This window comes from Mesorhizobium sp. M0139, assembly GCF_040322455.1.
GTDB lineage: Bacteria > Pseudomonadota > Alphaproteobacteria > Rhizobiales > Rhizobiaceae > Mesorhizobium.
On sequence record NZ_JAMYTN010000005.1, the window covers coordinates 284,546 to 338,774 of the forward strand.

A 54,229-nucleotide genomic window follows, 5' to 3' on the forward strand; every position below is an offset into this window, starting at 1 on the left:
CCAAGGCGACACGGGCCGTCGACGCGGCCAAGGCCAAGGGGTACCCGCTGCTGTTTACGACGGAGCCGGAGGAGTAGGTTGAGCGTCTTTCTCCCCGTATAGTGACGGGGAGAAGGGATCCTTACCTTCCCTCTCTGTACCACATCGCGCCCATGGCCAGCAGCAGCAGGCAAAGGCCGAGGAAGCCGCCGAACAGGGGTACGCGCGAGACGGCTTTGAGCACGCTGTCGTCGGTGCTGCGCAGGCCGATCCAGTCTGCGCCCGAGGCCGCACCGGAGGCGCGGACCGGGACGATGGAGGGCAGGGTGACGCTGCCGGTGAGCTGGCCAAGGGTGGAGGAGGCCGCCAGCCGGCGCACGCTGCCGCCGGTGGCCTCAGTCGGAGCCTTCAACCGGTCCTCGGTAGAGACGACGTCGGAGAATTCCGGCGCGTTGACCGGGCCGACATGGGCGAGTGCGGTCAGGTCACCATTGCCGATCTGGTAGAGGCCGATCTCCTTGGTCTCGATGCTGCCCAGGAAAACGCCGGGTTCGGACTTCTCCAGCTTGATGATCAGCGCCTTGCCCGAAGGGGTGATCACCTGCGCCGGGCCGGGATCGTCGCTCATCGTCTGGCGGCGGATTTCCAGCATCATGCCGCGGCCGTCGGCGGTCAGCCGCTCTTCCTCGAGTTCAGGTTCCTTCATCAGCCAGTGGGCGATGCGGCGGTAAAGCTGGACATGCGGCCCGCCACCCTCGAAGCCGCGCGCCCATAGCCAGCCCTGATCGGACAGAAGCATGCCGACGCGGCCTTCGCCCTTATGATCGAGCAGAAGCAGCGGGCGGTTGTCGGCGCCCTTCATCACCACTTCGCCTTCGGGGTTCTGCACGCCGATGGTGCGGAACCAGCGGCTCCAGCGCGGCGGCTCGGTCGCCGAGCCGTCGAGGCCGCGCGTCACCGGATGGCGCTGGCCGAGATCGGTGAGGCGCGGATAGAAGGCCTTGTCGATGACTTCGCCGGTCGGCATTGCCGGCAGCGACGACATTAGCGGGGTGCGGGCGATCGAGGAGTCGCCGGCATATTCCGGCCCGGCGGCGATCAGCAGCGCGCCGCCCTTTTCGACGTATTCGGAGATGTAGTCGTAATAGAGGATCGGCAGCACGTCGCGGTGCTGGTAGCGGTCGAAGATGATGAGATCGAAATCCTTGATCTTCTCGACGAACAACTCGCGGGTCGGGAAGGCGATCAGCGACAGTTCGTTGATCGGCGTGCCGTCCTGCTTTTCCGGCGGCCGCAGAATGGTGAAATGGACGAGATCGACCGAGGCGTCGGATTTCAGCAGATTGCGCCACGTGCGCTCGCCGGCATGCGGTTCGCCGGAAACCAAAAGCACGCGCAAGTTCTCGCGGATGCCGTCGATCAGCGCGATGGCGCGGTTGTTGGCGTCGGTCAGTTCGCCCGGCTCGCGGTCAATAGAGAGTTCGACGATGTTGCGGCCGGCGCCGGGGATGGTCACCTGCAGCGGCATCGCCTGGCCGATGGTCGCTTCTTCGACCGCGACCTGCTCTCCATTGACCGAGACGCGGACATCGACCGGGCCGGTTTCGCCGTCGGTGGCGATGACGCGGTAGGTCATGTCGAGCGGCTTGCCGACGAGGCCGAAGCGTGGCGCGTTCTCGAAGCGGATGCGGCGGTCCTTCTCGTGCTCGTTGCCGGTGATCAGCGCGTGCAGCGGCGCATTGAAGTCGGGGGCGGCCGGTGCGTCATGCACCTCGCCATCGGTGATCATGATGGCGCCACCGATGCGCGAGGGCGGCACGTCGCGGAAAGCGCCTTCAAGCGCTGCAAAAAGCTTGGTCTCGGTGCGCTCGTCGGCGGCTTCCGACTTGCCGGCCTCGACGACGCGGACGTCGAACTGCTTGAAGCGGCCAAGGCGCTGCTGCAAACCGGCAAGCGCTTCGTCGGTCTGTTTGGTCCGGTCGCCGATATCCTGGCTCTGGCTGCGGTCGACGATGACGGCAACGACGCTCTTCAGCGCCTCGCGCTCCTCATCGAGGAAGACCGGATTGAGGAGTGCTGCGCCCAGCGCAATCAGCGCCGCGAAGCGGAAGATCGCGCCGCGCTGGCGAAACCACAAGCCGACAGCCGCCAGCACCAGCAGCGGTGCGAGCACCAAAGCCAGCAAGGGCCAGGACAGCAGCGGTTCGAAGGAAATCGACCAGTTCATAGGCTTACTGCCCCAGCCGTTCGAGCAGGATCGGCACGTGCACCTGGTCGGATTTGTAGTTGCCGGTCAGCATGTACATCATGATGTTGACGCCGGCGCGCAGCGCATAGATGCGCTGCATCGGATCCGATGGCACGGTCGGCAAAAGCGGGTCACCATTCTCGTCGACGGCCCAGGCGCCGGCAAAATCATTGGCGGTGATCAGGATCGGCGAGACGCCGTCGCCGACGCGTACCGGCCGATTCTCGGCATTGCTGGCCTCGAGCGAGGCTTCCACCCAGAGCGGGCTGCCGGAGAAGCGGCCGGGAAATTCGGGCAGGATGAAGAAGGATTTGGTCAGCACATGGTCGGCGGGCACCGGCTCCAGCGGCGGCACGTTGAGATTGCCGAGAATGTCGCGCAACCGTTCCGTCGCCGGGCTCGCCGAATCCGCACCGATGCCGTTGGCGAACTGGTCGCGCGTGTCGAACAGCACCGTGCCGCCCTGCTGCATATAGGCGTCGATGCGGGCGATCGCGGCTTGACTCGGCATCGGCGCGGAGGGATCGATCGGCCAGTAGATCAGCGGATAGAAGGAAAGCTCGTCCTTCGAGATATCGACGCCCGCCGGCGCGCCCGGCTCGAGCGCGGTCTTCTCGATCAGGAAGCGGGTCAAGCCTTCGAGCCCTGCGCGGCTGATCGAATCGTCACCGGGCACACCGGTCAGCACATAGGCGATGCGGGTCTTGGCAATGTCCTCGATAGCGGCGGCATCGCCGGGCTTGGCGTCGTCGGCGCGGGCGAGGTCGGCATGGCCAAACAGCATGCCGAGGCCAAGCAGCAGCGCAGCCGTCGTTGCCGCAGCCGAGCGGGCGCGGCGCGGCCGGCGCGAGATCAGCCCGCCCATCCAGAACACCGCCAGCGTGTCGAGTAGCATAAGCACAAGTGCCGCTGTGACCAGCGATCCCTTGAGGTCGCGCGATTCATCGAAAGCGTACTGGATATTGGTCACCGGCACTGTGAATTGCGGGCGCACCAGCGGCGCGAAGGCGGTGGCCGGGTCGAGCAGATTGTGGGCGAAAACGCCGGTTTCCGAGCCATAGAGGCCGGGCGGGTTCTCGAACGTCACCGGCAGCGAGCCGGCGCCGGGGACCAGCGGTCGTGCGTCCGGCGTCGGCGGCACCAAAGTGCCGTCGGCGGCTATCATGCGATAAGGCGCCAGCGACGTAGCAGCGGCTTCAGCGTTGGCGACCGCCGCACCCTGGTTGCGCGACAGCTGCACAATGCGCCGCAGCATCTCGACGAAGCTGCCGGAGATCGGCAGCGTCGACCATGTCGCTTCCGGGGTGATGTGGAACAGAACCAGCGTGCCCTTGCCCTTCTTCAACCCGGTCACCAGCGGGGTGCCATCGGCAAGGGTTGCCCAGGTGCGTTCGACGATGTCCGGCGTCGGTTCGGCCAACACCTGCCGGCTCACCGTGATCTCGGCCGGCGGTGCGAGGTCGGCGAACGGGCCGTTCTTCGGGAATTCGGTCACCGCTTGCGGCGTCGTCCATGACAGCGCGCCGCCAAGCGAGCGCTCGCCGGTGCGCAGCCTGACCGGCAACAGATCATCGTCATTGCCGGCGGCGGCCAGCCGCGAACCGGCAAAGCGCACCAGCGTGCCGCCATTGTCGACCCAGTCGACCAGCCGCTGATGGACCTGCGGCGGAATGGTACCGATATCGGCCATGACGATCATCGCCGGCTTCTGGTCGAGAAGCTGCGGGATGGCGTCGGCGAGATCGACGCTCGACGGTTCGACCAGATCGGCGAAAGGCTGCAGCGCGCGCCTGATGTAATAGAGCGGCGACAGGAGCGGCTGCGCCTGGTCGGCCTCGGCCTGCGATAAAAGTCCGACGCGGCGGCGCTTGGAGCTTTCGTCGAGCACGCGCACCGCACCTGCCTGGCGTTCGCCGTCGAGCGCGATCGAGGCGAAGTCGTTGCGCAGTTCGAACGGCACCGCCATCGTGCCGGTGGCGGTGGTCTCACCCGGCGCGAAGGTCAGCGTCGCGTCGGCGATGCGGCGGCCCTTATCGTCGAAGGCGCCGGCGGTGACTTGGGCCGGCGCCGGATCGCCGGGCGCGCGGATGGCGGTCAGGGCGAAGCCGTCGACCTGATTTTCGGCGCCAGTGAGCCCAGTCAGCGCCAGCCGGTCGGAATTGGCCCAGACGACACGGGCGGCGCTTTTCGACAGCAGGGTGTTGAAGGCGGCCTCGTCGCCCTTTGCCGCAAGGCCGTCGGTGAGAACGGCAACGCTGGCGCCGGGCAAGGTTTCCAGCACGCCGGCGACGCGGGCATAGACAGCGGGTCGGTCGGTCGGGATCGGCCTCGGCTTGGCGGCGCGCAGCCGGTCGAGGGCAGCCGCCCCATCGAAGGGGCCGATCTCGGCGTTCGGCTTTTCGGCGGTGAAGGCGATGACGACCGGTACGCCGTTCGAACCGGCATCGGCGATCAGCCGCTGGGCGGTGGCGACGCGCTTGCCCCAGTCGGCGGCACTCGCCCAGTCATTGTCGATGACGAGTGCCAGGGCGGCGCCCTCGGCCGGCAATTTTTCGCGCGGATTGAAAACGGGTTCGGCTAATGCCGCGACGACAAGGGCTGCCATCAACAGCCGCAGCAGCGTCAGCCACCACGGGCTCTGCTGCGGCGTTTCCTCGCGCTTCAGCACGCGAGCGAGGATCTTCAGCGGCGGAAACATTTCGGACTGCGGCTTGGGCGGTGTGAGCCTGAGCAGCCACCAGATCACCGGCAGCGCCAGCAGGCCCCACAACACCATGGGAGCGCCAAAGGAGAGCGGCAGCCAGCTCATGCGCCGGCCCTTCCCACGAATGCGCCATCGGCGGTCATCGCCATGTGGATGCGCACCAGCGCCTCGGAAGCGAGGCGGTCGGTGTGGTTGACGGTATAGCTCCAGCCGAGGCGCTTGCACCAGCTGGCCAGCTCCTGGCGGCGGGCGGTGTAGAGCAGGCGATATTCGTCGCCGAGCATTTCGGCGCGGCCGGCGGTCAGCTTGTCGCCGGTCTCGGGATCGGTGAATTCGGTGCGGCCGGCATAGGGAAAGGTCTCCTCCGCCGGATCGGCAACCTCGATCAGATGCGCACGCACGCCATGCCGCGCCAGCACATCGAGCCATTCCATGGTCTCCTCGACCGGGTCGAGGAAATCGCTGACGACGACGATGTCGCAGAAGCGGCGGATGGCGGACAGGTCAGGCTTTGCCGGCGGGTCGGCGGCGTGCATCAATTGCGCCGCGATGCGCTCGGCGCCGTTGCGGGCGGTGAACGGATCGGTCAGGCCGGGCCAGGCGATGCGCTCGCCGCTGCGAGATAGTAATTCGGCCATGGCCAGTGCCAGCACCAGCGCGCGCGATTCCTTGGAAACGCTGGCGCCAGTCGATTTGTAGAGCATGGAGGGCGATGGGTCGGCCCAAAGCCACACCGTGTGGGCTGCTTCCCATTCGCGGTCGCGCACATAGGTGTGGTCGTCCCGGGCCGAACGGCGCCAGTCGATGCGCGAGGAATCGCCTTCGACATAGGGGCGGAACTGCCAGAAATTCTCGCCGATGCCGCGCTTGCGGCGGCCATGCCAGCCGGCAATTACCGTATTGACGATACGGCGTGCCTCGACCAGCAGGTCCGGCACCAGCGAAGCCCGCAACCGGCCCCTGGCGAGCGCGTCGCGCGTCGCTGCCGGTGCCTGGACTTCGCCGATACGCGCCATCAGATTCCTTTGGCCAGTTTCGCTACCACGTCGCGCACGGTCGTGCCCTCGGCGCGGGCGGCAAAGGTCAGCGCCATGCGGTGCTGCAGCACCGGTTCGGCCAGCGCGCGGATGTCGTCCACCGACGGCGCCAGCCGCCCGTCATAAAGCGCGCGCGCACGGGCGCACAGCGTCAGCGCCTGGCTGGCGCGCGGGCCGGGACCCCAGGCGACATGCTTGTCGGTCTCGGCATTGCCCTGGCCGGGACGCGCCGAACGCACCAGTTTGAGGATGGCGTCGACGACGCTTTCGGGCACCGGCATACGGCGGATCAGCGTCTGGATTTCCCTCAGCCGCGCCGGCTGCAGGACGTTTTGCGCCTTGGCGTCCTCGATGCCGGTGGTTTCGAGCAGGATGCGCCGCTCGGCCTCGATTTCGGGATAAAGGATGTCGACCTGCATCAGGAAGCGGTCGAGCTGTGCTTCGGGCAGGGGATAGGTGCCTTCCTGCTCCAGCGGGTTTTGCGTCGCCAGTACATGGAAGGGCGCGGGCAGGTCGTGGCGAATGCCGGCGATGGTGACGTGATATTCCTGCATCGCCTGCAGCAGCGCCGACTGGGTGCGCGGCGAGGCGCGGTTGATCTCGTCGGCCATCAGCAATTGCGCGAAGATCGGGCCGGAGATGAAGCGGAAGGAGCGCTTGCCGGCCTCGTCCTGTTCCATCACCTCTGAGCCGAGAATGTCCGACGGCATCAGGTCGGGTGTGAACTGGATGCGGCGCGAATCGAGGCCGAGCACGACACCGAGCGTTTCGACCAGCTTGGTCTTGGCAAGGCCGGGCACGCCGACCAGCAGCGCATGGCCGCCGGCAAGCAGCGCCACCAGCGTGCGCTCGACCACCACTTCCTGGCCGAAAATGACGCGGCCGACGCCGTCGCGCACCCTGGAAATATCGGCCAGCGCAGTCTCGGCCTGGGCGATCATGTCCTTTTCGCTGATTGGGCTTTCCTTGACCATTACGCTCATGCCGCATCGATCCTTGTGCTGGAAGTACCGGCTTGCACTGCAGTGTGCCTTAGAATGCCGCGATTCGGCTTCGCCTGGCGCCTACGAATGAATTTAAATCACAGACTTAGGCTGACAAGCGGAACAACAGTGACTATTTCGTGACCATGACGGAACGCTCCGAACATCGCGAACACAGCCTTGCTGCCGCAACCGAGGCGCGCGATCTCGAAGCGTTGATCTCGCGTGCGGCTCGCGCCGGCAAGGGCGCGGCGCCGGTGGAGCGCTGGAATCCCGACTTCTGCGGCGATCTCGACATGGAGATCAAACAAGACGGAACGTGGTTCTATCTCGGCACGCCGATCGGCCGCATGCCGCTGGTGCAGCTGTTTTCCAGCGTGCTGCGCAAGGACGAGGATGGCAGGACCTATCTGGTGACGCCGGTCGAACGGGTCGGCATCCGCGTCGTGGACGCGCCTTTCATCGCGGTTGAAATGGATGTTTCCGGCGCCGGCGCCGAGCAGACCATCACCTTCCGCACCAATGTCGGCGATGTCGTCGAGGCCGGGCCTGGCCATCCGCTGCGCTTCGTCGACGAGAACGAGACCGGCGGCCTGAAACCCTATGTGCTGGTGCGCGGGCGGCTGGAAGCGCTGGTGGCGCGGCCGGTGATGTACGAACTGGTCGAGCATGGCGAGGAGATCGATATCGGCGGCAAGACGATGTTTGCCGTGCGCTCGAAAGGCGAAATCTATCCGATCATGCCGGCGGAAAAACTGAAGCGGCTGAGCGCATGATGGATCAGGTGAGGCCGCCGCCGTTTTCCACAGCGGATTTTCGCGCGCGGGTCGCGGCGCAAGCTGAAGTCCATGCCGGCGACGATTATGGCGATCATCGCTTCAACCCCGGCCATCCACGGTTGACGCAGCTCAAAGCGCTGCGCGACGCCGCGGTGCTGATCCCGGTCGTCGATCATGGACGCGATGCGACCGTGCTTTTGACCAAGCGGGCGGAAAAACTGCGCAGCCATTCCGGGCAGGTGGCTTTTCCCGGCGGCACCATTGATCCCACCGATGCGACCCCGGAAGCAGCGGCCTTGCGCGAGACCTTCGAGGAGATCGGCCTCGGCCATGACCGCATCGAGATCATCGGCCGCATGCCCGATTATGTCGCCGGCAGCGGCTATCGCATCGCGCCGGTGCTGGCGATCGTCGAGCCCGGTTTTACGCTGTCGCTCAATTCCGACGAGGTCGACGCCGCCTTCGAAGTGCCGCTTTCGTTCCTGATGGATCCGGCCAACCACACCAGGGACAGCCGCATGTGGAACGACCTGGAATGGTTCTTCTACGATATGCCCTATGGCGGCCAGCGCATCTGGGGCGTCACCGCTGGCATCATCCGCACGCTCTATGAAAGGCTCTATGCTTGAGTGATCCGATATCGCTGGCGGGCAGAGCCGACTGGCTGGGTGAAAAGCATCTGCAGCGGCTGCTTGCCGTGCTGGCGCAGGGCGGCGAGGAAGCCCGCATCGCGGGCGGCGCGGTGCGCAATGCGCTGATTGGGCAGCTGGTCGCCGATATCGACGTTGCTACCACTTGCCTGCCCGAGGAAACCGTTCGCCGCGCCGAGGCGGCGGGCTTCAAGGCGGTGCCGACCGGCATCGAGCACGGCACGATCACGGTGATTGCCGGCGGCGCGCCCTATGAGGTCACCACGCTGCGCGCCGACATCGAGACCGATGGCCGCCGCGCCAAAGTGTCGTTCGGCCGCGACTGGAAGGCCGACGCCGAACGGCGCGATTTCACCATCAACGCGCTCTATGCGGAGGCTGACGGGACGGTGGTCGACCTGGTCGGCGGCGTCGGCGATATCGAGGCACGAAGGCTGCGCTTCATTGGCGATGCCGAGCAGCGGATCCGCGAAGACTATCTGCGCATCCTGCGTTTCTTCCGCTTTTTCGCCTGGTATGGCGAGGGTCGGCCCGATGCCGAGGGATTGAAGGCCTGCGCCCGGCTCAAGGACGGTCTCGCCCATCTCTCGGCCGAACGCATCTGGTCCGAACTGAAGAAGTTGTTATCGGCCCCAGATCCGTCGCGCGCCTTGCTGTGGATGCGCCAGGCCGGCGTGCTCACCAGCGCCCTGCCGGAAAGCGAGAAATGGGGCATCGATGCCATTCATGGGCTGACCAAGACAGAAAAGGATCTGGGCTGGGCGCCGGACCCGCTGCTCAGGCTGGAGGCGATCGTGCCGCCCGATGCGGCGAGGATGAAGACACTGGCCGAGCGGCTGAAACTTTCGACCACTGAGGCGGAGCGCCTGCGCCACTGGGCGCTGACGGCTGCCGTCGAGCCCAAGACAAGCGAAGCGGAACTGGCCAAGAAACTCTATTCCGGCGAGCGCCAGGGTTTTCTCGATCGCCTGCGGCTGTCGCTGGCGTCGGCGCGAGCGCGGGCTCTCGAGGACAATGACGCGCTGGTTCAGGCCGGCGGGTTTTCGCGCCTGCTCGCTTTTGCGCTGAAATGGGAAAAACCGGTGTTCCCAGTCAAGGGCGGCGATCTGACGGCGCTTGGCGCGTCGCCGGGGCCAATACTCGGTGCGATCCTGAAAAACCTGGAAAAGGAATGGATCGGGTCCGGCTTTGCGCTCGATCGCGACGCGCTGCTGGAGCGCGCCGCGGAAGCCTTGAAGGCCAGATAGGACTGCTCAGGCCGCGTCGCGAACTTTCTCGATGCGCGAGCGGATCGCCTCGATCATCGTCTCGCGAATGACCGTTTCGCCATGTGTCTCGCGCATATGGTCGACGGCGCGGCGCATGACCTCGGCTTCCTCACCGGCACGGGTGTGCCACTCACAGCCGGGAACCAGCGAGCCGCAATGGAATTCCTTCATGGGATTTTCTCCTTTTCCTCCTTGGAGCCTGTGCCTCTCATGGGCACACGAAGCTCCGCCATCTCTGTTCCGCGCCCTGTCACAGCAGTCGGTTTCGGGGGCGCGCACGGGGGAGTTAGCATAACACGGTTCCACGAGTTTGGTTGCCGTGGGGGCGAAAAAGGCGGAGCAGCGCTGCTCCGCCCCCTCTTGCCAGGCTAAGCCAAGGCGAGAACGTTCGGTCTTGTCCCGATCACTTCTCGATCTTGACGGACTCGGCAACCTTGTTCTTGCCGCTCATGTCCCAGGAAACGCGGACCTTTTCGCCTGCCTTCAGGCCAGGATCCTTGAAGGTCTTGGGCAGCGTAAAGGTCGATCCATCGTCCAGAACGAGGCTCATGGCCGTGCCATCATAGGTCTTGACCGTGCCCGTGGTGTGCTTGACCGCGGCAAAGGCAATCGAGCCGGAAGCGAGAAGGGCAGCGGCGGCTGCCGAAACAATGAGCTTTCGCATGTAATACTCCTGGAAATGCGGGCATCCGTTTGGAAAATGCTCCGCCTTGTTCAGGGCCGTCCGGTAGCGTCGTGTCGCGGTTCGGGACTGAACCGCCGGCGCTTCCCGGCCCGAAACGACAAATAGTCGTTTTATTTCAATTGCCTATTAGACGAAAAAGATAATGGCGATGCCACATTGGCTGCCCAGATTCGGCGAATGGGACGTCAATGCGGCTCACGTTTCGCTCACCGATTTTTTACGGCCACCTGACCTCCGGCGGCAGGCTGGACAGGATCGAAGCGACATTGCCGCCGGTCTTCAGGCCGAAGATGGTGCCGCGATCGTGAAGAAGGTTGAATTCGACGTAACGGCCGCGGCGAATGAGCTGCTCGTCGCGGTCGTCGTCGGTCCAGTTCTCGTTGAAATGGGCGCGAACCAGGTGTCCGTAGACGACAAGGAAAGAACGCCCGACATCCTGGACGAAGTTCAAATCGGCATTCCAGCCGCCTTTCTCCTCCCCCGAATGCAGCCAGTCGAAAAAGATGCCGCCGACGCCGCGCGGCTCGTGGCGGTGCGGCAGATAGAAATACTCGTCGCACCAGGCCTTGAATTTGGGGTGGTCGGCGATCGCAGCGTTCTTCTCGCAGGCGAACTGCATGGCTCGATGGAAGGCGACCGTGTCGGGGTGATCTTCCGTGCGGTTGCGGTCGAGCACCGGCGTCAGATCGGCGCCGCCGCCAAACCAGTGGCGCGACGTCACGACCATGCGGGTGTTCATGTGCACGGCCGGCACGTTGGGGTTCCAGGGATGCGCGATCAACGAAATGCCTGATGCCCAGAAGCTCGGGTCTTCCTCGGCGCCGGGCATCTGCTTCCTGAATTCGGGCGAGAATTCGCCATAGACGGTCGAAGTATGGACGCCGACCTTCTCGAAGACGCGGCCGCGCATCATCGACATGGCGCCGCCGCCGCCCTTGCCATGGTCTCGTTCCCACGGCGTCTTTTCGAAGCGGCCGGGCGACCATTCGGCCAGCGGACCGGTCAAGTCCTGCTCGATCTGCTCGAAGGTGGTGCAGATGCGCTCCCGCAGCGTCTCGAACCAGAGCCTGGCCTTCATTTTCTTCTGTTCGATGTCGGCTGGCAGGCCTGCCGGTATTTCTGGTCGTTCCAAAATGCTGTCTCCGGTCGCAGCCGACAAAGGACCTAGTGGAGTGAATTTGAGATTTGCACACAGCGTGGCGCAGGGCACGGCGCAAATGTCAAATTCGAAAACTCCACCAGAAACATGAACTTGCTAGTGGTCCTTGTGATTCCAACGTTCGCAACGGCGACTGGGGATTAGGAAGGCGAATGTTGGAATCGGAGCACTAGCCTTTTCCGGGCGCGATCCCTAATCTCTTAGGGGCAAGGGTCAAGTGTCATCTGGTTCGGCCTAGGAGTTCTTTCATGCGCACGCCGGCAAGACCGCCGCTGCATGGCCTGAAGAAAAGGCTCGATCGTTCACGCGCCGAGCGCGAGCGCATGCCGCGTGACGGGTTTTTGCGCGAGACCTTCGTCCTGCCGCGCCCGGATGCGCGGCTCAAGGCCAAGGAATGGTTCGAGCGTTTTCCCAAGCAGGCCTACTGGACCGAGATCGAAAGCTGGTTCGAGCGGCCGGGCGACGTAATCGAATTCACCATACGGCGGCTGCCCGCGGCGGATTAGGATTCCACAAGCAGTCGCCTTGCGCCCGGCCCTTGCGCACTCAAGCGATCTTCCCTGTTTCGCAGCGGGCATTTGTCGATCGACATGCAGCCGCAGCCGATGCAGTCGGTAAGGCCGTCGCGCAGCTTCTTTAGCTGAGTGATCTTGCGATCGAGGTCGTCGCGCCAGCCGGTCGACAACAGGTTCCAGTCCTCGCGCGTCGGGGTACGGCCTTCTGGCAGCGATTCAAGTGCGGCGCCGATCTCGGCCAGCGAGATGCCGACCTCCTGGGCGATCCGGATGATCGCCACCCGCCGCAGCACGTCGCGGCCATAGCGCCGCTGGTTGCCCGACGTGCGGTGGCTGCGGATCAGCCCGCGCGCCTCGTAGAAATGCAGCGCCGACACCGCCACGCCGCTGCGCATGGCCAACTGGCCGACCGTCAATTCCTTTACCGGAGCCATCTCGATTTTCCGCTTGACCTCAACTTAAGTTGAGCTTGTAGCCAGGAAATGTCGATAGGGCAATTGAGGAGAAGGCGATGTGCGCCTGGGTGAGAATGATGCAAGACGCAAGGGCCGTTGGCGATGACGACAACGCGTTGAAGGTTCTAGCCGAGTTGCCGGATGGCTTCACCGGCGACCATGGCGACGGACAGCGCGACGTTGATGCTGCGCGTGCCCGGCTGCATCGGGATCGTCAGCCGCGCATCCGCCGCCTGATGGACAGGATCCGGCACGCCGGCGGATTCGCGGCCGAACAGCAGGATGTCGCCTTGGGCGAAGCTGAAGCCCGTATAGGGGGTCGCGGCTTTGGTGGTGAGCAGCACCAGCCGGCAGGCTTGGCCCTTGCGCCAATCCTCGAAGGCGTTCCAGTCGACATGCCGGGTCAGGGCAGCCATTTCGAGGTAGTCCATCCCGGCGCGCTTGAGCGCTTTGTCGGAGAGCGGAAAGCCGGCTGGTTCGATAATGTCGACGCCAAGGCCGAGGCAGGCGGCGAAGCGCAGGATTGTTCCGGTGTTGCCGGCGATGTCAGGCTGGTAGAGGGCGATGCGGAGACGGTGGTTCATTTCCGCGTCTTTCTAATAAGTGGCAGATCGGCCACAGCGGGTGGCTGGTTTTGGAAATTGCTGGACCTGCGGGTGGCCATTTTCTGCGAAGTCGATTATGCCGCACGCATTGTCAACCCGAACCGATGGAGGGGTATTTCATGATGACCATGCACATCCAGCGCCCCTCCCGTGGGCTTACCTGCCTTCCGGCGGTTTCGGTACGACGATTTACCTGATTTCTTAGATCTGATCGCACCGATTCCCGCCGAACCCAATTTTCGGCTCTCGAAGGAATCCTGCGATGTTTTTCAACCGGTTAAAGGGGCCAAGCGCCCCAGCTGAGCATGTCGCGACCGAGGCCTATCCTCGTGTCCCGACGGATGCAATCCGTGCCTCCGGCCGAATGCCGGCGCACGACATTGCTTCGCCTTTTTATGTCTATTTTCACACGGAGGACGGACCGATGTTCGATCCCTATAAGATACCTGGTTCAAGAAGCCTGCACGAACGCAAGACGGCGACCTGGGCGTTGCTGGTCGGCGAGACCTATTCGTCGGCGGTTCATGCGCAGACGCGCCGGCGTCCGCATCGCGGCATGTTGCCGGATGTCGATTTCTCGCGTGCGGTTCCCGACCACAGCCGGCCGTCGCTGGTGCGCCGGATCATCCGGCTGATCCGGCCGGGCGCGAAAAACCGGACTGGCGGCGGCGTGCCGTCAGTTCAGTCGAACGCTTCTGTCGGTGAAAAGCCCGCAAGTCCCTATATTGCGCGAAGCAGGACCGATGGCCCGGGTGATTCCGGGCCGTCAGTCCCCGCCGACGTACGGTCTGGGGACGCGGAGCGCCCCGGGGATTTTTCCCGCGCCGCATGAGCGGACAACAGTTTTGTGAGCATCCCTATGTTTAGCTGGTTTGAAAGAAGGCTCGATCCGTTCCCCGCAGCGGAACCGGTCGAGCCGCCGAAGACGCTGGTTGCCTTCTGCGTGCATTATACGCGCGGCGCCTGGCCATACATCATCGTCGATGCGGTGCTGGTGACGGCGATTGCCATCGCGGAAGTGTGGATGTTCGGCTTCATGGGCCACATCGTCGACTGGCTGTCCGGGCAGAACCGCGAAACCTTCCTGCAGACCGAGAGCTGGAAGCTCGCCGGCATGGCCTTCGTCGTGCTGTTCGCGCTGCCGGGTACGGTATGGCTGCATTCTTTGCTCAACCAGCAGACGCTGATGGGCAACTACCCCATGCGCATCCGATGGCAGGTGCATCGTTATCTCTTGAAGCAGTCGATGAGCTTCTACCAGGACGAATTTGCCGGCCGCATCGCCACCAAGCTGATGCAGACGGCACTCGCCGTGCGCGAATGCGTCATCAAGGTGATCGAGGTGCTCAATTACGTCATCGTCTATTTCCTCGGCATGCTGTTCATCGTCGGCTCGGCCGACTTGCGGCTGGCGGCACCTCTCGGCGTCTGGCTGCTCGGCTATATCGGGTTGTTGCGCTATATCATCCCGAAGCTGGGCAAGGTCGGCGAGGCGCAGGCCAATGCGCGCTCGACGATGACCGGCCGCGTCGTCGACAGCTACACCAACATCCAGACGGTCAAGTTGTTTTCCCATGCACGGCGCGAAGCAACGTTCGCGAGAGAAGGCATGGCAGGCTTCCTCGACACGGTCTACCGGTCGATGCGGCTGGTGACGGTGCTTTACGGGCTGCTCTATATCCTCAACGCGCTGCTCCTGTTTTCGGTGACGGCGCTGGCGCTGTGGCTGTGGCTCGGCCAGGCGGTGACGATCGGTGCCGTCGCCGTGGTCATCGGCCTCGTGCTCCGTATGTGGGGCATGTCGCAGTGGATCATGTGGGAAATGTCGAGCCTGTTCGAGAACATCGGCACGGTGCAAGACGGCATCGCCTCGATCTCGCTGCCGCGCCTGGTCGAAGACCGGCCGGGGGCGAAGGACATTGCCGTCACCAAGGGCGAGATCCGCTTCGACGACATTCGTTTCCACTATGGCAAGCAGAAGGGCGTCATCGAGAACCTGTCGCTGACGGTGAAGCCCGGCGAGAAAGTCGGCATTGTCGGGCGCTCGGGTGCGGGCAAGTCGACGCTGGTCAATCTCCTGTTGCGGTTCTACGACCTCGAGAACGGCCGGATCCTGATCGACGGCCAGGAGATCGCTTCGGTGACGCAGGATTCGCTGCGCGCGCAGATCGGCATGGTGACGCAGGACACTTCGCTGCTGCATCGTTCGGTGCGCGACAACATTCTTTACGGGCGGCCCGATGCGACGGAGGAAATGCTTGTCGAGGCAGCCGGGCGGGCCGAGGCGCTGGAGTTTATCGGCAGGCTTTCGGATCACACCGGACGTAAAGGGCTCGACGCTCATGTCGGCGACCGCGGCGTCAAATTGTCCGGCGGCCAGCGGCAACGCATCGCCATTGCTCGCGTTATGTTGAAGGACGCACCGATACTTATCCTTGACGAAGCGACGTCGGCGCTGGATTCCGAAGCCGAGGCCGCCATCCAGGAGAATCTCTACAAGCTCATGCAAGGCAAGACCGTCATCGCCATTGCGCACCGGCTGTCGACCATCGCGGCGATGGACAGGCTCGTCGTCCTCGACAAGGGCCGTGTCATCGAGGAGGGGTCGCACGAGGAACTCGTCGCCAGCGGCGGGCTCTACGCGCAGCTCTGGCAGCGCCAGTCGGGCGGGTTCCTGCTCGATGACGGTCCGGTCGATGCCGCCAATGACGCTGTTGCCAACGACATCGGCGTGAAGGGTGAAGCCGCAGAGTGATGACGTCAGCATGATGACAGCCGTCTATCGCTGGTTCGAGGACTGGGTCTATCCGTTCAGGGAGCCGGCGGACCTTCGGCCACCGCCAAGCGTCGGCGGCTTCCTCTGGCACTATGTCGGCCAGGCGAAGTTCGCCTTCTTCGCCATGCTTGTCATCGGCGGCATCGCGCCGCTGATCGAGGCCGGGCTTTTCTACTTCGTCGGGCGGCTGGTCGATATTCTCGATCAGCTTCCCGGGGAGCGCAGCTGGGACGCGCTGTGGACCGCCGCCGGGCCTGAGCTTGTCTTCATGATCGCAGTGGTGCTGGTCATCCGCACCATCGTCGTCGGCCTGTCGGCGCTGGTCAACGAACAGACGATCACGCCGGGGTTCTACAATCTGGTGCGCTGGCAGGCGCACCGGCACGTATCGCGCCAGTCCTACACCTTCTTCCAGAACGATTTCGCCGGCCGTATCGCGACAAAAGTCTGGCAGGCGGGGCAGGCGACCGGCGACCTGATGGAGAGCTTCATCGAGGTCATCTGGTTCATGCTCATCTATACGGTGACGACCTTGGCGCTGGTCGCCGGGCTGGATCTGCGCCTGGCCGTGCTGGTGGTGATCTGGATCCTCGCGTTCGCCTGGCTGGCCAAGCTCTATCTGCCCTCGATCCGCAGGCATGCCGAGGCCACGGCTGAAGCTGGCTCGATGATCAATGGGCGCATCATCGATTCCTATTCCAACGTGCAGACGCTGAAGCTGTTCTCGGCCGACGGCGACGACCGCTACATCAAGAACGGCTTCGACATCTATCTCGATGCATTACGGCCCTTCACCCGCCGGCTGACCGGCGTGCGCATGGCGCTGACGACGCTGTCGGGCATCATGATCACCGCGATTGGCTGCTTTGCCGTCTATCTCTGGGTCGAAGGGTCGATCACCGTCGGCGCCGTCGCGTTCACGCTGTCGCTGGTCTTGCGGCTCAACATGCTGCTCGGGCGCGTGATGATGCAGCTCAACGGCATATTGCGAAATCTCGGCGTCCTGGAAAACTCCAAGGCGCTGATCTCGCAGCCGCTTGGCCTTGTCGATGCGCCGGATGCGAAAGAGCTTGTCGTCGCCGGCGGCCGCATCGAGGTGAAGAATGTCGAGTTCCACTACGGCAAGGGTTTTGGCGTGCTGAATGGCATCGACCTTGTGGCCAAGCCTGGCGAGAAGGTCGGGCTGGTCGGGCCGTCCGGTGCGGGCAAGACGACGCTCGCCAACCTCATCTTGCGCCTCTACGACCTCGAGAGCGGGAAAATCCTGGTCGACGGGCAAGACGTCGCCGAGGTGACGCAGAACTCGCTGCGCGCCAATATCGGCGTGGTCAGCCAGGAGACGGCGCTGTTCCACCGCTCGCTACGCGACAACATCAAGCTCGGCATGCCGGATGCAACTGACGCCGAGGTGATCGCGGCGGCGAAGAAGGCCGAGGCGCACGAGTTCATATTGGGCCTGCGCGACAACCGGGACCGTACCGGCTACGAGGCTTTTGTCGGCGAGCGCGGCGTGAAACTGTCGGGCGGCCAGCGCCAGCGCGTCGCGATCGCCCGCGTCTTCCTCAAGGATGCGCCGATCCTGATCCTCGACGAGGCGACCTCGGCGCTCGATTCCGACATCGAGGCGGCGATCCAGGAGAATCTGGCCAGGCTGATGGAGAACAAGACGGTCATCGCCATCGCCCATCGGCTGTCGACCATCGCCGCGCTCGACCGTCTTGTGGTGCTGGACGGAGGCCGCATCGTCGAACAGGGCACGCATGACGAGCTGGTGGCGCTCGACGGGCTCTATGCGCGGCTGTGGAAGCGGCAGTCCGGCGGCTTCCTCTACCACGAGGAAAGCGTGCTGGAAGAGACACGGCCGGCGGAGTAGGGCATGGCAGCGTCGCCTGATGTCGGCTACGTCCTCAAGCGGCTGCGGCCAACCGCGCCGGCCTTCGACGCGCTGAAGGAGGAGAGCCGGCTGGAGGGCTACTGGATGCTGGTGCGTCTGGCGGATGGCTGGGCAGGCGGCCGCAACAAGTTCCTGAAACGAGGCGAGGCGCTGTTTGGCGCATGGCATGGCCGAGAACTCGCTGGTGTGTGCGGGTTGAACGTCGATCCTTATTTCGAAGGCCGGGACCACGGCCGGGTCAGGCACCTGTTCGTCAGCGCGCGTCACCGCCGCAGCGGCATTGGCCGCATGCTGGTCGAGACCGTCATTGACAGGGCACGTCATCATTTTGCCGTGCTGAACACCCGCGCGCCACAAGAAGCCTTTGGGTTCTATGAACGGCTTGGCTTCCAGCCGGTGGTGGGCGAAGAATTCGTCACGCACCGCATGATGCTCTCTCAAGACAGAAAAGGAGGCTGAGATGTCACTGCGTCCGCCATCCCTAGGCGCCTCGGCTGCCGAAGCCGCGTTCGACGCCCTCGGCCATGAGATACTGGCTGAAAAGGCCGCAGCGCTCGGCCGTGCCGGCCAACGGGTCGAGGAAACGCTGGCCAAGCTCCGTCAGAACAACGACGACGAGGAGCAGCGACCGCGGCTGCTCAAGGAGGCTGCCGCAGCGGTGCACGCCTATTTCATCCAGCGCGAACTCTGCGGCCTGCGCCGGCATGAGTCGGTCATCCGCGAATACGATATCCCAAGGGCCGTGCTGGTCAGGCTCGGTGCAAGCTAGAGGTCACCAGCCGGCAACAATCATTCCAGCCATTCGGTGATGAAGCTGCCGTTTTCGTGGATGTCGGTCGTTTCGAGCGGGCCTGGGCCAAGATTGGTGAATTTGTGCGGCGTATCGGGCGGCACGATCAGGATCTGGCCGGCCGTGGCCTCTATCTGCTGGTCGCCGATCGTGAACAGGCCGGTGCCTTGCCGGATGATGAAGATTTCACAATAGGGATGCGTGTGCAGGCGCGGGCCGCCGCCAATCTCTTCCTGATAGTTGAAAATCAGGCAGGAGTTGGAGTCGTAGGCGCCGCATTGCAGTTCGCCCTGCCAGCGGCCGGGCGTCCTGGTCCAGGTCTCGCGGTCGATAATATGTGCCATAGCCTCTAACCCTTCGTCGGTATCCAGGGGTTGAAAAGCTTCACGCCGGTGCCTTCAAAATCCTTGGTGTTGCGGGTCACGACAGTCAAGTTTTTGACGAGCGCGGTAGCGGCTATGAGGGCGTCGCGCTCCGGCTTTGGATCGGGAACGTGGAGGTTTGCGCAACGCACGACAACAGCCGTGTCTATGCTCAATATCCGGTCGTCAAACTGTGGAATGAGTGTCTGATCCAACCATTCACGGTACATGGTGGCCTGGCGAGTATCCTTCCTCGACAAGAGCAATGTTCCGATTTCGAGTTCCAGGATCGAAATGACCGACATGAAAAAGCTGGCGATGTCGTGGGTCTCTGACCAGGCCAAAACGTTGCGATCGGCCTTGTCCCGACGACGCAGATTCGAAACGACATTGGTGTCAAGAATGAACATCAGTCGAGTTCGGGAATCTTGAAAAACGGTCCTTCCAGGCGAGGTGGTTCCCAATCGAAATCTGCTTCGGGGCGATCATCGGCAATCGCGTCCGCGAGGCTTCTCGGCTTCTTCTCTAAACGCTGATATTCCTCCATCGACATCAGCACATGGGAGGGCTTGCCGCGGTCGGTAATGATGACCGGCCCGTTCTTGGCTGCCCGTTTGGCATGCGCCGTGTCCTGGTTGAATTCACGGCTCGACATGATGGTTATCGTCTTCGTCGAGATATTCATATCAACACCTCCATCCGGAAGATGTAGACATATTGCTACATTCGGCCAAGCTCGTCAAATTTCTCTTCGTGCGGAACGCCCGCGACAATCTGCCCTTGTGGCCTCAGCCCGCTGGACAAAAACGGGCTTCACGCATAAACCGAAATCCAAATGCCGGAGGAATTCGCTAGCTTGTTCGCCATGCGCTGTCGGGCCGGCGCGATGGAGCGGGGACAAAGCTCGGCCGCCGGCTCGGAAGAGGCGAAAGGATCAGGCACCCGTGAGCGCAACCGACACCCAGGATCCCAACCGTCGTGATTTTCTCTACGTCGCCACCGGCATGGCCGCAGTCGTTGGCGCAGGCGCCGTTGCCTGGCCGTTCATCGACCAGATGCGCCCCGATGCCTCGACGCTGGCGCTCGCCTCGGTCGAGGTTGATGTCGCCTCGCTGACGCCTGGCATGTCGCTGATTGTCAAATGGCGCGGCAAGCCGGTCGTGGTGCGCAACCGCACCGAGCAGGAGATGAAGGACGGCGAAGCCGTGAACCTTGCCGACCTCAAGGATCCTATCGCCCGCAACGCCAATCTGCCAGCCGATGCGCCGGCGACCGACGCCAACCGCACCACGCCCGGCAAGGAAGCCTGGATGGTGATGGTGCAGGTTTGCACGCATCTGGGCTGCATTCCGCTTGGCCAGGAAGGCGATTTCGGCGGCTGGTTCTGCCCGTGCCACGGTTCGGTGTACGATACCGCCGGCCGCATCCGCAAAGGCCCGGCGCCGGAAAATATGGCCGTGCCGGTATTCAAGTTCATTTCCGATACCAAAATCCTTATCGGTTGAGGCAGGGGATAATTCGATGAGCGAGGGACACTCGACCTATACGCCCAAGACCGGTATCGAACGCTGGTTCGACGCCCGCATGCCGCTGCCGCGCATGGTCTATGACAGCTTCATCGCCTATCCGGTGCCGCGCAACCTTAACTATGCGTGGACCTTCGGCGGCATTCTCACGATCATGCTGGTGGCGCAGATCCTGACCGGTATCGTGCTCGCCATGCACTATACCGCCGACACCAATCTCGCCTTCAATTCGGTCGAGAAGATCATGCGCGACGTCAATTCGGGCTGGCTGTTGCGCTACATGCATTCCAACGGCGCCTCGTTCTTCTTCGTCGCCGTCTACATCCACATCTTCCGCGGGCTTTATTACGGCTCCTACAAGGCGCCGCGCGAGTTGCTGTGGATCCTCGGCTGCATCATCTACCTGCTGATGATGGCGACCGGCTTCATGGGCTATGTGCTGCCCTGGGGCCAGATGAGCTTCTGGGGCGCCACCGTCATCACCGGCTTCTTCAGCGCCATTCCGCTGGTCGGCAACTGGATCCAGGAACTGCTGCTTGGCGGTTTCGCCGTCGACAATCCGACGCTCAACCGCTTCTTTGCGCTGCACTATTTGCTGCCGTTCATGATTGCCGGCGTCGTCGTGCTGCACGTCTGGGCGCTGCACGTGGTCGGCCAGTCGAACCCGACCGGCATCGAGGTGAAATCGAAGACCGACACCGTTGCCTTTACGCCCTATGCGACCATCAAGGATGCATTCGGCATGATCGTGTTCCTGTTCTTCTTCGCCTATTTCGTCTTCTACCTGCCGAACTTTCTCGGCCATCCGGACAATTACACGATCGCCAACCCGCTGAAGACGCCGGCCCACATCGTGCCGGAATGGTACTTCCTGCCGTTCTACGCGATCCTGCGCGCCATCACCTTCAACATCGGGCCGATCAACTCCAAGCTCGGCGGCGTGCTGTGCATGTTCGGCGCCATCGTCATGCTGTTCCTGGTGCCGTGGCTCGACACCTCCAAGGTGCGCTCGGCGGTCTATCGGCCCTGGTACAAGCTGTTCTTCTGGCTGTTCGTCGCCGACGCTGTCCTGCTTGGCTGGCTTGGCTCGCAGCCGGCGGAAGGCGGCGGTCTGTTGACCCTCCTGATAGGTGAGGTCTCGGGCAACTACGTTGGCTACGCTCAAGCGGCGACACTGTTCTACTTCGCCTTCTTCCTCGTCATCCTGCCGGTGCTTGGCCTGATCGAGACGCCACGCAGACTGCCGAATTCGATCACCGAGGCGGTGCTGGAGAAGAACAAGGGTGCCGGAGGGGGACATCCGGCCGGTGCGACCGCGGCGCCGGAAACCAAAGGCTGAGTGAGAATCTAAGGGGATTTGGCATGAAAAAGATTCTCACCTCGCTCGCCCTGCTAGGCGTGTTTGCCGCTGGCATGGGAGCCGTCGGCAGTGTGGCGATCGCCGCTGAAGAGGCGCACAACGCGGCGGCACCGACGCATTTCCCGATCCACGAGCCGAAGGAGATGGACTGGACTTTTGCCGGTCCGTTCGGCACCTACGACAAGGCGCAGCTGCAGCGTGGCTTGAAGGTCTACAAGGAAGTCTGCTCGGCCTGCCACTCGATGAATCTGGTGGCGTTCCGCACGCTGGAGGACCTCGGCTATTCGGAAGCGCAGATCAAGTCGCTGTCGGCCGAGTACACCATCCATGATGGACCCAACGATGCCGGCGACATGTTCGACCGCCCGGGCAAGCCGTCCGACCATTTCCCGGCGCCGTTCGCCAATGAGGAGGCGGCTGCCGCTTCCAACGGCGGCGCTGCCCCACCGGATATGTCGCTGCTGGCCAAGGCGCGCGGCGTCGAGCGCGGCTTCCCGCGCTTCGTCTTCGACATCTTCACGCAATATGCGCAGGGCGGCCCGGACTACATCCATTCGCTGCTGACCGGCTACGACGAGACGCCACCTGCCGGCATGGTGATCCCCGAAGGCACCCACTACAATCCATACTTCATGTCCGGCGTGTCGCTGAAGATGCCCAAGCCGCTCTCCGACGGCCAGGTCACCTATGATGACGGTTCGCCGCAGACGATCGACCAGTATTCGCGCGACGTCTCGGCGTTCCTGATGTGGGCGGCCGAGCCGCATATGGAAGACCGCAAGAAGACCGGCTTCCGCGTGCTGGTGTTTCTGCTTCTGTTCGGGGCGCTGATGTATCTGACCAAGCGCAAGGTATGGGAAGGCGTGGCGCACTAAGCCGCATCTTATTCCTCGGAAATGGAAAGGGCGTCTTCGGACGCCCTTTTTGCTTGCCAAACCGGACATGGTTCGCATCTTGGCGCAGCAGCCGTCCAGTAAGAAGTCCGTTGGCACGGCGCCATGCGATTGGTATTGCACGCGCGCCCGGCGGATAGCCGGCTAGAGGGGCATTTGGATCGATGATGCGGCTACGCGACTGTCACAACTTTTCCGATTTCCGGCGCATGGCCCAGCAGCGGTTGCCGGGCCCAATCTTCAACTACATCGATGGCGCGGCCGACGACGAGGTCACCTATCGCCGCAACACCGAGAGTTTCGAGCGCTGCGACCTCGTTCCCAACGTGCTGCGCGGGGTAAGCGAGATCGACATGTCGGTGACGGTGATGGGCCAGAAGCTGGCCATGCCCGTCTATTGCTCGCCGACCGCCTTGCAGCGGCTGTTCCATCATCAAGGCGAGCGCGCGGTGGCCAAGGCTTCGGCCAAATTCGGCACTATGTTTGGCGTGTCCTCGCTCGGCACCGTCAGTCTTGAGGAAGCGCGCAAGATCAGCAGCAGCCCGCAGGTCTACCAGTTCTATTTCCACCGGGATCGCGGCCTCAACCGGGCGATGATGCAGCGGGCGAAAGCGGTTGGAGTCGAAGTGATGATGCTGACCGTCGACAGCATCACCGGAGGCAACCGCGAGCGCGACAAGCGCACCGGCTTTGCCATCCCCTTCAAGCTCAACCTTGCCGGCATGCTGCAGTTCGCGCTGAAGCCGGGATGGGCGATCAACTATTTCACCCATGAGGGATTCAAGCTGCCGCAGCTCGACGAGCATGTCGACATGGGCGGCGGCACGATGTCGATCAGCCGCTACTTCACCGAGATGCTCGATCCGTCGATGACCTGGGACGATGTTGCCGAGATGGTCAGACTGTGGGGAGGTCCGTTCTGTCTCAAGGGCGTCATGTCGGTGGAGGATGCCAAGCGCGCCGTCGAGATCGGCTGCAGCGGCATTGTGCTGTCCAACCATGGCGGCCGGCAGCTGGACGGCTCGCGGGCGGCGTTCGACCAACTGGCCGAGATCGTCGATGCCGTCGGCGACAGAATAGACGTCATCATGGATGGCGGCGTGCAGCGCGGCACCCATGTGCTGAAGGCGCTGTCGCTCGGCGCCAAGGCTGTTGGCGTCGGCCGCTACTATCTGTTCCCCTTGGCGGCGGCCGGACAGCCGGGCGTCGAGCGGGCGCTGGAGCAGATGCGGATCGAGATCGAGCGCGGCATGAAGCTGATGGGCTGCAGTTCGATCGAACAATTGTCGCGCAACAACCTCCGTTTCAGGTAATCTCGACCCATGAAATCCTCGCTCGAAGACACGCTGCTCGCCGCGATCCGCACCATTCCGGACTACCCCAAGCCCGGTATCCTGTTTCGCGACATCACCACTTTGCTCGGCAATGCGCGCGCCTTCCGCCGCGCCATCGACGAGCTGGTGCATCCCTATGCCGGCCAGAAGATCGACAAGATCGCCGGCATCGAGGCGCGTGGCTTCATCCTCGGCGGTGCGGTCGCGCACCAGCTTTCGGCCGGCTTCGTGCCGATCCGCAAGAAGGGCAAGTTGCCTTACGAGACGGTACGCGTCGCCTACAGCCTGGAATACGGGCTGGACGAGATGGAGATGCACAAGGACGGCGTTGCGCCGGGCGAGAAGGTGATCCTGGTTGACGACCTGATCGCGACCGGCGGCACGGCGGAGGCGGCGGTCAAGCTGCTGAGGCAGATCGGCGCCGATATTCTTGCCGCGTGCTTCGTCATCGACCTGCCGGATCTCGGCGGACGGGCGAAGCTCGAAGCGCTGGGCGTGCCGGTGCGGACGTTGATCGGGTTTGAGGGGCATTAGGGAGTAGGGAGTAGGGAGTAGGGAGTAGGGAGTAGGGAGTAGGGAGTAGGGAGTAGGGAGTGAAGCTCCGCATTCCGTGCAAGGAGCAGCACCCACTGCTGCCTAATCCCTACTGCCTAAACCCTAGCCCTACCCAGCCTTCACCAGCACCGCGCTGTCGAACTCCAGCACCTTGTCGCCCGTAGAATCGAATCCTTCCGAGCGCAGCGCGAGCAGCCGCCAGCCGGGGCGGGTGGCGAGCGGGCGGTGGGACAGGGCCGTGCGCATGAAGGTGACGGTTTCTCCGGCATAGACCGGCTTTGGCCATTTCAGGTTCCTGAAGCCGGGGGAGGGGCCGAATTCTGGTACCGGGCCGGGTCCGGTCCATTGAGAAGCGTCCATAGGATTTTTGAGATTGAGCTTCATCCAGGTGGCCGCGGTGTGCCAGCCTGAGGCGCAGAGGCGGCCGAACACGCTTTTCTTCGCCGCCTCCTCGTCGACATGAAAGACCTGTGGATCGTACTTGCGGGCGAACGCCTTGATCGCCTCGGCTTCGAATGTGTGCGAACCGAGGTTGATGGTATCGCCGATGCGGAAGAACGCGTCGAGACTCATGCGCCGGCCTCGCGGGTCAAGAACATGACGGTGTTTTCGAGTTCGAAGACGCTTTCACCGCGCTGGTTGAACAGTTCGCTGCGCAAGGTGACGAGGCCGAGCTGAGGCCTGGATTTCGACAGGCGCCTGGCAAGCACGCTGGTGCTGCCGGCCAGCGTGTCGCCGGCCAGCACCGGCTTCTTCCATTTGACCTGGTCTATGCCGGGCGCGCCTTGCGCGGTCGAGTCGAGCAGGAAGGCGTCGCACAGCATGCGCATGAAGATCGCGCAGGTGTGCCAGCCGGAGGCGGCCAAGCCGCCAAGGATGCTGGCCTTGCCGGCGGCTTCGTCGAGATGCATCGGCTGCGGGTCGAATTCGGTGGCGAATTCGATGATTTCGGCCGCACTCACCTGCTTGGCGCCGAGGTCGATCGATTCGCCCTCGGTGAAATCCTCGTAGGCCCAGCTTTTTGCGGTCATGATCCCAATCCGGTTGTACGATCACCGGGCATCCGGATGCCGTCCGGGCGGCGTTTGGTCAAGCGAATTCTATTGGGCCTACAACCAGCCGCGGCGGCGGAAATACCAGAACGGCAGGATCGCCGACAGGATCATCAGGCCGATGGCGAAGGGATAGCCGAGCTCCCATTTCAGCTCCGGGATGACGTCGAAATTCATGCCGTAGATCGAAGCTACCAGTGTCGGCGGCAGGAAGATGACGGCGGCGACCGAGAAGATCTTGATTATGGCGTTCTGCTCGATCGAGATCATGCCGAGCGTCGCGTCGAGCAGGAACGAGATCTTCTGCGACAGGAAGGTGGCGTGGTCGGCGAGCGACAGCACGTCGCGCGATACTGTCTTGATGCGGGCGCGGACGTCCTTGCTCATCTTGATCTGGGTCGCGACATGGGCAAGGAAGCCGGTGAGGCGCTGCAGCGAGATAAGGCTGTCGCGGATCGAGGAGGCAATGTCCTCCTTGCGGCCGATGGCCTTGAGCAGTTCCTGGAAGTCGCGATTGCGCTTGTTCACCTTGGTCGACCGCGCTTCGAAGATATCGCGCGAGATCGTCTCGATGTCACGGCCAGCGCGTTCGAGAATATCGGCTAGGCGATCGACGATCGCCTCCAGCAGGCCGATCAGGATGGTGTTGCCGGTGGTGCAGCCTGTCGCCACCTTCTCGGCGCGCAGGGGAAAGGTCTTGAACGCCTTCGGCTCATGATAGCGGATGGTGACCAGTCTCGGGCCGGCAAGCACAAAGGTAACCGGTGACATCAAGGGATCATCGATCTCGGTCTGCGCCGGCAAGGTGGCGGTCATGAAGTAGGCGCCGTCCTCGATGTAGAGGCGGCTCGAAATCTCGATCTCCTCCATCTCCTCGCGCGTCGGGATGGCGACGCCGAGCCAGGTCTCGATCGCTGTTTCTTCTTCCTTGGTCGGGTTGAGAAGGTCGGCCCAGACGACGTGATCGCCATTGGCCACGAGATCGTCGGCGGGGCGCAGGCGGTCATTGTCGACGACGAAGGCCTTGATCATCGCCGCTCTCCATTGGTTGAGCCCAAGAGGTTCCGTTCGATAGCGATGGGTCTTGCACGCGCGGCAGTTCCCACGGCCACGGCCAGTCGGATGCAGAGGGCCTTAGACCCGGTGCCAAAGGCAGTCAAGCGAAGCGGCAGGCTGGCTCCTCCACTTGACGCAGCTGTGATCGGCCGCCGTCAGCGCGCGAGCCGCGAGATGCCTCGGCGTCTCAGGTGTTGAACTTGAACAGCAGCACGTCGCCGTCCTGGACGACATATTCCTTGCCTTCGTCGCGCGCCTTGCCGGCCTCCTTGGCCGCCACTTCGCCGCCCAGCGTGACGTAGTCGTTATAGGCGATGGTCTGGGCGCGGATGAAGCCGCGCTCGAAGTCGGTGTGGATGACGCCGGCGGCCTGCGGGGCCTTGTCGCCCTTGTGGATGGTCCAGGCGCGCGTCTCTTTCGGCCCGGCGGTGAAATAGGTGATGAGATGCAACAGATCATAGCCGGCGCGGATGACCTTGTTGAGGCCGGGTTCGTCGAGACCGAGCGACGACAGGAACTCCATCTCTTCTTCGTCCGAGAGCTGGGCGACTTCGGCCTCGATCGCGGCCGAGATTACGACGGTGCCGGCGCCCTGCGCTGTCGCCATCTTTTCCACGGCCTTGGTGTGCTCGTTGCCGGTGGCGGCGTCGGCTTCGGCGACGTTGCAGACATAGAGCACGGGGTGCGAGGTCAACAGGTTCAGCCCCTGCAGGATGCGCAAATCCTCGGCTGAAATGCCCTTGAGCAGGATGCGGGTCGGCTTGCCGGCCTGCAGCAGCTCGAGCGCTGCCTCCATCATCGGCAGCACGGTGGTTGCTTCCTTGTCCTTGCTGCCGGCGCGCTTGCGGAACTGCACGATGCGGCGCTCGAGGCTGTCGAGGTCGGCGAGCATCAACTCGGTCTCGACTGTATCGGCGTCGGCGACAGGGTCGATCTTGCCCTCGACATGGGTGATGTCGTCATCCTCGAAGCAGCGCAGCACGTGGACGATGGCGTCGACCTCGCGGATGTTGGCGAGGAACTGGTTGCCCAGCCCTTCGCCCTTGGAGGCGCCGCGCACCAGGCCGGCAATGTCGACGAAGGAGATGCGGGTCGGGATGATCTCTTTCGACTTGGCGATCGCGGCGATCTTCTGCAGCCGCGGGTCAGGCACTGCCACCTCGCCGGTGTTCGGTTCGATGGTGCAGAACGGATAGTTGGCGGCCTGCGCCGCCGCCGTCCTGGTCAACGCGTTGAAAAGCGTCGACTTGCCGACGTTGGGCAAGCCAACGATACCGCATTTGAAACCCATGTTCGTCCGGTCCTATCGGGAAACTAGAAATTTGATGAGGGCTATGGGCGATAGGGGTAAGGAACGTCAAGCCCTGCGGTCCCGATCCTATCGAAGCTCAGTCCTTCTTGCCGAACAGCTTCTTCAACATCGCCGCCATCGGGCCGCTTTCCGGCAGCTTGGTTGGCGCCTGCTGCGGTCGGGCCTGGCGGATGTGGCTCTGGGCTTTCGGGCTCTGCGTGTTCGGCGCCTTGGGCGGCGGGCGGTCGTCGTCGCTGGTCGGCACGAGCTTGTCGCGAAGCGCCAGCGTGATGCGGTTCATGAAGGAACTGTCTTCGCCCTTGGCCAGCAGTCCGGCATCGTCGGCGATGGTGTCGAGCAGCACGTCCAGCCACCCGCGGTCGGCCTTGGCGAAGTCGCCTAGGACATGGCCGTGCACCATTTCCGGGACACCGGGGTGGCCGACGCCGATGCGCACGCGGCGAAAGTTCTTACCGACATGCTGGTCGAGCGAGCGGATGCCGTTGTGTCCGCCGGCGCCACCGCCGACCTTGACCCGCAATTTGCCGGCCGGCAGGTCGATCTCGTCGTAAAAGACGGTCAGCGCCTCGGGGCCGAGCTTGTAGAAGCGCAGGGCTTCGCCGACCGGCTGTCCCGACAGGTTCATGAAGGTCTGCGGCTTGATCAGAAGAATCTTTTCGCCGGCAATCGTGCCTTCGGCGATCAGGCCCTGGAACTTCTTCGACCAGGGCGAAAACGAATGGCGGCGGGCAATTGCGTCCGCCGCCATGAAGCCGACATTGTGCCGGTTATCAGCGTATTTCGCGCCCGGATTGCCGAGGCCTGCAAAGACAAGCATCGTGAACTCCGGGCCCGAAAATTACTTCTCTTCGGCAGCAGGAGCCGCCGCTTCGGGGGCTGCCGCTTCCGCCGTCTCTTCCGTCTCCGGCTTCATCGCCGAGGAGCCGGCAATGGTCGCGATGGTGAAATCGCGATCGGAGATCACCGGCTTGACGCCGGCCGGCAAGGTAACCGCCGAGATGTGGATCGAATCGCCAATGTCGGCGCCGGTGAGATCGACGGTGATGAATTCCGGGATCGCATTGGCCGGGCAGTGGAACTCGACTTCGTGACGCACGATGTTGAGCACGCCGCCGCGTTTGATGCCGGGCGACTTGTCTTCATTGATGAAGTGGACGGGCACGTCGACGTTGACCTCGGTGTCCTTGCCGATGCGCAGGAAGTCGACATGGACCGGGAAATCCTTGACCGGGTCGAGCTGGAAATCCTTGGGCAGAACCTGGATTTTCTTGCCGTCGACATCGATCGTGGCGATCGTGGTCAAAAACCCGCCGCCATGGATTTTGTAGAAGACGTCCTTGTAGTTCAGCGCAATCGCCAGGGGAGGCTGTCTGTCGCCGTAGATAACTGCAGGCACTTTACCGTTGCGGCGAACTGCACGGGCGGACCCCTTACCGACCTGTTCGCGCGCTTCGGCCTTGAGCTCGTAAGTATCGTGGCTCATGGCATTTCCTTTCGCGTTTTATGGAGCGTTTGCGGTGGCAGTGTGCCTGGACCGTAAACGTCGAAAGCCGCCAGGCCTGGATGTCCGAATGCCAGAAACCGCATACGCGGAGCTTTGTTCGGGATCACAAGGGAAGGCAGCCTTCCGCCGCGTTGCCTCCAAGGGTGTCTACGCGGGTGGCGGCTCTATAGCGGAAGGCGGGCAGGCGTGCAAGCCATGGCGGGCAAGGGCGGCCGATGCCTGCGTTGGGCGCGCCGCATTGCGCTCAGGCCGGCAGGTCGGTGGGCGGATTTGATCCGTTTCCCTTGGCGCCACCGAGCGTGGACAGAGCGCTCAGCAGTTTCGTCCGGTCCTTGCCGATCATGAGCACGCCGCTGTCGGGCGCCAGCAGCGCCGAGAACGGAAGCATGGCAGCGCCGATCGAGGAGGCCTCAGGGCCGAATTGCCCCGACACGATCTCCGGCGCCACGATGCCGATTGCGCTGGCCTGGTTGAACTGGGTCTGCACCCTTGCCAGCAGTTCGAGATGGATCGGCCTGGGCAGGATCGAGTCGAGAACGATGGCCTCGATGTCGATGATGGAGGTGATGGCGATGATCGCCTCGACCAGCGCGCTCGCACAATCGTCGATCCATTCGAACAGCGGCACGCGCGCTTCGGCTGGCAACGGATCGAGTTCCCGCACACGATTGATCACCACGCCGCGCGACCTCAGGTGATTGACCAGCACATAGATCGAGGCGCGATGCAGCAGGCTCTGGTAGCGCGCAGGCTTCGCCGCCACCGAATCGAGGCTTGAGGGCGAGACCGGCAAGGGTCCGAGGGCAGCGCTGTTGCCATGCGGCCCGGTATGGACCCTGCCGCCTTGCACCAGGCCGCCGCCGACAAAAGTGTCGATCGAGATGTGCATGAAATCGCGAAAGCGGGCGCCGGCGCCCTGGACAAGTTCGGCCAGCGCCGCCGACGTGGCGTCGTTTTCCACGAACACCGGCGTCTTCGCCGGAGTGGCAAAGCATGTCGTCAGGTCGATCGCCTCCCAGCGGCTGCCGAGATCGTCGGGAAAGCCGAGTTCCTCGCTCCAGCCGCCGAGGAAATAGGGTGAGGCAATGCCGACGCCGACGATGCTGGCATCGCCAAGCCCATCCACCAGCTTTTCGAAGGTGGCCAGCGCCATGTTGCCGGCCTTCAGCACCAAATCAGGATCGGGGAAGCGGTATTCGTGCGACTCTCTTGCGCGGATTTCACCGGCGAAGTCGACCAGAACGGCTTCAAGCGCACGCCGGCCGATCTTGATGCCGACGCTGTAGATGCGCTCCGGCGTCAGCCGGTACAGCGTGGAGGGCGAACCGCGCTGCCCGAACCTTTTTCCCACTTGCTTTACGAATCCGGAAGATTCCAGGCCGTCGACGATGGCAGCGACGGCCGCCGGCGTCAGGCTTGCCGCGCGCGCCAGATCGGACTTGGAGGCTTCCTTGAGGCGACGGATGGCGTCGAGCACGAAACGCTCATTATAGTGCCGAACTTTGACAGAATTGCTGCCTTTTCCTGACAAAACCCGCACACTCCCCAAATGTCCCGTTCCCGGCGCGAAGCCCGCAAACCACCTGCGGCCGAGCGCACCCTGCGGTGCCTATGTAGGCGGCGACAGTGCGCGTCGGAACCATGGAAGTCAATTTTGCCGTTGCGCCTTTGCGCTATTTAATAGCAAATTGAAAAAATAACTAGTCAAGGAGGAGACGTGCTGCACTCGGGCACACAAAGCGAAGCCGACGCTGCGGTGGTGCGGGCTGTTCCTGTTGCCCTGGTTCAGGCGACGAAGGCTTTCGGCGGCACGATTGCGCTCAAGGACGCCTCCTTCGAATTGCGCTCCGGCGAGGTGCTGGCGCTGCTTGGCGAAAACGGCGCCGGCAAGAGCACCTGCGTGAAGCTTCTGGCCGGTGTGCATTCTCCCACCAGCGGTCATGTCGAGGTTGACGGCAAATCAGCCGTCTTCCATTCGCCGCATGACGCGCAGGCGGCCGGCATTGCGGTCATGCACCAGCATCCTGGCCTGTTTCCCGATCTGTCGGTGGCGGAGAACATCTATCTCGGCCACATGCCGCGCGACCGCTTTGGCGGCATCGACAATGCCGCCATGCTGGCCGGCGCCCGCAAGGTGCTGGCTACCGTCGGGCTCGACGTGCCGGCGGCAACGCGGCTGGGAACACTGCGTACCTCTGAACAACAACTGGTCGAGATCGCCCGCGCGCTGTCGCTGGATGCCCGCGTGCTGATCATGGACGAGCCCACGGCGGCGCTGTCACAGCGCGAGGTCGAGCGGCTGTTTTCCGTCGTTGCCGATCTCAGGCTGCATGGCGTGGCGATGATGTTCGTCGGCCACCGCATGGATGAAATCTTCCGCATCGCCGACCGCATCGCCGTGCTGCGTGACGGGCGCCTGATCGGCGTCAAGCCGAAGGCCGAGCTTGGCCGCGCTGCCGCCATCAGCATGATGGTCGGGCGTGAAGTCACCGACCTCTATCCCGAACGGCGCCATGCCTCAGGCGCGCTGGTGCTGGAGGGGAAGGGACTTTCGCGCGCCGGCGGCTTTACCGGCATCGACCTCAAGCTTCACGCAGGTGAGGTGCTCGGCCTTGGCGGTCTGGTCGGCAGCGGACGCACCGAGATTGCGCGCGTGCTGTTCGGTATCGACCGGCCCGACGCCGGCGAAATCCTGATCGACGGCAAGCCCGTGCAGTTCGCCTCGGCGCGCGACGCCATGGATGCGCGCATCGCCTATGTGTCGGAAGATCGCATGGGCCAGAGCCTGGTGATGGATTTCTCCATCCTCGACAATGCGGTGCTACCTGTTCTCGACAAGGCCGCACAACGCGGTCTCTACGGCACCGACCGCGCCATCGGTCTGGTGGCGGACTGGCTGAAGCGCATGAAGCTGCGCTTTTCCGGCTATGGGCAGCCGGTGAAAGAGTTATCCGGCGGCAACCAGCAGAAGGTGGTGCTGGCCAAATGGCTGCGCACCGAGCCGCGCGTGCTCATCCTCGACGAGCCGACGCAAGGCATCGATGTCGGTACCAAGGCGGAAGTGCATGCAATGATCGCTGACCTTGCCGCGCAAGGCATGGCGATCCTGCTGATCTCGTCAGAGATGCCCGAACTGATCGGCATGTGCGACCGCATTATCGTGCTGCGCGAAGGCCGCCAGACTGCCGAGTTTTCGCGCGGGCAAGCCACGCAGGAAAAAGTACTGGAAGCGGCGACCAGGACCGATGAACGTGCCGGCCAGGCAGCGCAGATAGAACGCGCCGCCGAGGAGGAAAAGGCAAAAGGACCGTTCGATTTTCTGAAGCGGCGGGAATTCGGCCTGCTTGCGGCAATGCTCGCCGTCGCCATTCCGGTCACCATCATCAACCCGCGCATGGTGAGCGCGGCGAACCTCACCGCTGTGTCGATGGACGCGGCCTTGCTGATTGTCGCCGCACTGGCGCAGATGCTGGTGCTGATCACCCGCAACATCGACCTGTCGATCGCAGCTGTGATCGGCCTCTCCGCCTATATGGCGGCCAGCATGGTTCAGGCCTATCCCGGATTGGACATCGGCATCGGCCTGATCACCGCCTGCGCGGTCGGCGGCTTTGCCGGACTGCTCAACGGCCTTGTCGTTACCAGGGGAAAGATCCCGGCCATCGTCGTTACGCTGGCTTCGATGTCGATCTTCCGCGGTTTCAACTCGATCTGGGCGGCGGGCGACCAGGTCAGCGCCGACGAAGTCACGCAAGCCTGGCTCGACATGACCGGGCTGAAGATCGCAGGCGTGCCGCTGATCGTCGTCATCGCTATTGTCATCCTGTGCGCCGGCTATGTGCTGCTCTATCGCACCGCAACCGGGCGCGAGCTGTTTGCCACCGGTTCCAACCCGGACGGCGCAAGGCTGATCGGCATTCCGGTCGACCGGCGCATCCTGCTGGCCTTCGGCATGGCCGGCCTGCTAGGCGGCCTGTGCGGCGCCCTGTGGGCTTCGCGCTACGCCACCATCGATGCCCGCGTCGCGCTCGGCTTCGAACTCACGGTGATCGCCTCCGCCGTGGTCGGCGGCGTCGCCATCCGCGGCGGCTCGGGCACGCTGCTCGGCATCATCCTTGGCGCGCTCACGCTCTTGGTCATCAAGAACGGGCTGACGCTGGTGCGTGTCGACCCGCTCTGGCTGCAGGGCGTCTATGGCCTGGTGATCCTGGTTGCCATCGGCATCGACACCTTCATCGCGCGGCGTGCCGAACAGGCAAGACAGGCGAGGGCGAGATGAGAAAGTTTATCCGCTCGATCGACTTCTGGGATCTGCTGCTGGCGACCGCCTGCCTCGTCGTCTTTATCTATGCGGCGGTCTTCGTGCCGAATTTCGTCTCCGGCTTCAACCTCTCGCAATTGGCCGCAAGCGCCTCGGAAAAGGCGTTGCTGATCCTGCCGATGACGCTGCTCATCATCACCCGCGAGATCGACCTGTCGATCGCCTCGGTGCTGGCGCTGACATCCGTGGTGTTTGGCCTGCTCGTCCAGGGCGGCGTGCCGACGCTGGCCGCCATTCCGCTGACGCTCGTCTTCGGCGGCCTGCTCGGCGCCTTCAACGGCTATCTGGTGTCGGGCCTCGGGTTGCAGTCGCTGGTGGTGACGCTCGGCACCATGGCGCTGTATCGGGGCATTGGCTACATCCTGCTCGGCACCGGTTCGGTCAACATATTGCCGCCGGCGGTTGTCGATTTCGGCATCAGCAATCTGCCGGGCACACAAATCCCGTGGACCATCGTGCCGTTCCTGCTGCTGGCGCCGATCTTCGCGGTGGTGCTGCAGAAGACGCCGACCGGCAAGCGCATCTATGCGCTCGGCGGCAGCCCCGAAGTGGCGCGTTATTCCGGCATCGATACGCGCAAAATGGTGCTGAAGCTGTTCGTCGTTTCGGGCATGGTCGCAGCCATCGCCGGCATCGTCTATACCGCGCGCCTTTCCAATGCCCGCGCCAACAATGCGCTCGGCATGGAGCTCGATGTCATCACCATCGTGCTGCTCGGCGGCGTCAGCGTCTTCGGTGGTAAGGGGCGGCTCACGGGGGTCATGCTGGCGCTGCTGTTGATCGCCATCATCCGAAATGTGCTGGCGCTCAACCAGATCGGCGGCGACGCTCAAGGCATGATCATCGGCCTGCTTCTGATCGGCTCGCTGCTGGTCGGCAATTACTGGCGCTCCCTGGAGGAGCGGCTGTCAAGATCGCGCGTCCTGCGCGAAACCAAGGGGTGATCTCGGGCCCCTTTCTTCAAGCCCGAATTCTGACGGAGGAGACACAATGAAAGCGTTTAGAATAGCCCTGCTCGCATCCGCGGTTCTGCTTGCGCCGGCCTCGCTGGCCTACAGCCAGGAATGCGCCAAGGAACCGGTGATCGTCGGCTTCCTGCCCAAGCTCGACACCGATCCCTACTTCAAGGTGGCTTTCGGCGGCGCCGAGGAGGCTGCGAAGGAAATTGGCGGCACCGCCACCCAGGTCGCCCCGTCGCAGGCGACGGCCGAGGCACAGATCGAATTCATCAACAGCCTTGTGTCGCAGAAGGTCGGGGTCATCGCTATCGCCGGCAACGACGCCAATGCGGTTGCGCCTGCGCTGAAGCGCGCCGTTCAGCAAGGCGTCCGGGTGATATCGTACGATTCCGACGTCGCGGCCGATGCGCGCGCGGTGTTCGTGAACCAGGTGAAGGGCGACAGTCTGGCCGAAATGATGCTGGAAAGCGCATTCAACCTCAGCGGCGGCGAAGGCGAGTTCGCCATCCTGTCGTCGACGCCGACGGCGACCAACCAGAACGCCTGGATCGACTTCATGAAGGCGAAGATGGCGGCAGAGCCGAAATACGCCAAGATGAAACTGGTGCAGGTCGCCTATGGCGAGGAGAGCGAGCAGGTCAACCAGCAGCAGGCCTTGGCGCTGGTGCAGGCGTTTCCGGATCTCAAGGTGATCATCGTGCCGGCAGGCATTGGCCTTCCGGCGGCCGCGCGCGCACTCGAGGAAGCCGGCATGATCGGCAAGGTCAAGCTGACCGGCCTTGCGCCGGCCACTTTGATTTCGAAGTACATCAAGGATGGCGCTGCCCAGGATATCTGGTGGAATGTCACCGATCTCGGCTACCTGACCTATCAGGCGGCCCAGGCGCTAGCGCAGTGCAAGATCACCGGCAAGGAAGGTGAGAAGTTCACGGCGGGCAGGCTCGGCGAATACACGATCGGCGCCAGCGGTGAACTGATCCTCGGCCCGGCCAAGATCGTGACGCCGGAAAACCTGGCCGAGTTCAAGTTCTAGAGCGTTTCACCGTTTCACGGAAACGGCGAACCGCTCTATCCCTTTGTTTTACGCAATTCCGGACGGAAAACCGGTCACACTTTTCCTGGAATTGTTCTAAGCCTCCCAAGGCTTTGCGGGCGCCGGTTCGAGCCGGCGCTCGCCTTTCAATCCTCAGTCGAACAGTGCGAGGGCGACGATGAAACTCTTGCTGGCAGGCGAGACCTTCGCGGCGACGACCTCGGTCGCCGCCGGCGGCGATGTGCTGACGAGTGCGACGTGGGTAAACGGCGCGACGGCCTTCAATGCCGCACTTGCCGCAGAGGGGATAGCGGTGACGCAGATCGGTGGCGATCGCTGCGCGGCCGAATTTCCGTATGACCTCGACGCGCTGGCCGAATACCAGGCGGTGGTGATCTCCGATGTCGGCGCGCTGACCTTGCGTGTCACGCCGGAGGCCCGCGCCGGGCGCATTGGCGTCAACCGCCTCGAGGTCCTCAAGGCCTATGTCGAAGGCGGCGGCGGGCTGATGCTGGCCGGAGGCTATATGGGATTCCAGGGTATGTTCGGCACGGCGCGTTTCCACGACACCCCGGTCGAGGACATGCTGCCCGTGCGCTGCCTGCCATTCTCGGACGGGCTGGAAGTGCCGCAAGGCCTGCAGCCGTCGATCCTTCAGGCGTCGCATCCGATCCTTGCCGGTGTCGCGGGTCCGTTGCCGCCGATCCTCGGCATGAACAAACTCGATTTCAGGCGCGACGGCTCGTCCCAGCTTCTGGCGACCTGCCAGTATCGCGGCACGGACTGGCCGCTGCTTGCTGCTCGCAGCGTTGGCCACGGCCGCACTGTCGCCTGGGCGACGGATATCGGCCCGCACTGGCTGTCGCAGGACTTTCTCGGCTGGCCGCTCTACGGCAAGCTGATGGGCAACGTCGTGCGCTGGCTGGCCGGCAAGGATTAAGCCTGGCGTGTTTGTAGGGCAGCTAGTCCGGCTTGCTGCTCAACGCTTCGCGCAGCGCCTGGATCCGCCGATTCAAGGCATCGAGATCAGCCATCGTCATGCCCGAGCGTTCGATCAGGGTTTCGTTGAGGCAGTTGCACTGGACGAGCAGCGCGCGGCCGGCAGGCGTCAGGTCGACCTGCACTTGGCGCTCGTCCGTCTGGCTGCGCTGGCGGGTGACGAGACCGGCCTGTTCCATGCGCTTCACCAGCGGCGTGATGGTGCTCGATTCCAAAGCGAGCCTGTGCGCAATCGAGCCGACCGACATCCCGCCGGCTTCGGCAAGTGCGTTCAGCACGAGATATTGCGGATAGGTGATGCCCATCTCGTCCAGCATGGGCTTGTAGGTGCGATTGATTGCCATGCTGGTGGCGTAAAGCGTGAAGCAGAGCTGGTTGTCCAACGGGAGAGGCACGAGGCATTCCTTTGCCGACTGAGCACATCAATATGTACCACGAAAAATGATATCGCGATACATATTTTCTGTAGACAAGGATTTGGACCTGCGCTAGTCGTATGGTTATCGCGATATTGATTATCGCGGAAGCAATCAATGGAGAGCGAGATGACCAAGCCCGGCAGCAGCACGATCACCACCAAGGACGGCACCGAAATTTTCTACAAGGATTGGGGAACGGGACAACCCATCGTCTTCCATCACGGCTGGCCGCTGAGCAGCGACGACTGGGACGCCCAGATGCTGTTCTTCCTGTCCAAGGGCTATCGCGTCATTGCCCATGACCGGCGCGGCCATGGCCGCTCCACCCAGACCGATACCGGCAACGAGATGGACACCTACGCCGCTGATGTCGCGGAGCTTGCGGCGCATCTCGACCTCAAGGACGCGATCCATGTCGGCCATTCCACCGGTGGCGGCGAAGTGGCCCGCTATGTCGCGAAGTACGGTTCCGGTGGCCGTGTCGCCAAGGCCGCACTGCTCGGCGCGGTGCCGCCGATCATGCTGAAGACGGCGGCCAATCCGGGTGGCCTGCCGATCGAGGTGTTCGATGGTTTCCGCTCCGCCCAGGCAGCCAACCGCGCCCAGTTTTTCCACGATATTGCGGCCGGCCCGTTCTACGGCTTCAACCGCCCCGGCGCCCAGGTGTCGCAGGCTGTCGTCGAGAATTGGTGGCGCCAGGGCATGATGGGCGGCACCAAGGCGCATTACGATTGCATCAAGGCGTTCTCGGAAACCGACTTCACCGACGATCTGAAGGCCATCGACGTGCCGGTGCTGGTGATGCATGGCGACGACGACCAGATCGTTCCGATCGCCGACTCCGCGCTGCTGGCTGTCAAGCTGCTCAAAAAGGGCGAGCTCAAGGTCTACAAGGGCTTCCCGCACGGCATGGCGACGACCCATGCCGATGTCATCAATGTCGACCTGCTGGCGTTCTTCAAGGCCTAGAATCGTTCAGTTGAATAGACATCGTCCAGTTGGATAGGCAAGGCACCCGCCGCCGGGCGGGTGCATTTGCTTTCGTCGAAATGTCAGCGGGACAGTGCCTATTTATCGAGAAAACCAGTGATCAGTTTGACGGTGTCGTCGGGGTTTTCCTCCATGATCCAGTGTCCGGAAGCGGGCACGATGCCGCCCGTGACATCGGTCGCAACAAGCCGCAGGAGATCGGCCTGCGTAGTGCCAGCGGATTTTTCACCGCCGACAGCCAGTACCGGCATGGTCAGTTTGCCGCCGGCGGCGAGCATCGCCTGGTTGTCGATCGCGTCCTGGTCAAACGCCTTGAACTGCTCGAAAGCGTCATGCATCGCATGCGGGCGGGCATAGAGTCTGGCGTAGTGCTTGCGCGTGGCCTCGTCGATCTTCTTGGGGTCTGCCGACAGTTCGTTGTAGAAGCGATCGAGATAGATGCGCTCGCGCCCTGCGACCAGCCGCTCCATATCCGGGCCGCGGAAGTTGAAGTGCCAAAGCAGCGGGCTTTGCTTGATCTTTTCCCAATCGCCGATGCCGGGCAGCGGCGCATCGATGATGACCCATTTGGTGATGCGCTTGGGATATTGCGCGGCAAGCGCATAGCCGACCATGTTGCCGATGTCGTGGGTGACGAGATCTGCCTTGTCGATCTTCAGGGCATCCAACACGCCGGCGATGTCGACGGCCTGGTTCTTCTTGGCGTAGCCCGCTTCCGGGTGGGCCGACAGACCCATGCCGCGCAGGTCCGGCACGATGACGGTGTGGTCCTTTGCGAGGGCGATGGCCGCGGCGCCCCACATGTCTCCGGTATCGGCAAAGCCGTGCAGCATCACGACGGCGGGACCCTTGCCGCCAACGCGCACATAGAGTTTGGTGCCGTTGGTTTCGACGGACTGCGTCTTGAAACCCGGCGGAAAAGGAACGATGCGTGCCGTCGCCGGCAAGGTAACAAGAAGCACACCCAATACGGCCAATACGGTCTTGCGCATGTCATCCCCCAGAGACGTCGAAGGCCCCAAGCCTTCGTTGATGACTATCTCTAGCAGGCTTTTCAACCAGCGCATGGTGAAAGAATCACAGAGGGCGCAGCAATGCCGCGCCCTGCGCCAAATCCGCAAAATCGACCGGTTTTATCTGGCCGCCGCTTGCGCCTTCCTGGCTTCCTTCATGTTGGGCAGGAACACCGTCAGCAGGCCGAGCAGCGGCAGATACGAGCAGATCTGGAAGACGAAATCGATGCCCTTCAAGTCGGCGACGACGCCGAGCACGGCGGCTGCAATGCCGCCCATGCCGAAGGCGAAGCCGAAGAAGATCCCGGCGATGGTGCCGACACGTCCCGGCACCAACTCCTGCGCAAACACGACGATGTTGGAGAAGGCCGAGGACAGGATCAGGCCGATCAGCACCGTCAGCACCATCGTCCATTCGAAATTGGCGTAGGGCAGCGCCAGCGTGAACGGCAGCACGCCGACGATCGAGAACCAGATCATCGCCTTCTGGCCGTAGCGGTCGCCGAACGGTCCGCCGAGCAGGATGCCCAGCGCCGAGGCGCCGAGGAACAGGAACAGCATGACCTGGCTCATCTGCACCGACACGCCGAACTTATGGATGGAATAGAAGGTGTAGTAGCTGGAGAGCGAGGCGATGTAGGCATTCTTGGTCAGCACCAGCAGCGTCAGGACGATGAGCGCACCCATCACTTTCTTGCGCGGGAAGGGCGAGACGAAGCTTGCCGCCTTGCGATTGCCCTGCGCGGCGCGCATCCGGCTGTACCAGCCGCCGACCCGCGACAAAACGATGATGCCGATCAGAGAACCGACGGCGAACCATGAAATGCTGGTCTGGCCGAAGGGCACGACGATGAAGGCAGCGAGCAACGGCCCCATCGACTGGCCGAAATTGCCGCCGACCTGGAACAAAGATTGCGCCAGGCCAAAGCGGCCGCCGGAGGCAAAGCGGGCAATGCGCGAGGATTCCGGATGGAAGATCGCCGAGCCGATGCCGATCAGCGAGGCGCCGACCAGAAGCAGCGCATAGTGGCCGGCATAGGCGAGCACGATCAGGCCAATCAGCGAGGACGCCATTCCGTAGGGCAGCGAATAGGGCATTGGCCGCTTGTCGGTGATCATGCCGATGACCGGCTGCAGCAGCGACGCCGTGACCTGGAAGGTGAAGGTCAAAAGACCGATCTGCCAGAAATCGAGACCGTAGTTCTCTTTCAGCAGCGGATAGATCGCCGGCAGCAGCGATTGCATGATGTCGTTAATGCCGTGGCAAAAGCTCACCGCCAGAATGACGGTGAAGGCGGTCGCCTGGGCTGAAGGGAGGCTGGCGCTTGGCTGCGGTGCAATGCTGGTGGCTGTCGTATCGGTCAAGGCAGGCTCCGAGGTCTTTTTGGCGGGTGTTTGCCCGCGGGCAGGCTTGGCGGCCGCTCCCGCGGACCGCCTTAAGGACGCTCGTCTGAAGCGCTTGGGCGACGCCCCTGCGGAGCGCCCTGGGGATGGCTGCCTTATAAGCCGCTTGCGAGGCGACTTCTTTCGTGGTTTGGTCCAATAGTTTCGCAAGTGGGCCATAGCCGATGCCACATGGCAGGGACATCTTCCGCGCCGGCAATGCCGATCTCGGCCGATTGCACGAAAGCCGCTGGCAGTGGCTGGAGGAGGTTTCCGGGCCGGCGGTGGCTTTGCCGACCGAATATCCGGACGGTTACCTCGTGCCGCAACACCGCCACAGCCGCAGCCAGCTGCTGCATGCGCTGGTCGGTGTCGTGCTGGTGACGACCAGGTACGGGCGCTGGATGGTGCCGCCCGACCATGCAATGTGGATACCGGCCGGCACCGAGCATTCCGTCGAAATGCTGGGCGATGTCTCGATGCGCTCGGTCTATGTGATGCCGGGCGCGATCCCCGGCCTGCCGGAAGGTTTGCGCGTCGTCGGCGTCACCGAACTGATGCACAGCCTGATCGTCGAATCGGAAAAGCTGCCGCAAGGCGGCGAACTGGAAGGCCGCGGCGGGTTGATCATGAACCTCTTGCTGCACGAGATCCCGACCTTGCCGGAACGGCCGCTCGGCCTGCCGTTCCCGTCTGATCCCAGGCTGGCGGCGCTCTGCCGACGCTTCGTCGCGGCACCGTCGCCGCATGCCACGATCGACGAGTGGGCCGATGCCGCGGGGATGAGCCGGCGCTCCTTCACCCGTGCCTTCCACCGCCAGACCGGACTGTCCTTGTCGACATGGCGCCAGCAGGCCTGCCTGTTCGCGGCACTTCCCAGGCTCGCCGACGGCGAGCCAATCACCAGGGTGGCGCTCGACCTCGGTTATGACAGCGTGCCGGCATTCATAACCATGTTCAAGCGCATGCTCGGCGCCTCGCCGCGCGGCTATATGCGCGGCGCCCGCGACGAAGGCATGCGGCGGGCTCAGCCTCGGCTTGAGGCCCCGGCGCCGTAGCGCCAGGAAAAGCCCGCAGTACTTTGCCGTAGGCCCTAGTCCAGCTGAACGCCGCTGGCCTTGACGATCGGTTCCCATTTGGCGAGTTCGGCCTTCACATGCACTCCAAGCTCTTCCGGGGTGGAGGCCACGATCGAGGCGCTGAACTGGGCCATGCGGGCGATCACATCAGGGTCTTTCAGGGCTTCAACTGCCGCCTTCTGAAGAACGGCGACGACCTCCGGCGGCGTGCCTGCGGGCGCGAACAGAGCGTTCCAGCTGTAGGTTTCATAGCCGGGAATGGTTTCGGCAATGGCCGGTATGTCGGGGAAGGAGGGAACGCGCTCCTTGGTGGTGACGCCAAGCGCTCTCAGCGTCCCGCTCTTGATATGGCCCGATGAAGAGGGGAGGTTGTCGAACATCATCGGCACCTGATTGCCGATAACGTCGTTCAAGGCCGGTCCGGCGCCCTTGTAGGGAATGTGCTGCATACTGACGCCGGCCATCGTCTTGAAAAGCTCGCCGGAGAGATGCAGCGGGGTGCCATTGCCTGATGAGGCGTAGGCATATTTGTCCGGGTCCTTCTTCAGCATCTCGATCAGTTCCTTGACGTCCTTGGCGGGGAATTCAGGGTTTACGACCAGGACGTTTGGCACCAGCACGAGCAACGATATCGGCGCAAAATCCTTCTCCGCGTCGTAGGGCTTTGTCTTCAGGATCAGCGGGTTGAGCGCGTGGGTTGCGACCGTGCCCATCAGGATCGTGTAGCCGTCCGGTTCGGCTCGGGCGACCTGGGCAGCGCCGATGCTGCCCCCGGCGCCGCCGACATTTTCGACGACAATCTGCTGGCCCAGCTTTTCGGACATCTTGTTGGCGACTAGGCGCGCGACCAGATCCGTCGAGCCACCGGCGGAAAAGGGGACAACCATGGTGATGGTCCGGTCCGGAAAATCGGCGGCCCAGGCCGCCGGTGCTGAAAGGGTGGCTGCGATGGAAACCGCGAGCCCGAGCAAAGTCCTACGCCGCATCTGCTACTCCTCCGTTGATTGGAGGGGCAGTATGGCCATGGTGAACTCCTCGCACAATGCAACCATGGACTGACTGCCCGCCTCAGGAGATCGGGCTTGACACCGATGCTTCGGTTGGCGTGCGCGAGAACGCCTCACCCCTCAGTTCAATCAGCCTTGGTCCAGCTGAAAACAAGCCATTTGTATCGTGACGTCTCTTCAGGCTCGGCCGTGTAGGTCATCTGCATGTCGCCGCCCTCGGCGTAGATGTCGAGCCTGGGCGCCGTGTCCAGTTCGAGCCAGAGGGAATCGTTCTTGAACGACCATGTCCCGCACCAGACGCAAGGCCCCGATGCCGGGTCACCCGGTTGGGTGAAAATTGTAGCGGCCGTCCGCCGTGATCTCCAGATAGTCGAAGGCGCCATAAAAGGCGGTCACAGTCTGCTGAAATTCGGTCGCAGCCGCATCCTGGTCGGGCTTCGCCGGCTCTTTCAGATCACGCGGTGGCCGGATTGCGGACCCTGCGATGCTCCATTTGCCGATGAAATCCTTTTCGGTGGGAAGATATTCCGTTTGCGCCTGCGCGGTCGAAACCGGAGCGATTGTCGGCGCATAGGCCGCGCTGGCGATGCCGATTGCGAGAAGCATTCCTGCGATGCCTGCAGCCTTGATTCGATTGCGCATCAGCTGCGCTCCTTTCACGACGGTTTGGGGCAGATTCCAAAAACGAGATTACCCCCGAGCCAGGCCCGTGGGCACGCTTTTGGGCAACATGGATTAATCGAACAGGCTCGACACGGACTCTTCGGTCGCTGTGCGCGAAATCGCCTCGCCAATCAGGTCGGCGATGGAGATGACGCGGATATTCGGGGCGTCGAGCACGCCTTGCGTCGGCTGGATGGAATCGGTGATCACCAGTTCCTGCAGCTTCGAGCCGCTGATCCGGGCGACCGCACCGCCCGACAGCACGCCGTGGGTGATATAGGCAGTGACGCTGGTAGCGCCGTTGGCGAGCAGCGCATCGGCGGCATTGCACAGCGTGCCGCCGGAATCGACGATGTCGTCGATCAGCAGGCAATCCTTGCCGGCGACCGCGCCGATGATGTTCATCACTTCGGATTCACCGGGACGTTCGCGGCGCTTGTCGACGATGGCCAGTTGTGCGTCGAAGCGTTTGGCGAGCGCGCGGGCGCGCACCACGCCGCCAATATCGGGCGAGACGACGACGACATTGGCAAGCTGTTTGTATTTTGCCTTCACGTCGCGGGCCATCACCGGCACCGAGAACAGATTGTCGGTCGGAATGTCGAAAAAACCCTGGATTTGGCCGGCATGGAGGTCGAGCGTCAAAACGCGGTCGACGCCAGCGCGGGTGATCATGTTGGCGACCAGCTTGGCCGAGATCGGTGTGCGGCCCGAGGCCCGGCGATCCTGCCTGGCGTAACCGAAATAGGGGATGACCGCGGTGATGCGCTTGGCCGAGGAGCGCATGAAGGCATCGATCATGATGAGCAGTTCCATCAGATGATCGTTGGTCGGGAACGAGGTCGACTGCAGGATGAAGACATCCTCGCCGCGCACGTTTTCCTGGATTTCGACGAAGATTTCCTGATCGGCGAAGCGTCTGACGCTGGCCTTGCCCAGCGGGACATTGAGATAGCGGGCGACCGCTTCGGCCAGCACCCGGTTGGAATTGCCCGCGAAAAGCTTCATGCACCGTTCCTGGCGAAGGATGGGGAGGTCCTCTTAATCGGGCTTGTAGCGAGCCGTGCCGGTATTGCAAGCCTCGTTGACGGGAATCCGCCGGCTAATCTCAAAAACGTCAACAGTGAACGGAAGCCGGTAACAGGCGGATCAGCCGGCGCTGCCGCCGAGCCAGGCCGCGAACTGGTCGATCGTCTGGTCGGCGATCGCCTGCATGGTAGCGGGTGCAACCGCGGGCCAGCCTTCGGCGGCATTGACCGAGGGCGCCTTCTGCTGGCCATTGATGCGGTGTAGCCGGTTGCCAGCGGGGTCATAGACGTCCCAGACATAGATAACGGTGGTATCCTTGCCTTCCGTCATGGTCGAGAAGTAGCCCTTCAGCACATGGGTGGCGGCCTGGTCGGCGCTGCCGGCAAGGGTGATGCCGCGCTGCTTGGCGCGTGTCTGCAGTTCGGCCGTCAGCGGCGTTGCCGCTTCCACGGAGGCGCCGACGATCGGCGCGATCTGCAGCCGAGTCTTCGACAAAGCGGCGGCGCTCTGCGCGGGGTTGGCGGGTGTCGTGGCGCCGACGGCCGGCTCTGGTGTGGCGGCGGGCGCGATGCCCGGGGCAGCCAAGGGCTGAGCCGGTTGGGCCGAGGCTGCCGGCGGCGTGATGGCGGACGGCTCAAGGACGTCCTTGGCATTGGTGCAAGCGGCCAGCACAAGCGCTGCGAGCAATGACACGGTCGTCACATGCGATCGTCTCATCTGCCCGAAAACTCCTTAGTCGCGAACGCCCCCGCGTGGACCAACCATTATGGATTCACTGTACGATCAAGTCGAGATCATGGCGTGAAAGCGGCTTCGGCTGGGATTCGGTGGTCAGGTAGGTGCGGCCAAGCGTCATCGCCGTCTCGGTTTCGGAGTCCATGATGATCATGTGCGCGAACAATGTCATGTTGGGCGCGATCGGCTCGGGATTGCCCTGGTAGAACATCGGCATATCCATCCAGGACGGGGTGAAGCGGGCGCCGACGGAATAGCCGCAGGCGTTCAACCGATGCTTGGTCAGGCTGTGCGCCTCCAGCGTGCGGGCATGCGCGTCGAAGACGTCGCCGAAGGTGTTGCCGGGCGTCATCGCCTTCTCGACCGCCAGAAGAGCCGCGCGGGCGGCGTCGAACAGCTCCTGATGGCGCTTCGACGCCTTGCCGGTCAGCACGGTGCGCATCATCGGCGCGTGATAGTGATGGAACACGCCGGCCCATTCGAGCGTCAGCTGATCGTTCTTGGTCAGCTTGCGGCGCCCGGCCTTGTAGCGGCAGAGCAGCGCGTCAATGCCCGAGCCGATGATGAATTCATTGGCCGGATAGTCGCCGCCGCCGGCAAACACCGCGCCCTGCATGGCGGCAAGGATCAGCGCTTCGTCGCCGCCCTGCTTGATCAGCGGCAGGGCCGCGTCGAGCGCGTCGTCGGAAAGGTTGGCGGCCTTTTCGGCCTTGGCGATTTCAGCCGGGCTCTTGAACAGGCGCAGACGGCCGACAATACCGGAGGCGTCGGCGATCTGGCCGAAGGTCTGCAGCTGCTCGTCGACGCGGCGGCCATTGAAGGCGGTCAGGCCATGGGTGTCGTATTCGACGCCGATGCGGGCGCCGAGGAGATTGAGGTCGTTGAGCAGGTTGCGCAGGTCGACCGCCGGGTTGGCGCCGTCGCGGTCGGTCCACAGCACGATGTTGTCGATGATCGATGTGTGGCGCGCCTGGCGCAAATCGGCCGAGCGGGTGAGCAGCACCATCGAGCCGTCAGCCTTCACAACCAGGCACTGGAAGAAACAGAAGCCGAACGTGTCGTAGCCGGTTAGCCAGTACATGCTCTCCTGGGCGAAAAGCAGTACAGCATCGAGCTTCTTTTCCGTCATCTCGATCATCAACCGGTCACGCCGGGCGTCAAATTCCGACCGTTCGAAATGCAGCGCCATTATCCGTTCTCCAAAACAATTGCCGAAACCTGCCGACCGTAGTCCGGTTCCTTGCGATGCGTCGCGCGCCGGTAGGAAAAGAAGAGATCCTCCTCGGCATAGGTGCAGCTGCCAAGCCCCTGCGCGGTCACGCCAGCCTTCTTCAGCCGGTCGACCGTATAGAGGTTGAGATCGAACATTGCATGCGCCGGATTGGCCGAAGGCGCGAAATAGCCGATGTTTTCGGCATCGGCTTCGACGAAACGGGCGACAAATTCCGGCCCGACCTCGTAATTGTCGGGGCCGATCGAAGGACCGAGAACCGCAATGATGCGCTCACGGCGGGCGCCGAGGCTTTCCATCGCGGCAATGGTGTTTTCAAGCACACCGGTGAAAGCGCCCTTCCAGCCGGCGTGTGCAGCGCCAATGATGCGCGCTTGCGCATCGGCGAACAGCACGGGGCCGCAATCGGCCGTCGAGGCGCCGATGGCGATGCCCGGCCGGTCGGTGACGATGGCGTCGGCCTTGGGCCGCGGGCCGGGAAAGGGTTCCCTGGCAATAACGACATCGGGCGAGTGGACCTGATGCGCGGTCAGGAGATGGCTGGCCGGCACACCCATCCAGGCAGCGACGCGGCGGCGGTTCTCGGCGACCAGCATCTGATCGTCATCCGAGCCGGTGCCGATGTTAAGTCCCTGATAGATGCCGCCGGAGACGCCGCCGATACGGGTGAAATAGCCATGGCGGATACCTCGCGGCTTGGCCGCTTCCAGCAGCGGCGAGCGAACAGGATCCGGTTTGGTCTGATTCATCATGGATGGGTTTGTTGTCCGCGCCGGCGTTTTCGTCAAGGCGAAGTTCGGCCGAGTGATTGCGACAGTGCTGCCGCGTCGACTTTGCATTGGCCAAAAGCAGGCATGCGACCACAAGCGACATGGCGAGACGGCTTGTAACGATCTCTGAGGGTCAGACTGGCTGATGCGGCAGGATTTTCAGGATTTTGAACAGCGTGCCCATGCCGTCGGGGCCGGCCAGGCGCTCGACGGCATCGGCAATGGTTTGTCGTGCCTCTTGGCTTGCCTGGCTGCCCAACTGGCCAGCTCGCTCAAGCAATCCCGTGCCAAGCAGAAAGTCGCCCTGCGTCGCCAATTCCACATCGAGGCCATGCGCCCGCACGACGGCGGCCAGTGCAGCGAAGTCGACATGGGCGGTGAGATCGGCTTCGCCGGGATTGGCCAGCACATCTTCGGGGGCGTGCCTGCGCACGGCCTGCAATGTGTCGCCGAAACCGGGCTGGAGATGGCCGTAATCGGGGAACAGCCCGGCGCCGCCGTGGTCGGCTATGCGTTCGGCAATGGTCGCCATCAGTGCCGCGCGGGCCGGTGCTATTTCGAAAATAGAGCCTTGTGGCGCCTCGGCGGCGTCTTCCGGCAGCAGCGTCGCCTCGACCGAGCCGGCGCCGGCGAAGAAGCTCAACTCGTCTGAGACATCGAGGCCGATCACCCGTTCGCGCCAGCCGGCGCCGGCGCGGATGAACTGGCGGATCGGCACAGCGTCGAACAATTCGTTGCCGACAATCAGCAACGGCGCCTGCGGTAGTGTGGCGATGGTTTCGTGCCAGCCGAGCTCAACCGAAGTTTCGGCAAGCGTCTGCTTCTGGATTTCAGTCAGCCGCGGACTGGTCTCGACCAGAGCGAAGGATGCTCCGGCGGCGATAGCCGGATCGAGCCGCGTCAGGGTGCGAAGCATGTCCTTCATCAGCGTGCCGCGGCCAGGCCCGATCTCCGCGATGGTGACCGGCAGGGGTCGGCCGATCGCCAGCCAGGCCTGATAGAGCCAGACGGCGACGAGTTCGCCGAACATTTGGCTGATCTCGGGTGCGGTGACGAAGTCGCCGGCGGCGCCGAACGGCTCGCGCGTGGTGTAGTAGCCGTCGCTGGGATCGAACAGGCAGAGCGCCATGTACTCGTTGACGGGGAGGGGGCCGAGCGCGCCGATCAGGTCGACGATGCGGGTCTTCAGCCGTGTCATGCCGGCTGTGGTTGCGGCGCCGGTTTGGCTGTGGCCATCGCCCAGATGCCGGCCAGCACCATCGGCAGCGACAGCACCATGCCCATGGTGAGCCAGCCGCCGAGGAGGTAGCCGAGCTGCTGGTCGGGCTCGCGGAAGAACTCGACGAAGATGCGTGACAGGCCGTAGCCGCAAATGAAGGCGCCGCCGACAAAGCGCGGCGTCTTCAGCTTCAGCCGCGAATGGGTGAGGAAGCGCAGGACCAGGAACAGCACCGCGCCCTCGAGCAGCGCTTCGTAGAGCTGGCTCGGATGGCGAGGCTCCAGGCCCGCGACACAACCCGCCACGGTCTGCTGGAGACGCTCGTTGCAGAAGACGACGCCCCACGACACGTCGGTCACGCGACCCCAGAGTTCGGCATTGACGAAGTTCGCGATGCGGACGAGGCCGAGCCCGACCGGCACGCCGGCTGCCACCACGTCGAACAGCGTCCAGGTGCGGATGCCGCGCTTGAGGGAAAACAGCGTCATGGCGAGGATGACGCCAAGCAGGCCGCCATGGAACGACATGCCGCCCTGCCAGACGGCGAAGATGTCGAGCGGGTGGTCGATATAGCGCTTTAAATCGTAGAAAAGCACATAGCCGGTGCGTCCGCCGAGCACGACGCCGACGGCGGCCCAGACGATGAAATCGTCGAGGTCGATCGGCTTCATCGGCAAGACGCCATCAGGCCACAGCCTTGTGTTGGTGACGAGCCGCTTGGCGTACCACCAGGCGAACAGGATGCCGACGATATAGCCGATGCCGTACCAGTGCACAGCCAGCGGGCCGATCTGAACCAGGATCGGGTCGATGTTGGGGAAGGACAGCGACGCCATCGGCAGCGGGAAATAGTCGTTCAACAGGATCTCCTGGGAGGGCTCGCGTTAGGGCGCGGACCATGCGGCAGGGTTTTGGCGGGGTCAAGGCAAGGTGACGACAGCCTGATCGTCAGAGATAATGGGCTCAACCCTGCGGCTTGCCGGCGACCAATTGCCTGAGCGCATCGTTGATCCTGTCTTGCCAGCCGGGGCCATCTTCCTGGAAATGGTCGAGCACGGCGCGATCGATCCTGATCGAGACAAGCTCGCGAACGTTTGGTGCGGCGGAGGGTTCGCGAATGGGAGGCGCGGGTTTCTTGACCGGCTTGAAGGCCGCTTCAGCGGCTTCCATCGGATTGGTCGGTCGGCGCGGGGGCGTTGCCATTGGTTGATCCTGAATGAGAGTGACTCTTGCCTGGAGCAAGTCGTGAGGAAAACTAGGCCGCTGGTCTGTGAAGACCAGTAACTTCACTTGGTTCTCTCTGCCATTGCCCTGTATTTGGCTTCAAGCCTGTCCAGCACCTCGTCGCCAGGCTAGACCCGGCCCGCACTGGCATCCGAAATGCCCTTTGCGAGTGCTGCATCGAGTGCTGCAATGCGCTTCTCCAAGTCCGCACTGTCCGTCACGGCAACCGTCGTTCCAAGAATCCATTTGCGATAATAGCAATCTGTCGGCCGGACCGTGAGCCAAATCGCGTCCGACATGAAGCCGCACCAGCTTCAACGTTCTTGCATTCCGCAGGCAGTGCCACTACGTCAATTCCAGCAAGCGAGGATTTGCCATGTCGACCGGACCGAACCGCATTCTCGATGAATTCGCCAAGCTGATGACCGATGCCGCGGGTGCCGCACAAGGCGTGCGCCGCGAGGTGGAGACTGCCTTCAAGGGGCAGGCCGAGCGCATCCTCAACACCATGGATGTGGTGCAGCGCGAGGAGTTCGAGGCTGCCCGCGACATGGCTGCCAAGGCCCGCGAAGAAAACACCAGGCTGGCCGCCCGCATCGATGCGCTCGAGGCCAGGCTTGCCGAATTGACCGGACAGGCCGCACCTGTGGCTGCGGCAAAGCCCAAAGCAAAAAAATAAAATTTGAACTTTTCCACAAAGCACAATCCGAAAAAATGCTTTGCCGTGAATCGTTTACCGGCGATGCATGAATCTTTGTGACAGCGCCTTTCCACATGCTGATGACGCAGTGCGAAAAATTAGGCTGTTCACGCGACTCCCGATCAATAGACTGAATTTGTTGCATGATTCGGAGCAGGGTCATGCGGCCGGGCGGTGGGGTCCGGTCCGGGGTCTTTGTGTCGTGAAGTCCTGGCCGTCCGAGTTCAAGACAAGATTGTTCGTCGTGTGTGCCCCGCGGAGCGTGTGGCGCTCCCCTGAACACAGGAAGCATTCCATGGAACTTCTCGAACTCGAATTCTCCCGCGAAATCCATCCGGTGGATGTCATCGAGCAGGTCGCCCATAACAATGACTGGTCCTTCGAACGGGCCGGCGATGACGAAATCTCGATCTCGGTTGCCGGCAGCTGGACCGATTATCACGTCTCCTTCTCGTGGATGGAGGACTTCGAGGCGCTGCATCTGGCCTGTGCTTTCGACATCAAGGTGCCGGAAGCCCGCGCGCTGGAAGTGATGCGGCTTTTGTCGCTGATCAACGAGCAGATGCTGTTTGGCCATTTCGATCTCTGGGAGCAGGAGGGCGCGATCATGTTTCGCCAGTCGCTGCTGCTCGCCGGCGGGGTCGAACCGTCGAGCCAGCAGGTCGAGGTGCTTTTGTCGTCGGCGCTTGAAGCCTGCGAGTGCTATTTCCAGGCCTTCCAGTTCGTTGTCTGGTCGGGAACCTCGGCCAAGGATGCGCTGGCCGGCGTCCTGTTCGAGACCTATGGCAACGCTTGAGCTTCCATGAGTTCGAGCAGCGCGCGCAAGCCCGAGATCAGCTTTGCCGATTTTGATCGTGTCGACATCCGTGCCGGCACGATCGTCGAGGCCGAGCCTTTCCCCGAGGCGCGCAAACCCGCCTTCAAGCTGAAGATCGATTTCGGCCCTGAGATCGGCGTGAAGAAATCCTCGGCACAGATCACGAAATACTATGCGCCGGAAACGCTGGTGGGACGGCAGGTGTTTGCGGTGGTGAATTTCCCGCCGCGCCAGATCGGTCCGTTCATGTCGGAAGTGCTCACGCTCGGCTTCCCTGATGAGGAAGGCGCCGTGGTCCTTGGCGCCATCGAGCGCAAGGTGCCGGACGGCGGCAGGTTGTTTTAGGAAGATTGCGTCAGGCGGCCAGCTTGCGCCTTGTGCTCAGCGCCTCTTCGACCGTGTCCATGAACATTTCGGCGCAGGCTTTCCAACTGTAGCGCATGGCGCGTTCGCGCGCCTCGGCGCGGTCGACATTGAGCGCGGCGAGCGAGGCCTCGCGCAGATCGGTCGACACCGCGCCGCCGATGCCGTCGCCGACAATGTCGATCGGTCCGGTGACCGGATAGGCGGCCACCGGCGTGCCGCTGGCCAGCGCCTCGATGATCACGTTGCCGAACGTGTCGGTGCGGCTGGGGAAAACGAAAACATCAGCCGAGGCGTAGATCTCGGCCAGCTCATCGTTCGGGCGATGGCCGAGGAAATGCGCCTGCGGGTATTTCGCCCTGAGCCTGGCCAGTTCCGGTCCTTCGCCGACGATCACCTTGCTGCCGGGCAGGTCGAGATCGAGGAAGGCGCTCAGGTTCTTCTCGATGGCGACGCGGCCGACGCACAGGAATACCGGGCCGGGAAAGCCGAGGTCCTTCTTCTTGTCCGGGCGGAAGTGATCGGTGTCGACGCCCCGCGTCCACGGCCTGAGCTTGGTGAAGCCTCGCGACGCAAGGTCCTCCGCCAGCGACTGGGTGGCGACCAGCGTGCCTTGTCCGGAATTGTGGAAATCACGCAGCCAGCGATAGGCCCAGCTCTCCGGCACCGGCAGGCGGGCGCTGAGATATTCGGGAAAGCGGGTGTGATAGCTGGTGGTAAAGGGACGGCCAGCATTGCGGCAATAGCGCCGCGCCATGATGCCGAGCGGGCCTTCGGTGACGATATGGATATGGTCGGCCTTGCGAGCCTCGATCAGCCGCGCGACATGGCCGGGCGTGGTCAGCGCCAGCCTCATGTCGGGGTAGGTCGGCAACGGCAAGGTGCGAAAGATATTCGGGGTCAGGAAGTCGACCGCAACGTCGAAGGTTTTCAGCGTTTCGGTGAGCCGCTCCAGCGTGTGGACGACGCCGTTGACTTGCGGCCGCCAGGCGTCGGTGACCATCAGGATGCGCATGGCGGTCCTTTGCTCGGGTCGACGGTTGCCTTGATGCGATAGCGGTACGGGCCGGCTGCCCTCGCTTCGCTCCACCGCACCCGGGCATGCACGAGGTCGAAGTAAGGCGGCTGAGCCGAATCAACTGAGGTCGCGCGCTTCATGCGCGCTCTTGACCATGGTTTCATGACGGGCGGATGAAGGTGGTTTTTGGCCGAGCCCGCCTTCCAGATCATGCTTTGGTCAGGCGGGCACCTTGATCACCGCCCGCAGGCCGCCGAGCGGGCTGTCTTCCAGCATGATGTCGCCGCCATGGCTGCGGGCAATATCGCGGGCGATAGAGAGACCAAGGCCGGTGCCGCTGGCGTCGAGGTTGCGCGCCTCGTCGAGCCGCACGAATGGTTTGAACACGTCCTCGCGCTTTTCCGGCGGGATACCCGGACCGTCATCGTCGATGGTGACGACGAGTGAGCCGCGGCCGTGATCGGCGCTGATCTCCACCGTCTTGGCATAGCGCAAGGCATTGCCGGCGACATTGGACAACAGCCGGGCGAAAGCGTGCGGGCGCACATGCACGTCCGGATCACCGGCAAGCACGGTCGATAGCTTGCGCTTGTGCAGCGACGCCTCCTCGCCGAGCTTTTGGAAATAGGCCTCGAGATCGAAATGGCCGGCATCTTCCGACGCTTCGCCGCGGGCAAAGGCGATATAGCCTTCCAGCATCGACTGCATGTCGTCGATGTCCTGGTTGAGCGCGGCCTTGGTCTCGGGCTTGCCGCCGGCCAGCGCCAGCTGCAGCTTGAAGCGGGTGAGGATGGTTCTGAGATCGTGGCTGACGCCGGTCAGCATGGCGGTGCGCTGTTCCAGCTGGCGTTCGATGCGCTCGCGCATCTGGATGAAGGCAAAGCCGGCCCGGCGAACCTCCTCGGCGCCGCGTGGGCGGAAATCGCGCGGCATCGGCCGGCCCTTGCCGAAGCTTTCGGCGGCCTCGGCCAGAGACAGGATCGGCCGGATCTGGTTGCGAAGGAAGGGGATGGCAATCGTCAGCAGCACCAGTGACGTCCCGACCATCCAGATCAGGAAGATGTGGGTGTTGGAGGCATAGGCCTGGCTGCGGCGCACGAATACGCGCAGCACCTTGCCCTCGAGCTGGATGCGGACCTCGACGATGTTGGAATTGCCGACCGTGTCGATCCAGAACGGGCGGTTGATCTGGCGGGTGATCTCGGTGGAAAGGACGTCGTCAAGGATCGAGAAGAAGGGCTTGGGTCCAGGCGCCGGCAACGGGTCGGGCGGCAAGAGGTCGACCTTCAACTGCATGCGGTCTTGGGCGATGCGGATGATGTTGGCGTAGTCGCCATCATGCGGATAGGTCTCGATCATGTCGATGATCGCGGCGATGTCGCGCACGGTGGCCTGCGACAGGCGCTGCGTCACGGTTGCCCAGTGGCGTTCCATGAAGTCGAAGGCGACGACCGACTGCAGAAGGATCATCGGCGCGATGACGATGATCAGCGAGCGGGCATAAAGCCGCTTGGGCATATAGAACGCAACCAGCCGCCAGAACCGCTTCCAGGCACGCGGCATTGCTTTCAGCGCGCGTGATACGCGCGCGCCAAAGCCGCCTTGTTCCGGCCGTTCCAGTTGCGTGGTCGCCATTTATCCTTCCGCTGGGTCAATGGCCGCTGGTCGATGGCCACACATCTATGGCCAAGGGCGGCCGTCAGCGGCATTCTATTCCACGCTGAGCCGATACCCAATACCGCGCACCGTCTGCAGCCAGACCGGATTGGACGGATC

58 protein-coding genes (2 of these 58 cut by a window edge) are annotated in these 54,229 nt (G+C 63.2%); 24 read left to right on the forward strand and 34 right to left on the reverse strand.

Annotated elements, in window-relative coordinates; genetic code table 11:
* Nucleotides 1–77: the final stretch of an ATP-dependent Clp protease adapter ClpS gene (gene clpS / locus NKJ58_RS10765; protein WP_023670006.1), read on the forward strand. 229 nt of this gene lie to the left of the window's left edge; only the last 77 of its 306 coding nucleotides appear in the window; the start codon falls outside the window, past its left edge; the stop codon is at nucleotides 75–77.
* Nucleotides 78–121: 44 nt separating this feature from the next.
* Here clpS and NKJ58_RS10770 read toward each other — a convergent pair whose 3' ends face one another.
* Genes NKJ58_RS10770 through NKJ58_RS10785 form a run of 4 tightly spaced genes read right to left on the reverse strand, consistent with a single transcriptional unit; the run spans nucleotide 122 to nucleotide 6,951 of the window.
* Complete coding sequence (locus NKJ58_RS10770) at nucleotides 122–2,206, reverse strand: membrane protein (RefSeq protein WP_023741056.1); 2,085 nt, start codon at nucleotides 2,204–2,206, stop codon at nucleotides 122–124.
* Between the two features lie 4 nt (nucleotides 2,207–2,210).
* Nucleotides 2,211–5,036 carry a DUF4159 domain-containing protein gene (locus NKJ58_RS10775; protein ID WP_023701553.1) on the reverse strand — a complete coding sequence of 942 codons (2,826 nt, stop codon included), beginning with the start codon at nucleotides 5,034–5,036 and terminating at the stop codon, nucleotides 2,211–2,213.
* Nucleotides 5,033–5,947 carry a DUF58 domain-containing protein gene (locus NKJ58_RS10780; protein WP_023701554.1) on the reverse strand — a complete coding sequence of 305 codons (915 nt, stop codon included), beginning with the start codon at nucleotides 5,945–5,947 and terminating at the stop codon, nucleotides 5,033–5,035. The genes NKJ58_RS10775 and NKJ58_RS10780 overlap by 4 nt, the downstream gene beginning before the upstream one ends.
* A complete protein-coding gene (locus NKJ58_RS10785) occupies nucleotides 5,947–6,951 on the reverse strand; it encodes an AAA family ATPase (protein ID WP_023670009.1) in 1,005 nt (334 codons plus the stop codon). Before NKJ58_RS10785 ends, NKJ58_RS10780 begins: the two co-directional genes overlap by 1 nt.
* 146 nt (nucleotides 6,952–7,097) lie before the next feature.
* Between NKJ58_RS10785 and NKJ58_RS10790 the strand changes: the two genes are divergently transcribed.
* The 3 genes from NKJ58_RS10790 to NKJ58_RS10800 are packed head-to-tail and all read left to right on the forward strand — an operon-like array spanning nucleotide 7,098 to nucleotide 9,627.
* On the forward strand, nucleotides 7,098–7,727 hold the full coding sequence (locus NKJ58_RS10790) for a DUF1285 domain-containing protein (RefSeq protein WP_352853132.1): 630 nt from the start codon (nucleotides 7,098–7,100) through the stop codon (nucleotides 7,725–7,727).
* Entirely contained in the window at nucleotides 7,727–8,359 is a 633-nt protein-coding gene (locus tag NKJ58_RS10795) for a CoA pyrophosphatase (RefSeq protein ID WP_023686146.1), read from the forward strand. The genes NKJ58_RS10790 and NKJ58_RS10795 overlap by 1 nt, the downstream gene beginning before the upstream one ends.
* A complete protein-coding gene (locus NKJ58_RS10800) occupies nucleotides 8,356–9,627 on the forward strand; it encodes a CCA tRNA nucleotidyltransferase (RefSeq protein WP_031199225.1) in 1,272 nt (423 codons plus the stop codon). Before NKJ58_RS10795 ends, NKJ58_RS10800 begins: the two co-directional genes overlap by 4 nt.
* 6 nt (nucleotides 9,628–9,633) lie before the next feature.
* On the opposite strand, the gene NKJ58_RS10805 is transcribed toward NKJ58_RS10800, so the two are convergent.
* The 3 genes from NKJ58_RS10805 to hemF all read right to left on the reverse strand — a co-directional run bounded on the left by NKJ58_RS10805 (nucleotide 9,634) and on the right by hemF (nucleotide 11,465).
* Nucleotides 9,634–9,819, reverse strand: a complete 186-nt coding sequence (locus NKJ58_RS10805) for a DUF1059 domain-containing protein (RefSeq protein ID WP_023670013.1) — start codon at nucleotides 9,817–9,819, stop codon at nucleotides 9,634–9,636.
* Between the two features lie 232 nt (nucleotides 9,820–10,051).
* A complete protein-coding gene (locus NKJ58_RS10810; RefSeq protein WP_023686144.1) occupies nucleotides 10,052–10,312 on the reverse strand; it encodes a DUF1344 domain-containing protein in 261 nt (86 codons plus the stop codon).
* Nucleotides 10,313–10,550: 238 nt separating this feature from the next.
* Nucleotides 10,551–11,465 carry an oxygen-dependent coproporphyrinogen oxidase gene (hemF, locus tag NKJ58_RS10815; protein ID WP_023670015.1) on the reverse strand — a complete coding sequence of 305 codons (915 nt, stop codon included), beginning with the start codon at nucleotides 11,463–11,465 and terminating at the stop codon, nucleotides 10,551–10,553.
* A gap of 275 nt (nucleotides 11,466–11,740) precedes the next feature.
* Between hemF and NKJ58_RS10820 the strand changes: the two genes are divergently transcribed.
* Nucleotides 11,741–11,998 carry a hypothetical protein gene (locus NKJ58_RS10820; protein WP_023683688.1) on the forward strand — a complete coding sequence of 86 codons (258 nt, stop codon included), beginning with the start codon at nucleotides 11,741–11,743 and terminating at the stop codon, nucleotides 11,996–11,998.
* Here the strand turns inward: NKJ58_RS10820 and soxR are convergent.
* Together soxR and NKJ58_RS10830 are read right to left on the reverse strand one after the other, a co-directional pair.
* Nucleotides 11,995–12,441 carry a redox-sensitive transcriptional activator SoxR gene (soxR, locus tag NKJ58_RS10825; RefSeq protein ID WP_023691595.1) on the reverse strand — a complete coding sequence of 149 codons (447 nt, stop codon included), beginning with the start codon at nucleotides 12,439–12,441 and terminating at the stop codon, nucleotides 11,995–11,997. The two genes, NKJ58_RS10820 and soxR, sit on opposite strands and share 4 nt — an antisense overlap.
* A 146-nt stretch (nucleotides 12,442–12,587) precedes the next feature.
* Nucleotides 12,588–13,046: a tRNA (cytidine(34)-2'-O)-methyltransferase gene (locus NKJ58_RS10830; RefSeq protein ID WP_023670018.1), complete on the reverse strand. Its 459-nt coding sequence runs from the start codon at nucleotides 13,044–13,046 to the stop codon at nucleotides 12,588–12,590.
* 445 nt (nucleotides 13,047–13,491) lie between these two features.
* Between NKJ58_RS10830 and NKJ58_RS10835 the strand changes: the two genes are divergently transcribed.
* The 5 genes from NKJ58_RS10835 to NKJ58_RS10855 are packed head-to-tail and all read left to right on the forward strand — an operon-like array spanning nucleotide 13,492 to nucleotide 18,506.
* Nucleotides 13,492–13,899 (forward strand): hypothetical protein, encoded by a 408-nt coding sequence (locus tag NKJ58_RS10835; protein WP_023683691.1) that lies wholly within the window; start codon nucleotides 13,492–13,494, stop codon nucleotides 13,897–13,899.
* A gap of 27 nt (nucleotides 13,900–13,926) precedes the next feature.
* Entirely contained in the window at nucleotides 13,927–15,822 is a 1,896-nt protein-coding gene (locus NKJ58_RS10840) for an ABC transporter ATP-binding protein (protein WP_023713950.1), read from the forward strand.
* 10 nt (nucleotides 15,823–15,832) lie between these two features.
* Entirely contained in the window at nucleotides 15,833–17,716 is a 1,884-nt protein-coding gene (locus tag NKJ58_RS10845; protein ID WP_352518296.1) for an ABC transporter ATP-binding protein, read from the forward strand.
* 3 nt (nucleotides 17,717–17,719) lie between these two features.
* Complete coding sequence (locus tag NKJ58_RS10850) at nucleotides 17,720–18,196, forward strand: GNAT family N-acetyltransferase (protein WP_023833524.1); 477 nt, start codon at nucleotides 17,720–17,722, stop codon at nucleotides 18,194–18,196.
* A 1-nt stretch (nucleotide 18,197) separates the two neighbouring features.
* Nucleotides 18,198–18,506: a DUF6665 family protein gene (locus NKJ58_RS10855; protein WP_023683695.1), complete on the forward strand. Its 309-nt coding sequence runs from the start codon at nucleotides 18,198–18,200 to the stop codon at nucleotides 18,504–18,506.
* Nucleotides 18,507–18,526: 20 nt separating this feature from the next.
* Here NKJ58_RS10855 and NKJ58_RS10860 read toward each other — a convergent pair whose 3' ends face one another.
* From NKJ58_RS10860 to NKJ58_RS10870, 3 genes are read right to left on the reverse strand one after another with little or no spacing between them, the layout of a single operon-like run.
* Complete coding sequence (locus NKJ58_RS10860) at nucleotides 18,527–18,871, reverse strand: cupin domain-containing protein (protein ID WP_023683696.1); 345 nt, start codon at nucleotides 18,869–18,871, stop codon at nucleotides 18,527–18,529.
* 5 nt (nucleotides 18,872–18,876) lie between these two features.
* Nucleotides 18,877–19,299, reverse strand: a complete 423-nt coding sequence (locus NKJ58_RS10865) for a type II toxin-antitoxin system VapC family toxin (protein ID WP_023670025.1) — start codon at nucleotides 19,297–19,299, stop codon at nucleotides 18,877–18,879.
* The gene (locus NKJ58_RS10870; protein ID WP_023701566.1) at nucleotides 19,299–19,574 is read right to left on the reverse strand and encodes a type II toxin-antitoxin system Phd/YefM family antitoxin; all 276 of its coding nucleotides are present in this window, start codon (nucleotides 19,572–19,574) and stop codon (nucleotides 19,299–19,301) included. Before NKJ58_RS10870 ends, NKJ58_RS10865 begins: the two co-directional genes overlap by 1 nt.
* Nucleotides 19,575–19,833: 259 nt before the next feature.
* Between NKJ58_RS10870 and petA the strand changes: the two genes are divergently transcribed.
* From petA to NKJ58_RS10895, 5 genes are all read left to right on the forward strand, one after another.
* Nucleotides 19,834–20,394, forward strand: a complete 561-nt coding sequence (petA, locus tag NKJ58_RS10875) for a ubiquinol-cytochrome c reductase iron-sulfur subunit (RefSeq protein WP_023670027.1) — start codon at nucleotides 19,834–19,836, stop codon at nucleotides 20,392–20,394.
* A gap of 16 nt (nucleotides 20,395–20,410) precedes the next feature.
* A complete protein-coding gene (locus NKJ58_RS10880; RefSeq protein ID WP_023670028.1) occupies nucleotides 20,411–21,754 on the forward strand; it encodes a cytochrome b in 1,344 nt (447 codons plus the stop codon).
* Between the two features lie 23 nt (nucleotides 21,755–21,777).
* Complete coding sequence (locus tag NKJ58_RS10885) at nucleotides 21,778–22,650, forward strand: cytochrome c1 (protein ID WP_352518294.1); 873 nt, start codon at nucleotides 21,778–21,780, stop codon at nucleotides 22,648–22,650.
* A gap of 185 nt (nucleotides 22,651–22,835) precedes the next feature.
* Nucleotides 22,836–23,981 carry an alpha-hydroxy acid oxidase gene (locus NKJ58_RS10890; protein WP_023670030.1) on the forward strand — a complete coding sequence of 382 codons (1,146 nt, stop codon included), beginning with the start codon at nucleotides 22,836–22,838 and terminating at the stop codon, nucleotides 23,979–23,981.
* Between the two features lie 9 nt (nucleotides 23,982–23,990).
* Complete coding sequence (locus NKJ58_RS10895; RefSeq protein WP_013529989.1) at nucleotides 23,991–24,536, forward strand: adenine phosphoribosyltransferase; 546 nt, start codon at nucleotides 23,991–23,993, stop codon at nucleotides 24,534–24,536.
* Between the two features lie 129 nt (nucleotides 24,537–24,665).
* On the opposite strand, the gene NKJ58_RS10900 is transcribed toward NKJ58_RS10895, so the two are convergent.
* The 7 genes from NKJ58_RS10900 to NKJ58_RS10930 form a co-directional block, all read right to left on the reverse strand.
* A complete protein-coding gene (locus NKJ58_RS10900; protein ID WP_023695809.1) occupies nucleotides 24,666–25,130 on the reverse strand; it encodes a MaoC family dehydratase in 465 nt (154 codons plus the stop codon).
* Complete coding sequence (locus tag NKJ58_RS10905; protein ID WP_352518293.1) at nucleotides 25,127–25,588, reverse strand: MaoC family dehydratase; 462 nt, start codon at nucleotides 25,586–25,588, stop codon at nucleotides 25,127–25,129. Before NKJ58_RS10905 ends, NKJ58_RS10900 begins: the two co-directional genes overlap by 4 nt.
* Before the next feature lie 78 nt (nucleotides 25,589–25,666).
* Complete coding sequence (gene corA, locus NKJ58_RS10910; protein ID WP_023695808.1) at nucleotides 25,667–26,641, reverse strand: magnesium/cobalt transporter CorA; 975 nt, start codon at nucleotides 26,639–26,641, stop codon at nucleotides 25,667–25,669.
* 211 nt (nucleotides 26,642–26,852) lie between these two features.
* The gene (gene ychF, locus NKJ58_RS10915; protein WP_023695807.1) at nucleotides 26,853–27,956 is read right to left on the reverse strand and encodes a redox-regulated ATPase YchF; all 1,104 of its coding nucleotides are present in this window, start codon (nucleotides 27,954–27,956) and stop codon (nucleotides 26,853–26,855) included.
* Between the two features lie 97 nt (nucleotides 27,957–28,053).
* Entirely contained in the window at nucleotides 28,054–28,794 is a 741-nt protein-coding gene (gene pth, locus NKJ58_RS10920) for an aminoacyl-tRNA hydrolase (RefSeq protein ID WP_352497573.1), read from the reverse strand.
* 21 nt (nucleotides 28,795–28,815) lie between these two features.
* A complete protein-coding gene (locus tag NKJ58_RS10925) occupies nucleotides 28,816–29,460 on the reverse strand; it encodes a 50S ribosomal protein L25/general stress protein Ctc (RefSeq protein ID WP_023686131.1) in 645 nt (214 codons plus the stop codon).
* 265 nt (nucleotides 29,461–29,725) lie between these two features.
* Nucleotides 29,726–30,958 (reverse strand): ROK family transcriptional regulator, encoded by a 1,233-nt coding sequence (locus NKJ58_RS10930; protein ID WP_023701572.1) that lies wholly within the window; start codon nucleotides 30,956–30,958, stop codon nucleotides 29,726–29,728.
* Nucleotides 30,959–31,198: 240 nt separating this feature from the next.
* On the opposite strand from NKJ58_RS10930, the gene NKJ58_RS10935 reads away from it, so the two are divergent.
* From NKJ58_RS10935 to NKJ58_RS10950, 4 genes are all read left to right on the forward strand, one after another.
* A complete protein-coding gene (locus tag NKJ58_RS10935) occupies nucleotides 31,199–33,760 on the forward strand; it encodes an ATP-binding cassette domain-containing protein (RefSeq protein WP_352518291.1) in 2,562 nt (853 codons plus the stop codon).
* A complete protein-coding gene (locus NKJ58_RS10940) occupies nucleotides 33,757–34,746 on the forward strand; it encodes an ABC transporter permease (protein WP_352518289.1) in 990 nt (329 codons plus the stop codon). The genes NKJ58_RS10935 and NKJ58_RS10940 overlap by 4 nt, the downstream gene beginning before the upstream one ends.
* A 46-nt stretch (nucleotides 34,747–34,792) precedes the next feature.
* Nucleotides 34,793–35,794, forward strand: a complete 1,002-nt coding sequence (locus NKJ58_RS10945; RefSeq protein WP_031192988.1) for a rhamnose ABC transporter substrate-binding protein — start codon at nucleotides 34,793–34,795, stop codon at nucleotides 35,792–35,794.
* Nucleotides 35,795–35,972: 178 nt separating this feature from the next.
* A complete protein-coding gene (locus tag NKJ58_RS10950) occupies nucleotides 35,973–36,734 on the forward strand; it encodes a glutamine amidotransferase (protein ID WP_352853098.1) in 762 nt (253 codons plus the stop codon).
* A 22-nt stretch (nucleotides 36,735–36,756) separates the two neighbouring features.
* Here the strand turns inward: NKJ58_RS10950 and NKJ58_RS10955 are convergent, their stop codons facing one another.
* Entirely contained in the window at nucleotides 36,757–37,188 is a 432-nt protein-coding gene (locus NKJ58_RS10955; protein ID WP_023670043.1) for a MarR family winged helix-turn-helix transcriptional regulator, read from the reverse strand.
* Between the two features lie 150 nt (nucleotides 37,189–37,338).
* Between NKJ58_RS10955 and NKJ58_RS10960 the strand changes: the two genes are divergently transcribed.
* On the forward strand, nucleotides 37,339–38,181 hold the full coding sequence (locus NKJ58_RS10960; protein WP_155924133.1) for an alpha/beta fold hydrolase: 843 nt from the start codon (nucleotides 37,339–37,341) through the stop codon (nucleotides 38,179–38,181).
* Nucleotides 38,182–38,279: 98 nt separating this feature from the next.
* On the opposite strand, the gene NKJ58_RS10965 is transcribed toward NKJ58_RS10960, so the two are convergent.
* Nucleotides 38,280–39,194 carry an alpha/beta fold hydrolase gene (locus tag NKJ58_RS10965; protein ID WP_023683711.1) on the reverse strand — a complete coding sequence of 305 codons (915 nt, stop codon included), beginning with the start codon at nucleotides 39,192–39,194 and terminating at the stop codon, nucleotides 38,280–38,282.
* A 141-nt stretch (nucleotides 39,195–39,335) separates the two neighbouring features.
* Nucleotides 39,336–40,580: an MFS transporter gene (locus NKJ58_RS10970; RefSeq protein WP_023683712.1), complete on the reverse strand. Its 1,245-nt coding sequence runs from the start codon at nucleotides 40,578–40,580 to the stop codon at nucleotides 39,336–39,338.
* 203 nt (nucleotides 40,581–40,783) lie between these two features.
* Here NKJ58_RS10970 and NKJ58_RS10975 point away from each other — a divergent pair, with 203 nt between their 5' ends.
* Complete coding sequence (locus NKJ58_RS10975) at nucleotides 40,784–41,656, forward strand: AraC family transcriptional regulator (protein WP_023751247.1); 873 nt, start codon at nucleotides 40,784–40,786, stop codon at nucleotides 41,654–41,656.
* A gap of 35 nt (nucleotides 41,657–41,691) precedes the next feature.
* Here NKJ58_RS10975 and NKJ58_RS10980 read toward each other — a convergent pair whose 3' ends face one another.
* From NKJ58_RS10980 to NKJ58_RS11020, 9 genes are all read right to left on the reverse strand, one after another.
* On the reverse strand, nucleotides 41,692–42,663 hold the full coding sequence (locus tag NKJ58_RS10980) for a Bug family tripartite tricarboxylate transporter substrate binding protein (protein WP_023683714.1): 972 nt from the start codon (nucleotides 42,661–42,663) through the stop codon (nucleotides 41,692–41,694).
* 339 nt (nucleotides 42,664–43,002) lie between these two features.
* Nucleotides 43,003–43,326, reverse strand: a complete 324-nt coding sequence (locus tag NKJ58_RS10985) for a hypothetical protein (RefSeq protein ID WP_348524866.1) — start codon at nucleotides 43,324–43,326, stop codon at nucleotides 43,003–43,005.
* Between the two features lie 93 nt (nucleotides 43,327–43,419).
* Nucleotides 43,420–44,355, reverse strand: coding sequence for a ribose-phosphate pyrophosphokinase (locus NKJ58_RS10990; RefSeq protein WP_023670050.1), 936 nt, complete (start codon nucleotides 44,353–44,355; stop codon nucleotides 43,420–43,422).
* A gap of 141 nt (nucleotides 44,356–44,496) precedes the next feature.
* Nucleotides 44,497–45,093 carry a hypothetical protein gene (locus tag NKJ58_RS10995; protein ID WP_023683715.1) on the reverse strand — a complete coding sequence of 199 codons (597 nt, stop codon included), beginning with the start codon at nucleotides 45,091–45,093 and terminating at the stop codon, nucleotides 44,497–44,499.
* A gap of 55 nt (nucleotides 45,094–45,148) precedes the next feature.
* Nucleotides 45,149–46,300: a M24 family metallopeptidase gene (locus tag NKJ58_RS11000; RefSeq protein WP_023683716.1), complete on the reverse strand. Its 1,152-nt coding sequence runs from the start codon at nucleotides 46,298–46,300 to the stop codon at nucleotides 45,149–45,151.
* Nucleotides 46,300–47,094 (reverse strand): peptidoglycan editing factor PgeF, encoded by a 795-nt coding sequence (pgeF, locus tag NKJ58_RS11005; RefSeq protein WP_352853099.1) that lies wholly within the window; start codon nucleotides 47,092–47,094, stop codon nucleotides 46,300–46,302. Before pgeF ends, NKJ58_RS11000 begins: the two co-directional genes overlap by 1 nt.
* 151 nt (nucleotides 47,095–47,245) lie before the next feature.
* A complete protein-coding gene (locus tag NKJ58_RS11010) occupies nucleotides 47,246–48,310 on the reverse strand; it encodes a class I SAM-dependent methyltransferase (protein WP_023683719.1) in 1,065 nt (354 codons plus the stop codon).
* Nucleotides 48,307–49,191, reverse strand: a complete 885-nt coding sequence (gene lgt, locus NKJ58_RS11015) for a prolipoprotein diacylglyceryl transferase (RefSeq protein ID WP_023672032.1) — start codon at nucleotides 49,189–49,191, stop codon at nucleotides 48,307–48,309. The genes NKJ58_RS11010 and lgt overlap by 4 nt, the downstream gene beginning before the upstream one ends.
* A 103-nt stretch (nucleotides 49,192–49,294) precedes the next feature.
* Complete coding sequence (locus tag NKJ58_RS11020) at nucleotides 49,295–49,534, reverse strand: BrnA antitoxin family protein (RefSeq protein ID WP_023683720.1); 240 nt, start codon at nucleotides 49,532–49,534, stop codon at nucleotides 49,295–49,297.
* Between the two features lie 397 nt (nucleotides 49,535–49,931).
* On the opposite strand from NKJ58_RS11020, the gene NKJ58_RS11025 reads away from it, so the two are divergent.
* The 3 genes from NKJ58_RS11025 to NKJ58_RS11035 all read left to right on the forward strand — a co-directional run bounded on the left by NKJ58_RS11025 (nucleotide 49,932) and on the right by NKJ58_RS11035 (nucleotide 51,417).
* Nucleotides 49,932–50,234: an accessory factor UbiK family protein gene (locus NKJ58_RS11025; protein WP_023672029.1), complete on the forward strand. Its 303-nt coding sequence runs from the start codon at nucleotides 49,932–49,934 to the stop codon at nucleotides 50,232–50,234.
* A 316-nt stretch (nucleotides 50,235–50,550) separates the two neighbouring features.
* Nucleotides 50,551–51,051, forward strand: coding sequence for a type III secretion system chaperone family protein (locus NKJ58_RS11030; RefSeq protein ID WP_006202532.1), 501 nt, complete (start codon nucleotides 50,551–50,553; stop codon nucleotides 51,049–51,051).
* Between the two features lie 6 nt (nucleotides 51,052–51,057).
* The gene (locus NKJ58_RS11035) at nucleotides 51,058–51,417 is read left to right on the forward strand and encodes a tRNA-binding protein (RefSeq protein WP_023672028.1); all 360 of its coding nucleotides are present in this window, start codon (nucleotides 51,058–51,060) and stop codon (nucleotides 51,415–51,417) included.
* 10 nt (nucleotides 51,418–51,427) lie between these two features.
* Here NKJ58_RS11035 and NKJ58_RS11040 read toward each other — a convergent pair whose 3' ends face one another.
* The 3 genes from NKJ58_RS11040 to NKJ58_RS11050 all read right to left on the reverse strand — a co-directional run.
* Nucleotides 51,428–52,450 carry a glycosyltransferase family 4 protein gene (locus NKJ58_RS11040; RefSeq protein WP_352853101.1) on the reverse strand — a complete coding sequence of 341 codons (1,023 nt, stop codon included), beginning with the start codon at nucleotides 52,448–52,450 and terminating at the stop codon, nucleotides 51,428–51,430.
* A gap of 222 nt (nucleotides 52,451–52,672) precedes the next feature.
* Nucleotides 52,673–54,088 carry an ATP-binding protein gene (locus tag NKJ58_RS11045; RefSeq protein ID WP_023672026.1) on the reverse strand — a complete coding sequence of 472 codons (1,416 nt, stop codon included), beginning with the start codon at nucleotides 54,086–54,088 and terminating at the stop codon, nucleotides 52,673–52,675.
* Nucleotides 54,089–54,163: 75 nt separating this feature from the next.
* Nucleotides 54,164–54,229, reverse strand: partial view of a response regulator gene (locus tag NKJ58_RS11050; protein WP_023672025.1) — the 3' end only. 654 nt of this gene lie beyond the right edge of the window; only the last 66 of its 720 coding nucleotides appear in the window; the start codon falls outside the window, past its right edge; it ends in the stop codon at nucleotides 54,164–54,166.

What these genes read in the sequence shown, in the direction of transcription:
- NKJ58_RS11010 (WP_023683719.1), bottom strand. Translation starts at nt 48,310, where the DNA reads ATGACACGGCTGAAGACCCGCATCGTCGACCTGATCGGCGCGCTCGGC.
- NKJ58_RS11020 (WP_023683720.1), bottom strand. Translation starts at nt 49,534, where the DNA reads ATGGCAACGCCCCCGCGCCGACCGACCAATCCGATGGAAGCCGCTGAA.
- NKJ58_RS10905 (WP_352518293.1), bottom strand. Translation starts at nt 25,588, where the DNA reads ATGACCGCAAAAAGCTGGGCCTACGAGGATTTCACCGAGGGCGAATCG.
- NKJ58_RS10890 (WP_023670030.1), top strand. Translation starts at nt 22,836, where the DNA reads ATGCGGCTACGCGACTGTCACAACTTTTCCGATTTCCGGCGCATGGCC.
- NKJ58_RS11045 (WP_023672026.1), bottom strand. Translation starts at nt 54,088, where the DNA reads ATGGCGACCACGCAACTGGAACGGCCGGAACAAGGCGGCTTTGGCGCG.
- NKJ58_RS10770 (WP_023741056.1), bottom strand. Translation starts at nt 2,206, where the DNA reads ATGAACTGGTCGATTTCCTTCGAACCGCTGCTGTCCTGGCCCTTGCTG.
- NKJ58_RS10900 (WP_023695809.1), bottom strand. Translation starts at nt 25,130, where the DNA reads ATGAGTCTCGACGCGTTCTTCCGCATCGGCGATACCATCAACCTCGGT.
- NKJ58_RS10805 (WP_023670013.1), bottom strand. Translation starts at nt 9,819, where the DNA reads ATGAAGGAATTCCATTGCGGCTCGCTGGTTCCCGGCTGTGAGTGGCAC.
- NKJ58_RS10950 (WP_352853098.1), top strand. Translation starts at nt 35,973, where the DNA reads ATGAAACTCTTGCTGGCAGGCGAGACCTTCGCGGCGACGACCTCGGTC.
- NKJ58_RS10775 (WP_023701553.1), bottom strand. Translation starts at nt 5,036, where the DNA reads ATGAGCTGGCTGCCGCTCTCCTTTGGCGCTCCCATGGTGTTGTGGGGC.
- NKJ58_RS10865 (WP_023670025.1), bottom strand. Translation starts at nt 19,299, where the DNA reads ATGTTCATTCTTGACACCAATGTCGTTTCGAATCTGCGTCGTCGGGAC.
- NKJ58_RS10885 (WP_352518294.1), top strand. Translation starts at nt 21,778, where the DNA reads ATGAAAAAGATTCTCACCTCGCTCGCCCTGCTAGGCGTGTTTGCCGCT.
- NKJ58_RS10880 (WP_023670028.1), top strand. Translation starts at nt 20,411, where the DNA reads ATGAGCGAGGGACACTCGACCTATACGCCCAAGACCGGTATCGAACGC.
- NKJ58_RS10860 (WP_023683696.1), bottom strand. Translation starts at nt 18,871, where the DNA reads ATGGCACATATTATCGACCGCGAGACCTGGACCAGGACGCCCGGCCGC.
- NKJ58_RS10995 (WP_023683715.1), bottom strand. Translation starts at nt 45,093, where the DNA reads ATGAGACGATCGCATGTGACGACCGTGTCATTGCTCGCAGCGCTTGTG.
- ychF (WP_023695807.1), bottom strand. Translation starts at nt 27,956, where the DNA reads ATGGGTTTCAAATGCGGTATCGTTGGCTTGCCCAACGTCGGCAAGTCG.
- NKJ58_RS10845 (WP_352518296.1), top strand. Translation starts at nt 15,833, where the DNA reads ATGATGACAGCCGTCTATCGCTGGTTCGAGGACTGGGTCTATCCGTTC.
- NKJ58_RS10895 (WP_013529989.1), top strand. Translation starts at nt 23,991, where the DNA reads ATGAAATCCTCGCTCGAAGACACGCTGCTCGCCGCGATCCGCACCATT.
- pth (WP_352497573.1), bottom strand. Translation starts at nt 28,794, where the DNA reads ATGCTTGTCTTTGCAGGCCTCGGCAATCCGGGCGCGAAATACGCTGAT.
- pgeF (WP_352853099.1), bottom strand. Translation starts at nt 47,094, where the DNA reads ATGATGAATCAGACCAAACCGGATCCTGTTCGCTCGCCGCTGCTGGAA.
- NKJ58_RS11025 (WP_023672029.1), top strand. Translation starts at nt 49,932, where the DNA reads ATGTCGACCGGACCGAACCGCATTCTCGATGAATTCGCCAAGCTGATG.
- NKJ58_RS10855 (WP_023683695.1), top strand. Translation starts at nt 18,198, where the DNA reads ATGTCACTGCGTCCGCCATCCCTAGGCGCCTCGGCTGCCGAAGCCGCG.
- corA (WP_023695808.1), bottom strand. Translation starts at nt 26,641, where the DNA reads ATGATCAAGGCCTTCGTCGTCGACAATGACCGCCTGCGCCCCGCCGAC.
- soxR (WP_023691595.1), bottom strand. Translation starts at nt 12,441, where the DNA reads ATGGCTCCGGTAAAGGAATTGACGGTCGGCCAGTTGGCCATGCGCAGC.
- NKJ58_RS11035 (WP_023672028.1), top strand. Translation starts at nt 51,058, where the DNA reads ATGAGTTCGAGCAGCGCGCGCAAGCCCGAGATCAGCTTTGCCGATTTT.
- NKJ58_RS11040 (WP_352853101.1), bottom strand. Translation starts at nt 52,450, where the DNA reads ATGCGCATCCTGATGGTCACCGACGCCTGGCGGCCGCAAGTCAACGGC.
- NKJ58_RS10810 (WP_023686144.1), bottom strand. Translation starts at nt 10,312, where the DNA reads ATGCGAAAGCTCATTGTTTCGGCAGCCGCCGCTGCCCTTCTCGCTTCC.
- NKJ58_RS10975 (WP_023751247.1), top strand. Translation starts at nt 40,784, where the DNA reads ATGCCACATGGCAGGGACATCTTCCGCGCCGGCAATGCCGATCTCGGC.
- NKJ58_RS10795 (WP_023686146.1), top strand. Translation starts at nt 7,727, where the DNA reads ATGGATCAGGTGAGGCCGCCGCCGTTTTCCACAGCGGATTTTCGCGCG.
- NKJ58_RS10835 (WP_023683691.1), top strand. Translation starts at nt 13,492, where the DNA reads ATGTTCGATCCCTATAAGATACCTGGTTCAAGAAGCCTGCACGAACGC.
- NKJ58_RS10850 (WP_023833524.1), top strand. Translation starts at nt 17,720, where the DNA reads ATGGCAGCGTCGCCTGATGTCGGCTACGTCCTCAAGCGGCTGCGGCCA.
- NKJ58_RS10780 (WP_023701554.1), bottom strand. Translation starts at nt 5,947, where the DNA reads ATGGCGCGTATCGGCGAAGTCCAGGCACCGGCAGCGACGCGCGACGCG.
- NKJ58_RS10820 (WP_023683688.1), top strand. Translation starts at nt 11,741, where the DNA reads ATGCGCACGCCGGCAAGACCGCCGCTGCATGGCCTGAAGAAAAGGCTC.
- NKJ58_RS10790 (WP_352853132.1), top strand. Translation starts at nt 7,098, where the DNA reads ATGACGGAACGCTCCGAACATCGCGAACACAGCCTTGCTGCCGCAACC.
- NKJ58_RS10840 (WP_023713950.1), top strand. Translation starts at nt 13,927, where the DNA reads ATGTTTAGCTGGTTTGAAAGAAGGCTCGATCCGTTCCCCGCAGCGGAA.
- NKJ58_RS10945 (WP_031192988.1), top strand. Translation starts at nt 34,793, where the DNA reads ATGAAAGCGTTTAGAATAGCCCTGCTCGCATCCGCGGTTCTGCTTGCG.
- NKJ58_RS10990 (WP_023670050.1), bottom strand. Translation starts at nt 44,355, where the DNA reads ATGAAGCTTTTCGCGGGCAATTCCAACCGGGTGCTGGCCGAAGCGGTC.
- NKJ58_RS10985 (WP_348524866.1), bottom strand. Translation starts at nt 43,326, where the DNA reads ATGCGCAATCGAATCAAGGCTGCAGGCATCGCAGGAATGCTTCTCGCA.
- NKJ58_RS10960 (WP_155924133.1), top strand. Translation starts at nt 37,339, where the DNA reads ATGACCAAGCCCGGCAGCAGCACGATCACCACCAAGGACGGCACCGAA.
- NKJ58_RS11030 (WP_006202532.1), top strand. Translation starts at nt 50,551, where the DNA reads ATGGAACTTCTCGAACTCGAATTCTCCCGCGAAATCCATCCGGTGGAT.
- NKJ58_RS10870 (WP_023701566.1), bottom strand. Translation starts at nt 19,574, where the DNA reads ATGAATATCTCGACGAAGACGATAACCATCATGTCGAGCCGTGAATTC.
- NKJ58_RS10940 (WP_352518289.1), top strand. Translation starts at nt 33,757, where the DNA reads ATGAGAAAGTTTATCCGCTCGATCGACTTCTGGGATCTGCTGCTGGCG.
- NKJ58_RS10830 (WP_023670018.1), bottom strand. Translation starts at nt 13,046, where the DNA reads ATGAACCACCGTCTCCGCATCGCCCTCTACCAGCCTGACATCGCCGGC.
- NKJ58_RS10925 (WP_023686131.1), bottom strand. Translation starts at nt 29,460, where the DNA reads ATGAGCCACGATACTTACGAGCTCAAGGCCGAAGCGCGCGAACAGGTC.
- NKJ58_RS10965 (WP_023683711.1), bottom strand. Translation starts at nt 39,194, where the DNA reads ATGCGCAAGACCGTATTGGCCGTATTGGGTGTGCTTCTTGTTACCTTG.
- NKJ58_RS10785 (WP_023670009.1), bottom strand. Translation starts at nt 6,951, where the DNA reads ATGAGCGTAATGGTCAAGGAAAGCCCAATCAGCGAAAAGGACATGATC.
- NKJ58_RS11000 (WP_023683716.1), bottom strand. Translation starts at nt 46,300, where the DNA reads ATGGCGCTGCATTTCGAACGGTCGGAATTTGACGCCCGGCGTGACCGG.
- NKJ58_RS10980 (WP_023683714.1), bottom strand. Translation starts at nt 42,663, where the DNA reads ATGCGGCGTAGGACTTTGCTCGGGCTCGCGGTTTCCATCGCAGCCACC.